This is a genomic window from Terrabacter sp. 01T434 (genome assembly GCF_056398545.1).
This window is the reverse complement of the sequence record NZ_JBFTPP010000008.1, coordinates 1-57,248: the sequence shown is the minus strand read 5'-3', so window position 1 is coordinate 57,248 and position 57,248 is coordinate 1. Positions and strand designations below refer to the sequence as shown.

General features: G+C 70.8%; 51 protein-coding genes and 2 pseudogenes (1 of these 53 running past the window's edge). 34 read left to right on the top strand and 19 right to left on the bottom strand.

All coding sequences use genetic code 11. From position 1 onward, the window contains the following. The 4 genes in view from cydC to galE are tightly spaced (at most 41 nt apart) and all read left to right on the top strand, a layout consistent with a single transcriptional unit that may run on beyond the window. Positions 1-955 carry the 3' portion of a thiol reductant ABC exporter subunit CydC gene (gene cydC, locus AC1DIW_RS16730; RefSeq protein ID WP_478109590.1) on the top strand. The gene continues 827 nt to the left of window position 1, outside the view, so 955 of the gene's 1,782 nt are visible here — the last part of the coding sequence; its start codon lies off the left edge, out of view; it ends in the stop codon at positions 953-955. A 12-nt stretch (positions 956-967) separates the two neighbouring features. Then, positions 968-1,378, top strand: coding sequence for a BlaI/MecI/CopY family transcriptional regulator (locus AC1DIW_RS16725; RefSeq protein WP_478109588.1), 411 nt, complete (start codon positions 968-970; stop codon positions 1,376-1,378). A gap of 38 nt (positions 1,379-1,416) precedes the next feature. Beyond that, positions 1,417-2,313, top strand: coding sequence for a M56 family metallopeptidase (locus tag AC1DIW_RS16720; RefSeq protein WP_442279454.1), 897 nt, complete (start codon positions 1,417-1,419; stop codon positions 2,311-2,313). 41 nt (positions 2,314-2,354) lie between these two features. After that, positions 2,355-3,371, top strand: coding sequence for a UDP-glucose 4-epimerase GalE (gene galE / locus AC1DIW_RS16715; RefSeq protein ID WP_478109586.1), 1,017 nt, complete (start codon positions 2,355-2,357; stop codon positions 3,369-3,371). A gap of 47 nt (positions 3,372-3,418) precedes the next feature. Here the strand turns inward: galE and AC1DIW_RS16710 are convergent, their stop codons facing one another. Both AC1DIW_RS16710 and AC1DIW_RS16705 read right to left on the bottom strand, forming a co-directional pair. Then, a complete protein-coding gene (locus AC1DIW_RS16710) occupies positions 3,419-4,768 on the bottom strand; it encodes an MFS transporter (protein ID WP_442278824.1) in 1,350 nt (449 codons plus the stop codon). Between the two features lie 9 nt (positions 4,769-4,777). Beyond that, on the bottom strand, positions 4,778-5,197 hold the full coding sequence (locus tag AC1DIW_RS16705; protein ID WP_442278823.1) for a YybH family protein: 420 nt from the start codon (positions 5,195-5,197) through the stop codon (positions 4,778-4,780). Positions 5,198-5,326: 129 nt separating this feature from the next. Here AC1DIW_RS16705 and AC1DIW_RS16700 point away from each other — a divergent pair, with 129 nt between their 5' ends. The 9 genes from AC1DIW_RS16700 to AC1DIW_RS16660 all read left to right on the top strand — a co-directional run bounded on the left by AC1DIW_RS16700 (position 5,327) and on the right by AC1DIW_RS16660 (position 13,573). Then, positions 5,327-5,872, top strand: a complete 546-nt coding sequence (locus AC1DIW_RS16700; RefSeq protein WP_478109584.1) for a low molecular weight protein-tyrosine-phosphatase — start codon at positions 5,327-5,329, stop codon at positions 5,870-5,872. A 4-nt stretch (positions 5,873-5,876) separates the two neighbouring features. Next, positions 5,877-6,668, top strand: a complete 792-nt coding sequence (locus AC1DIW_RS16695; RefSeq protein WP_478109583.1) for a VOC family protein — start codon at positions 5,877-5,879, stop codon at positions 6,666-6,668. Positions 6,669-6,705: 37 nt separating this feature from the next. Then, the gene (locus AC1DIW_RS16690) at positions 6,706-7,500 is read left to right on the top strand and encodes a VOC family protein (RefSeq protein WP_478109581.1); all 795 of its coding nucleotides are present in this window, start codon (positions 6,706-6,708) and stop codon (positions 7,498-7,500) included. A gap of 96 nt (positions 7,501-7,596) precedes the next feature. Beyond that, on the top strand, positions 7,597-9,009 hold the full coding sequence (purB, locus tag AC1DIW_RS16685) for an adenylosuccinate lyase (RefSeq protein ID WP_478109580.1): 1,413 nt from the start codon (positions 7,597-7,599) through the stop codon (positions 9,007-9,009). A 117-nt stretch (positions 9,010-9,126) separates the two neighbouring features. Further along, positions 9,127-9,552 carry an MmcQ/YjbR family DNA-binding protein gene (locus tag AC1DIW_RS16680; RefSeq protein ID WP_478109578.1) on the top strand — a complete coding sequence of 142 codons (426 nt, stop codon included), beginning with the start codon at positions 9,127-9,129 and terminating at the stop codon, positions 9,550-9,552. 51 nt (positions 9,553-9,603) lie between these two features. Then, a complete protein-coding gene (locus AC1DIW_RS16675) occupies positions 9,604-9,885 on the top strand; it encodes a metal-sensitive transcriptional regulator (RefSeq protein ID WP_442278817.1) in 282 nt (93 codons plus the stop codon). 89 nt (positions 9,886-9,974) lie between these two features. Continuing rightward, positions 9,975-10,196 (top strand): heavy-metal-associated domain-containing protein, encoded by a 222-nt coding sequence (locus AC1DIW_RS16670; protein WP_478109576.1) that lies wholly within the window; start codon positions 9,975-9,977, stop codon positions 10,194-10,196. Further along, positions 10,193-12,511 carry a heavy metal translocating P-type ATPase gene (locus AC1DIW_RS16665; protein ID WP_478109574.1) on the top strand — a complete coding sequence of 773 codons (2,319 nt, stop codon included), beginning with the start codon at positions 10,193-10,195 and terminating at the stop codon, positions 12,509-12,511. The genes AC1DIW_RS16670 and AC1DIW_RS16665 overlap by 4 nt, the downstream gene beginning before the upstream one ends. A gap of 72 nt (positions 12,512-12,583) precedes the next feature. Continuing rightward, positions 12,584-13,573, top strand: a complete 990-nt coding sequence (locus AC1DIW_RS16660; protein WP_478109573.1) for a hypothetical protein — start codon at positions 12,584-12,586, stop codon at positions 13,571-13,573. Positions 13,574-13,681: 108 nt separating this feature from the next. Here the strand turns inward: AC1DIW_RS16660 and AC1DIW_RS16655 are convergent, their stop codons facing one another. Next, on the bottom strand, positions 13,682-14,317 hold the full coding sequence (locus AC1DIW_RS16655; protein ID WP_442278813.1) for a VOC family protein: 636 nt from the start codon (positions 14,315-14,317) through the stop codon (positions 13,682-13,684). Between the two features lie 140 nt (positions 14,318-14,457). Continuing rightward, the gene (locus tag AC1DIW_RS16650; protein ID WP_478109806.1) at positions 14,458-15,315 is read right to left on the bottom strand and encodes a TrmH family RNA methyltransferase; all 858 of its coding nucleotides are present in this window, start codon (positions 15,313-15,315) and stop codon (positions 14,458-14,460) included. Positions 15,316-15,421: 106 nt separating this feature from the next. On the opposite strand from AC1DIW_RS16650, the gene AC1DIW_RS16645 reads away from it, so the two are divergent. The 6 genes from AC1DIW_RS16645 (at position 15,422) to AC1DIW_RS16620 (ending at position 20,667) form a co-directional block, all read left to right on the top strand. Beyond that, positions 15,422-15,835 carry a VOC family protein gene (locus tag AC1DIW_RS16645; protein ID WP_478109571.1) on the top strand — a complete coding sequence of 138 codons (414 nt, stop codon included), beginning with the start codon at positions 15,422-15,424 and terminating at the stop codon, positions 15,833-15,835. 66 nt (positions 15,836-15,901) lie between these two features. Beyond that, a complete protein-coding gene (locus tag AC1DIW_RS16640) occupies positions 15,902-16,462 on the top strand; it encodes a cysteine hydrolase family protein (protein ID WP_478109570.1) in 561 nt (186 codons plus the stop codon). A 102-nt stretch (positions 16,463-16,564) separates the two neighbouring features. Then, positions 16,565-17,335, top strand: coding sequence for a response regulator transcription factor (locus tag AC1DIW_RS16635; protein WP_442278810.1), 771 nt, complete (start codon positions 16,565-16,567; stop codon positions 17,333-17,335). Further along, a complete protein-coding gene (locus AC1DIW_RS16630; protein ID WP_478109568.1) occupies positions 17,332-18,723 on the top strand; it encodes a HAMP domain-containing sensor histidine kinase in 1,392 nt (463 codons plus the stop codon). Before AC1DIW_RS16635 ends, AC1DIW_RS16630 begins: the two co-directional genes overlap by 4 nt. 28 nt (positions 18,724-18,751) lie before the next feature. Beyond that, positions 18,752-19,444, top strand: coding sequence for an NADPH-dependent F420 reductase (locus AC1DIW_RS16625; protein WP_478109566.1), 693 nt, complete (start codon positions 18,752-18,754; stop codon positions 19,442-19,444). A gap of 170 nt (positions 19,445-19,614) precedes the next feature. Further along, a complete protein-coding gene (locus AC1DIW_RS16620; protein ID WP_478109564.1) occupies positions 19,615-20,667 on the top strand; it encodes a TerC family protein in 1,053 nt (350 codons plus the stop codon). 90 nt (positions 20,668-20,757) lie between these two features. On the opposite strand, the gene AC1DIW_RS16615 is transcribed toward AC1DIW_RS16620, so the two are convergent. From AC1DIW_RS16615 to AC1DIW_RS16590, 6 genes and pseudogenes are all read right to left on the bottom strand, one after another. Further along, a complete protein-coding gene (locus AC1DIW_RS16615; protein ID WP_478109562.1) occupies positions 20,758-21,381 on the bottom strand; it encodes a hypothetical protein in 624 nt (207 codons plus the stop codon). A gap of 209 nt (positions 21,382-21,590) precedes the next feature. Beyond that, the gene (locus tag AC1DIW_RS16610) at positions 21,591-22,817 is read right to left on the bottom strand and encodes an RNA polymerase sigma factor (RefSeq protein WP_478109804.1); all 1,227 of its coding nucleotides are present in this window, start codon (positions 22,815-22,817) and stop codon (positions 21,591-21,593) included. 116 nt (positions 22,818-22,933) lie between these two features. Then, the gene (locus AC1DIW_RS16605; protein ID WP_478109560.1) at positions 22,934-23,374 is read right to left on the bottom strand and encodes a YciI family protein; all 441 of its coding nucleotides are present in this window, start codon (positions 23,372-23,374) and stop codon (positions 22,934-22,936) included. Between the two features lie 82 nt (positions 23,375-23,456). After that, complete coding sequence (locus AC1DIW_RS16600) at positions 23,457-24,314, bottom strand: HAD family hydrolase (protein ID WP_478109558.1); 858 nt, start codon at positions 24,312-24,314, stop codon at positions 23,457-23,459. Positions 24,315-24,509: 195 nt separating this feature from the next. Further along, a pseudogene (locus AC1DIW_RS16595) lies at positions 24,510-25,793 on the bottom strand (dihydrolipoyl dehydrogenase family protein); the annotation flags it as partial. Then, on the bottom strand, positions 25,709-26,770 hold the full coding sequence (locus AC1DIW_RS16590; protein WP_478109556.1) for a DMT family transporter: 1,062 nt from the start codon (positions 26,768-26,770) through the stop codon (positions 25,709-25,711). The gene AC1DIW_RS16590 and the pseudogene AC1DIW_RS16595, both read right to left, overlap by 85 nt. Before the next feature lie 39 nt (positions 26,771-26,809). On the opposite strand from AC1DIW_RS16590, the gene AC1DIW_RS16585 reads away from it, so the two are divergent. The 3 genes from AC1DIW_RS16585 to AC1DIW_RS16575 all read left to right on the top strand — a co-directional run bounded on the left by AC1DIW_RS16585 (position 26,810) and on the right by AC1DIW_RS16575 (position 28,989). Beyond that, positions 26,810-27,307, top strand: coding sequence for a MarR family winged helix-turn-helix transcriptional regulator (locus tag AC1DIW_RS16585; protein ID WP_478109554.1), 498 nt, complete (start codon positions 26,810-26,812; stop codon positions 27,305-27,307). Positions 27,308-27,371: 64 nt separating this feature from the next. Next, positions 27,372-28,106 (top strand): sulfite exporter TauE/SafE family protein, encoded by a 735-nt coding sequence (locus tag AC1DIW_RS16580; protein ID WP_478109553.1) that lies wholly within the window; start codon positions 27,372-27,374, stop codon positions 28,104-28,106. A 31-nt stretch (positions 28,107-28,137) separates the two neighbouring features. Next, positions 28,138-28,989 (top strand): SCO6745 family protein, encoded by an 852-nt coding sequence (locus AC1DIW_RS16575; RefSeq protein WP_478109551.1) that lies wholly within the window; start codon positions 28,138-28,140, stop codon positions 28,987-28,989. 89 nt (positions 28,990-29,078) lie between these two features. On the opposite strand, the gene AC1DIW_RS16570 is transcribed toward AC1DIW_RS16575, so the two are convergent. Together AC1DIW_RS16570 and AC1DIW_RS16565 are read right to left on the bottom strand one after the other, a co-directional pair. Next, positions 29,079-29,873, bottom strand: a complete 795-nt coding sequence (locus AC1DIW_RS16570) for a TIM barrel protein (RefSeq protein WP_478109549.1) — start codon at positions 29,871-29,873, stop codon at positions 29,079-29,081. Beyond that, a complete protein-coding gene (locus AC1DIW_RS16565) occupies positions 29,873-30,901 on the bottom strand; it encodes a Gfo/Idh/MocA family oxidoreductase (RefSeq protein WP_478109547.1) in 1,029 nt (342 codons plus the stop codon). The genes AC1DIW_RS16570 and AC1DIW_RS16565 overlap by 1 nt, the downstream gene beginning before the upstream one ends. 117 nt (positions 30,902-31,018) lie before the next feature. Between AC1DIW_RS16565 and AC1DIW_RS16560 the strand changes: the two genes are divergently transcribed. Genes AC1DIW_RS16560 through AC1DIW_RS16550 form a run of 3 tightly spaced genes read left to right on the top strand, consistent with a single transcriptional unit; the run spans position 31,019 to position 33,753 of the window. Then, positions 31,019-32,077 (top strand): LacI family DNA-binding transcriptional regulator, encoded by a 1,059-nt coding sequence (locus tag AC1DIW_RS16560; RefSeq protein ID WP_478109546.1) that lies wholly within the window; start codon positions 31,019-31,021, stop codon positions 32,075-32,077. Then, entirely contained in the window at positions 32,074-32,865 is a 792-nt protein-coding gene (locus tag AC1DIW_RS16555; protein WP_478109544.1) for an alpha/beta fold hydrolase, read from the top strand. The genes AC1DIW_RS16560 and AC1DIW_RS16555 overlap by 4 nt, the downstream gene beginning before the upstream one ends. A 51-nt stretch (positions 32,866-32,916) precedes the next feature. Continuing rightward, complete coding sequence (locus AC1DIW_RS16550) at positions 32,917-33,753, top strand: alpha/beta fold hydrolase (RefSeq protein WP_478109542.1); 837 nt, start codon at positions 32,917-32,919, stop codon at positions 33,751-33,753. 19 nt (positions 33,754-33,772) lie between these two features. Here AC1DIW_RS16550 and AC1DIW_RS16545 read toward each other — a convergent pair whose 3' ends face one another. The 3 genes from AC1DIW_RS16545 to AC1DIW_RS16535 all read right to left on the bottom strand — a co-directional run bounded on the left by AC1DIW_RS16545 (position 33,773) and on the right by AC1DIW_RS16535 (position 38,398). Beyond that, positions 33,773-34,432 (bottom strand): VOC family protein, encoded by a 660-nt coding sequence (locus AC1DIW_RS16545; RefSeq protein ID WP_478109540.1) that lies wholly within the window; start codon positions 34,430-34,432, stop codon positions 33,773-33,775. A gap of 190 nt (positions 34,433-34,622) precedes the next feature. Further along, a complete protein-coding gene (locus AC1DIW_RS16540; protein ID WP_478109538.1) occupies positions 34,623-36,218 on the bottom strand; it encodes an alkaline phosphatase PhoX in 1,596 nt (531 codons plus the stop codon). Between the two features lie 146 nt (positions 36,219-36,364). Next, on the bottom strand, positions 36,365-38,398 hold the full coding sequence (locus AC1DIW_RS16535) for a phosphocholine-specific phospholipase C (RefSeq protein WP_478109536.1): 2,034 nt from the start codon (positions 38,396-38,398) through the stop codon (positions 36,365-36,367). 176 nt (positions 38,399-38,574) lie between these two features. Here AC1DIW_RS16535 and AC1DIW_RS16530 point away from each other — a divergent pair, with 176 nt between their 5' ends. From AC1DIW_RS16530 to AC1DIW_RS16490, 9 genes are all read left to right on the top strand, one after another. After that, positions 38,575-39,597: a LacI family DNA-binding transcriptional regulator gene (locus tag AC1DIW_RS16530; RefSeq protein WP_478109534.1), complete on the top strand. Its 1,023-nt coding sequence runs from the start codon at positions 38,575-38,577 to the stop codon at positions 39,595-39,597. Positions 39,598-39,765: 168 nt separating this feature from the next. Next, positions 39,766-41,061: an ABC transporter substrate-binding protein gene (locus AC1DIW_RS16525; RefSeq protein ID WP_478109532.1), complete on the top strand. Its 1,296-nt coding sequence runs from the start codon at positions 39,766-39,768 to the stop codon at positions 41,059-41,061. Between the two features lie 132 nt (positions 41,062-41,193). Then, positions 41,194-42,108: a carbohydrate ABC transporter permease gene (locus tag AC1DIW_RS16520; protein WP_442278789.1), complete on the top strand. Its 915-nt coding sequence runs from the start codon at positions 41,194-41,196 to the stop codon at positions 42,106-42,108. Beyond that, complete coding sequence (locus tag AC1DIW_RS16515) at positions 42,105-42,998, top strand: carbohydrate ABC transporter permease (RefSeq protein WP_478109530.1); 894 nt, start codon at positions 42,105-42,107, stop codon at positions 42,996-42,998. The genes AC1DIW_RS16520 and AC1DIW_RS16515 overlap by 4 nt, the downstream gene beginning before the upstream one ends. 7 nt (positions 42,999-43,005) lie before the next feature. Beyond that, positions 43,006-44,256: a Gfo/Idh/MocA family protein gene (locus AC1DIW_RS16510; protein ID WP_478109528.1), complete on the top strand. Its 1,251-nt coding sequence runs from the start codon at positions 43,006-43,008 to the stop codon at positions 44,254-44,256. Then, positions 44,256-45,227, top strand: a complete 972-nt coding sequence (locus AC1DIW_RS16505) for a glycoside hydrolase family 130 protein (RefSeq protein WP_478109526.1) — start codon at positions 44,256-44,258, stop codon at positions 45,225-45,227. Before AC1DIW_RS16510 ends, AC1DIW_RS16505 begins: the two co-directional genes overlap by 1 nt. Positions 45,228-45,249: 22 nt before the next feature. Continuing rightward, positions 45,250-47,268 carry a hypothetical protein gene (locus AC1DIW_RS16500; protein WP_478109524.1) on the top strand — a complete coding sequence of 673 codons (2,019 nt, stop codon included), beginning with the start codon at positions 45,250-45,252 and terminating at the stop codon, positions 47,266-47,268. Then, entirely contained in the window at positions 47,265-48,467 is a 1,203-nt protein-coding gene (locus AC1DIW_RS16495; protein WP_478109522.1) for an AGE family epimerase/isomerase, read from the top strand. Before AC1DIW_RS16500 ends, AC1DIW_RS16495 begins: the two co-directional genes overlap by 4 nt. 200 nt (positions 48,468-48,667) lie before the next feature. Continuing rightward, entirely contained in the window at positions 48,668-50,035 is a 1,368-nt protein-coding gene (locus AC1DIW_RS16490; RefSeq protein WP_478109520.1) for a ferredoxin reductase family protein, read from the top strand. A gap of 221 nt (positions 50,036-50,256) precedes the next feature. Here AC1DIW_RS16490 and AC1DIW_RS16485 read toward each other — a convergent pair whose 3' ends face one another. The 4 genes and pseudogenes from AC1DIW_RS16485 to AC1DIW_RS16470 form a co-directional block, all read right to left on the bottom strand. After that, complete coding sequence (locus AC1DIW_RS16485; RefSeq protein WP_478109518.1) at positions 50,257-53,880, bottom strand: hypothetical protein; 3,624 nt, start codon at positions 53,878-53,880, stop codon at positions 50,257-50,259. Positions 53,881-53,971: 91 nt separating this feature from the next. Continuing rightward, positions 53,972-54,604, bottom strand: a complete 633-nt coding sequence (locus tag AC1DIW_RS16480) for a hypothetical protein (protein WP_478109516.1) — start codon at positions 54,602-54,604, stop codon at positions 53,972-53,974. A 1,486-nt stretch (positions 54,605-56,090) separates the two neighbouring features. After that, positions 56,091-56,909 (bottom strand): NAD(P)-dependent alcohol dehydrogenase, encoded by an 819-nt coding sequence (locus AC1DIW_RS16475; protein ID WP_478109514.1) that lies wholly within the window; start codon positions 56,907-56,909, stop codon positions 56,091-56,093. Positions 56,910-57,120: 211 nt separating this feature from the next. Beyond that, positions 57,121-57,248 (bottom strand): annotated as a pseudogene (locus tag AC1DIW_RS16470) (IS110 family transposase); the annotation flags it as partial.

Sequence of the window (57,248 nt, the reverse complement as noted above, 5' to 3'; positions counted from 1 at the left end):
CGCGGTCACCGAAGCCATCACCCCGCTCGTCGACGCCATGCGCGCCCTGGCCCGGGCCCGGGGCAGCGAGCACCGCATCGACGCCCTGCTCGACCTCGCGCCGGCCGTCGCCGACACCCACTCCGGCATCCCCGGCCATGCGGACGTCGACGCGTCGGGCACCCGGCCCGGGCACACGGCATACGCCCGCAGTGACGTCGAGACTCGCGGGCTCACGGCCTCGTGGACGGGCGCGCGCACCGACCTCACGGCAACCGACCTCGACGTGCCGGCCGGCAGCCGCATCGCGGTCACCGGCCCCAACGGCAGCGGCAAGTCGACCCTGCTCGCCGTGCTCGCCCGCCACCTCGACCCGTCGGGTGGCACCTACCGGTTCGACGGCACCGACGCGCTCGAGCAGCCCCTCGAGGAGACCCGCGCGCGCATCGCCGTCGTCGACGACGAGACCCACGTCTTCGCGACGACGTTGCGGGGCAACCTCGCGCTCGCCCGGCCCGACGCGGACGACGCAGCGATGGAGCGCGCCCTGCGCGCCGCGGGCCTCGCGCCCCTGCTCGAGAGCCTGCCCGACGGGCTCGACACGACGCTCGGCTCCACCGGCCGCGGCCTCTCGGGGGGTGAGCGCGCCCGGCTCGGCATCGCCCGCGCCCACGTCAGCGGGCGCCCCGTCGTGCTCCTCGACGAGCCCGTCGCACACCTCGACCCGCCGACGGCCCGCGCCGTCGTCGAGGACCTGATCCGAGGTGGTGCCGCGCCGGGTACGACACAGGTGGCGGGCACCGACACGCCCGCGCAGACGATCATCATCGTGACCCACCGCGACGACGGAGCCGAGCTGTTCGACCGTGTCGTCGAGGTGCGGCGCCAGCCATCGGGGACGATGGCGAACACCAGCGCAGGACCGGATGCCCACCTGGGCGACCGCACGCACGAAGCCGACCCGCCACGTCGGTAGATTGGACCCGCCATGCCCACCACTCCGCGAAACCGTCTCGGCGACCTCGAGCGCGCCGTCATGGAAGAGCTCTGGACCACCGCCGACGCCCACCCCGAGGGCCGGACGGTGCGCGAGGTCCATGACGCGATCGGGGTCGAGCGCGGACTCGCCTACACGACCCTCATGACCGTGCTGGACCGGATGGCGAAGAAGGAGCTCGTCCGCCGTGAGCGCGACGGCCGCGCCTGGCGCTACACCGCCGCGTCGACCCGGGCCGAGCTGACGTCGGAGACGCTGCACCACACGCTCAGCGAGCTGGCCGGCGACAAGCGCCGCACCGCCCTGCTGCACTTCCTCGACGAGTCGACGGCCGAGGAGATCGACGAGCTCAAGGCGGCCCTGGCCGCGCTCGAGGCCCGCCGACCCGAGCGCGCCGGCTGATGGCCGACCACGTGGCCGGACGCCGCACCACCTGAGCCGTGCTTGTCGTCGCGGCCCTCGTCGTCCTCGCGGTCCTGCTCGCGTGGCCGGTGCCGCGCGCCCTGGCTCGGGCCACGTCGTTGCGCCGCGCCCCCCGGTCCGCGCTGGTGCTCTGGCAGGCCACGGCGGTCGCCGCCGTGCTCGCCGCGCTGCTCGCCGCGCCGGCGGCGATCCCCCTGCTGGTCGGCCGTCAGGTGCGGCTGTCGGAGCACTGGGTCGTGGTGGTCGTCGCCGCCGCACTCAGCGGGCTCGTCGCGGTGCGCCTGCTGCTCTCGGGCGACCGCGTCGGCCGCAACCTGCGTGCCGCACGCCGCCGCCACCGGGATCTCGTCGACCTGCTCGGCGTCCCTGGTGAGGGCGCCGACCGGCACATGCGCGTCCTCGAGCACACGACCCCGACCGCCTACTGCGTCCCGGGCGTACGCCGTCGCGTCGTCCTGACGCAGGGCACCCTCGACCGACTCGGCCCCGACGAGCTCTCGGCCGTGCTGGCCCACGAGCGCGCCCACCTCAGTGCGCGGCACGACCTCATCGTCGAGTTCTTCACCGTCGTCCACGAGGCGGTGCCCGGCTTCCTGCGCTGCGATGCGGCGCTCCGGGAAGTGCTCCTGCTCATCGAGGTGCTCGCCGACCGCGCCGCCGTCCGGCGGGCCGGCCCGGTCAGCACGGGGCGGGCGATCGTCGCCATGGCGGGCGGTCCGAAGCCTGCGGGCGCCATGGCGATGGCCGACAGCACCCGGGTCGCCACCGCACGCATCGGGTTGCTCGATGCCGAGCACATCGCGGGGCTGCCGGTCCCCGTCGTCGCCGCGGGGATGTATGCCGTGTCGGCCGTCCTCGTCGTGGCGCCCCTCGCGCTCTACCTCGCCGCGATCGCCGGGCTGACCGTCGTCTGAGCCGCTCCCGGGCGGGGGACCCGAGTCGATAGGGTGGCGCCATGCGCGTACTCGTCAGCGGCGGAGCCGGCTACATCGGCTCGCACACCGTGGTCCAGCTCATCGCCGCCGGGCACGACGTGCTCATCGTCGACAACTTCGCCAACAGCAAGCCGACGGTGGTCAACCGTCTCGAGGCCCTGACCGGCACGCACCTGCCCGTGCACGCCTTCGACCTGACCGACCACGACAAGACCGAGCACCTCTTCGCCACCGAGAAGATCGACGCCGTGATCCACTTCGCCGGGCTCAAGGCCGTCGGGGAGAGCGTCGAGCTGCCCCTCGAGTACTACGAGAACAACCTCGGGTCCACCTTCTCCCTCGTGCGCGCCATGCGTCGCCACGGCGTCGACAAGCTGGTCTTCAGCTCGTCCGCCACGGTCTACGGCACCAACCAGGAGGCCGCCACCGAGGACCGCACGACCTCGGCGACCAACCCCTACGGCTGGACCAAGGTCATGCAGGAGCAGATCCTGCGCGACGTGGCCGCGGCCGACCCGACCATGCGCTTCGCCCTGCTGCGCTACTTCAACCCGGTCGGCGCCCACGCCAGCGGCACCATGGGCGAGGACCCGCAGGGCATCCCCAACAACCTCGTGCCCTACATCTCGCAGGTCGCGGTCGGCCGCCGCGAGTACCTCCAGGTCTACGGCGACGACTACCCGACGGCGGACGGGACGGGCGCCCGGGACTACATCCACGTCGAGGACCTGGCCGCGGGACACCTCGCCGCGCTGACGAAGCTCGGCACGATGGACGATTCCGTCGGCGTGTGGAACCTCGGCACCGGCCACGGCACCACCGTCCTCGAGATGCTGCACGCGTTCGAGCGGGCCGTGGGCCGCGAGCTGCCCTACCGCGTCGTCGGCCGGCGCGCCGGCGACGTCGCCGTGTCGTTCGCCGACCCGGCCAAGGCCAACTCGGAGCTGGGCTGGCGCGCGACCCGCACCATCGACGACATGTGCGTCGACACGTGGCGGTGGCAGAGCGCCAACCCCACCGGCTACCCCGACGCCTGACCGACGGGAGGAGCCCGTCCCAGTCCCAGTCCCAGTCCCAGTCCCCGTCAGGGGCGGGGGTCGAGGGCGTCGTAGTGGCGGAACGACGGGACCCGCGCGACCGTGACGAGAACGAGGACGACGACGAGGACGCCGCCGACGACGGGCGGGACCCACGTCGCCGTCAGGGTCGCGAGGGTGCCGGCGAACATCTGACCGAGCCGGGGACCGCCCGTGACGACGACCGTGAAGACGCCCTGGGTGCGGCCGCGCAGGTGGTCGGGCACCGCTGACTGCAGGATCGACTGGCGGAAGATCGCGCTGATGTTGTCGGATCCGCCGGCGACGGCGAGGCAGAGGGCCGCGAGCGCGAGGGCCGACCGGTTGACGGCACCGAAGTCGCTCGACGCCACGGCGTGCCCACCGATCTCGGTCACGGCGAGCACCACTCCGAAGCCGAGGATCGCCAGGCCGTAGGAGACGATCGCGTTGCGGATCGCCAGCCCCTGCCACCGCAGGCCGGTGACGCGACCGGATCCGAGACTCGACACGATGCCACCGACGGCGAACGACGCGAGCAGGATGCCTGCCGTGACCGACCCACCGCCGATGACGATCGCCCCGACGGCGGGGAAGAGCACCATCGGCTGGCCGAAGGTCATCGCGATGATGTCGACGACGAAGCTCATCCGCACGTTGGGCGCCCGGCGCAGGTGCGTGAGCCCGTCCACGACCGACCGGAATCCCCCTGCGGCGACGTGCTCCCCCTCGGGCCGGATGCGAGGGAGCGTCCAGAGGCCGAAGAAGCCGGCGACGAAGAGCACGACGTCGACGGTGTAGGTCCAGGCATAGCCGGCCCGCGCGACGAGCACGCCGGCGATGCCCGGCCCGACCGTCACCATGACTCCCGCCGAGATGCCGAGCAGGGCCGCCGCCTTGGGCAGCTGCTCCTTGGGCAACAGGCGCGGCGTGATCGCCTGGCGCGTCGCGGAGGCGATGGTCGCGCCGACGGCGTTGACGGTGGTGATGACGTAGAACATCCAGACCACCTCGGCGCCGGCCCACGTGATCGAGGCCAGGACCACGGTCGAGGCCCAGGCGACGGTCGAGGCCGACAGGGCCACGGTGCGCCGGTCGAAACGGTCGGCGATGGCACCCCCGTAGAGGCCTGCGACGATCATCGGCAGCAGGGAGAACCACGCGACGAGCGAGACCATGAAGGTCGACCGGGTCAGGTCGTAGATGTGCAGCCCGACGGCCGTGTTGGTCACGAACGTGCCGATGCCGGCGAGGGTGTTGCCGAACCAGAGCCGGGCGAACGCCGGACTCACCCGCAAGGGCGTCAGGTCGACAAAGTGCGAGCGACGCGCGTGGTCGATCGGCGCTGGCGCCCCAGGTCCGGGAGGTGCGTCGGTCACAGAGCGAAACTACGCCACGGCCAGGGTGTCCGACGGCGCGGGGATGCAGGCCTCCACCTCGCGAAGCCGCGAGCCGTCGCGGACCCACACCCACCGGCCGTCGGCGGTGCGACGGGCGACCTGGGTGCGCACCGTGCCGTCGGCGGTCGTGGACGTCGTCATGGCGAGATCCCCGCTGATCACGGCACGCGAGCTGACGGCAGCGCCGTCGCCGCCCAGGACCCCGGCAGCCATCGCCGCGGCGAGCGCCTCGCGGATGGCGGCAGGGCCCGCCGCCTCGCGACCGCGCGGCAGGCTCACGACGGCGTCGGCGGCATACAACCCCACGACCGCGTCGAGGTCGCCCGCGGCGACGCAGGCGGCGAAACGGGACTCGAGGGCCTCCGGGGCGTCAGCCCCCACGGCGGTCGGGTGCGCGGTCGTCGTCATGGGCACACCGTGTCATCGGCCACTGACACCGCCGCCATATGTACCTTCCGTGGGCACTCGCGACACCACTCTCAAGCAGAGCCCGGGCTACCAGCCTCGGCGCGCGGTCGGCGGTGTTGAATGGGCACCATGTCGCCTCGCCCACTCCACGTCACCTTCGTGTGCAGCGGCAACATCTGCAGGTCCCCCATGGGGCACGTGATCCTCCAGCGCATGGTCGACGACGCCGGTCTGTCCGACGACGTCCGGGTCAGCTCGAGCGGCACCGGTGACTGGCACGTCGGCGAGCACGCCGACCCGCGCACCGTCGAGGTCCTCGCCCGCCACGGCTACGACGGGTCGCGGCACCGGGCCCGGGAGTTCGACCCCGACGAGTTCGACGAGTTCGACCTCATCCTCGCCTCCGACGAGGGACACGTGCGCACCCTGAACCGGCTGGCCCGCGCGCCGCACCACCGCGGCAAGATCCGGCTCGTGCGCGAGTTCGATCCGGACGCCGTGGCCGCCGGCACCCTCGAGACGGGCGACCCGTGGTACGGCGGAGCGGAGCACTTCGCCCGGTGCTTCGCCGAGGTCGAGGCCGCGTGCCGTGGCATCCTCCTCCACGTCAAGGACCAGCTGGACGGCCGACAGGCCGACGGCCTGCAGCAGCGCGTGGACACCGACCACCCCTGACCCGATGCGAGACGTGAACCTGACCGTGCCCGACTACCCCTACGGCTCCCCGTGCTGGGTCGACCTGCTCGTCAGCGACGTCCGGCGCGCGAAGACCTTCTACGGCGAGCTCTTCGGCTGGCAGTGGCTCGCCGGGGACCCCGCGACCGGCGGCTACACGATGGCCCTGCTCGACGGGCATCCCGTCGCCGGCATCAGCCGCAAGCCCGACGACGCCCCCGTCCGGAGCCAGTGGACCACCTACCTGCGCGTCGGTGACATCGAGGTCGCCGAGCGCGCCATCAACACGTACGGCGGTCGCACCCTCGGGCGTCCCGTCGCCATCGGGGCCCTGTCGCGCACCCTCATCGCCGTGGACCCCGGCGGGTCGTACTTCGGCGTGTGGGAGCCGGGCGACCTGCCCGGCAGCGGTGTCCTCGACGAGCCGGGCTCGCTGACGTGGAACGAGCTGCTGACGCGGGACTTCGACCGTGTCCAGACCTTCCAGCTCGCCGTCTTCGGCCACGAGTTCACTGACGAGACGGAGCCCGGAGGTCCGCGCTGGGCGACGGCCCACACGGGCGACGGCAACCCGGCCTTCGGGCTGGCGGAGATCGACGACGAGTGGCCGCGGGAGATCCCGCCGCACTGGGTCGCCTCCTTCGCGACGCACGACGTCGTCCCCGGGCTGGACCGGGCCCTCGAGCTGGGGGCCACGCTGCTCCAGGGCCCGTTCGACGGCCCCTACGGTGTCGGTGCGGTGCTGAGCGGGCCTGAGGGAGAAGTCTTCTCGCTCCTCGTCCCCGACCTCGCCTGACCACGACACCAACACACCAACACACCAGGAGCCACCCGTGCCCGTCCACGAAGGGCCGTTCGCGCCCGGCACCCCCTGCTGGGCCGACGTCATGGTCGACGACCTCGACCGCGCGCGTGACTTCTACGGCAGCCTCTTCGGGTGGACCTTCGAGGCCCTGCCTCCCCAGGCCGGCGGCTACGTCATGGCCCGCAAGGACGGCCACGTCGTCGCAGGTGCCCTGGCCAAGAACCCGGACGACCCGGGCCAGGTCAGCGCATGGACGGTCTACCTCGCGACCGACGACGTCGACGACGCCGTCCGACGCGCCAGGGCGGCGGGTGGCGTCTTCTTCCTCGAGCCCACGAACGTGCTCCGGGTGGGGCGCATCGCCGTCGGCGCCGACCCCGCAGGCGCGGCCTACGGGCTGTGGCAGGCCAAGGAGCTCAGCGGCGCCGACCTCGTCGACGAGCCCGGTGCACTGTGCTGGGCCGAGTCGATGAGCCGCGACTACGACGCGAGCACCCGCTTCTACTCCGACGTCGTCGGCTACCGGCTCCAGGAGATCGGCGAGGGCGGCGTCCGGTACTCCGTCGCCAGCCTCGACGGTCTGCGCGCCGTCGCCGGCATCGGCGCCATCCCGGCGCAGGCCCCGGCCGCCGTGCCGTCGCACTGGATGGCGCACTTCGCCGTGGCCGACTGCGACGCGTCCGCCGAGCGGGTCACGACCCTCGGCGGCTCCGTCGTGCAGCCGCCCGTCGACACCCGCTACGGCCGGATGGCGCTCGTCGCCGGCCCCGAGGGCGAGACGTTCTCGGTCATGCAGCTGCCCGAGCCGTCGACGACCGACTGACCGAGGGCGTATGCCGTGTGCCCGGGACCGCGCGCGGCCGCCCGACGGCGGCGGACGGCATACGAACCACTCCCCTCGCTCTGGGAGGATGTCGGCATGGTTTCGCTTGCTGACGCAACCCCGCCCATCGCGCTCGGGGCGCTCGACGGCCGCTACCGCGGCGCCGTCGCGCCGCTCGTCGACCACCTCTCGGAGGCGGCCCTCAACCGGCAGCGCGTGCACGTCGAGATCGAGTGGCTGATCCACCAGACGAGCCACGGGGTCGTGCCGGGCGTCCGCAGCCTCACCGACGACGAGATCGCCGCGCTGCGGGCGGTCGTCGACGACTTCGGCACCGACGAGGTCGCCGAGCTCGGCGACATCGAGCGGGTCACCGTCCACGACGTCAAGGCCGTCGAGTACTTCCTCAAGAAGCGCCTGACCGCCATCGCCCCTGCCGAGGAGGACAAGGGCCTCGCCGAGCTCATCCACTTCGGCTGCACGAGCGAGGACATCAACAACCTCTCCTACGCGCTCATGGTCAAGGGCGCCGTCGAGCAGGTGTGGCTGCCGCGGGCGCGGGCGCTCGTCGCCCAGGTGGCGGAGATGGCGCGCGACCTCAAGGACGTGCCGCTCCTCGCCCACACGCACGGCCAGCCGGCGACGCCGACGACGATGGGCAAGGAGCTCGCCGTCCTCGCGCACCGCCTCGGCCGCCAGCTGCGGCGCATCGAGGGTCAGGAGTACCTCGGCAAGTTCAACGGCGCCACCGGCACCTTCGGTGCCCACGCGCTCGCCCTGCCCGACGTCGACTGGCCCGCCGTGTCGCGCGCCTTCGTCGAGGGGCTCGGCCTCACGTGGAACCCGCTGACGACGCAGATCGAGAGCCACGACTGGCAGGCCGAGCTCTACGCCGACGTCGCGCGGTTCAACCGCATCCTGCACAACCTCTGCACCGACGTGTGGACCTACATCTCGATGGGCTACTTCGCCCAGGTGCGTGGCCAGGGCACGGTGGGGTCGTCGACGATGCCGCACAAGGTCAACCCGATCCGCTTCGAGAACGCCGAGGCCAACCTCGAGGTGAGCAACGCGCTGCTCGACGTCCTGGGCGGCACGCTCGTCCAGAGCCGCCTCCAGCGCGACCTCACCGACAGCTCGATGCAGCGCAACATCGGCACGGCCTTCGGACACTCGCTGCTCGCGCTCGACAACGTCGCCCGCGGTCTCGCCGGCCTCGACGCCGTGCCGGAGCGCATGGCGGCCGACCTCGAGTCGAACTGGGAGGTGCTCGGCGAGCCGATCCAGTCGGCGATGCGGGCCCTGGGCGCGCAGGGCGTCCCCGGCATGGAGGAGCCCTACGAGCGGCTCAAGGAGCTGACCCGCGGCCGCCGGATCGACGGCGACGACCTGCGCGAGTTCGTCCGGGGGCTGGGGCTGCCGGCCGACGTCGAGGCCCGCTTCGTCGCCCTGACCCCGCAGACCTACACGGCCCTCGCGAGCCGGCTCGTCGACGACTACCTCCCCTGACGGCATACCCCCTGATCGAGAGAGCGATCCGTCCGCCGAGCGCCCACGACACGCCCGGCGAGACGCGGACGGATCGCTCTTTCGATCGGCGGGGAGGGCGGGCTACTGTGCGTCAGCATGGCCCGATCCCGCCGCGCCAGGCTCCGCGACCTCGACGAGGCAGCTCTCTCGCTGCCGGAGGTGACGCGCGACCCGCCGACGGGCGGGCGACCCTCGTTCCAGGTGCACGGCAAGACCTTCGCCTTCTCCCGTGGGCCACGCAAGGATGCGGTCGACCCCGCCACGGGCGAGCTGTACGACGACGTCCTCGCCTTCTCGTGCACGGCCGAGGACAAGGAGTCGATGGTCTCCGACCCGGAGTCCCCCTGGTTCACGACGCCGCACTGGAACGGCTACAACGCCGTGCTGCTCCTCGAACGCGACCTCGGCCGCCTCACCGTCGCCGAGCTGCGCGAGGTCGTCACGGACGCCTGGCTGGCGAAGGCGCCGAAGCGGCTCGCCCGGACCTTCCTCGAGGCAGACGGCGCGCCCTCCCCCCAGTGAGCGGGAAATACCCCAAGGGGGTACCGTGGTTCTCGACGAGAAGGAGGTGCCATGGCCGGTTACACCGGGAGCAAGGACGACTACCTCAAGCGCCTGCGCCGCATCGAGGGACAGGTGCGGGGCGTGCAGAAGATGGTCGACGCGGACACGTACTGCATCGACATCCTGACCCAGGTCAGCGCCATCACCAAGGCCCTGCAGGCCGTCAGTCTCGGGCTGCTCGAGGACCACGTGGCGCACTGCGTCGTGGACGCGGCGCGCGAGTCCGACGAGGCCGCGCAGACCAAGGTCCGCGAGGCGTCCGAGGCCATCGCCCGGCTCGTGCGGAGCTGACCGTGAACCAGTCCGACACCGCTCCGAACACGCGCCCGACCATCCCACCGACCCCCACCTGGGCCGGCACGACGCCCGAGGAGGCACCGATGAGCCAGACCGTCCACACCGAGATCACCGTCGCCGGGATGACATGCGGCCACTGCTCGGCCGCCGTCACCGAGGAGCTGACGGCCCTGCCCGGCGTCACCGACGCCGCCGTCGACCTGCACCCCGGCGAGGACTCGCCCGTCACCATCACGAGCGAGGCGCCCCTCGACCGTGCTGCCGTCGACGCCGCCGTCACCGAGGCGGGCTACAGCCTCCGATGAGCGACACCCTGTCCCCCTCCACGACCGCCGAGCACCCACCCGAGGAGGTGCGGCTCGCGATCACCGGCATGACGTGCGCCTCCTGCTCGGCCCGCATCGAGCGCAAGCTCGCCAAGGTCGCCGGCGTCCAGTCCGCGACGGTCAACCTCGCCACCGAGAAGGCGCAGGTCCGCTTCAGCGCGCCGGTGACGGTCGATGCCATCGTCGCCGAGGTGCAGAAGACCGGATACGGCGCCAGCGTCCTCGACGACACTCCGCGCGCCGAGACCGGGTCGGCCGCCGGTCCGACCCCCGGCGCCGGCGAGCTGCTGCGCAAGCTGCAGGCGAGGTACGCCCGCCAGCACACCGGCCCCGACGACCAGGCCCACACCTCCGACGACCAGGGCGACCACCTCGGACACACGCCCGCCCAGGACGTGCTCAAGCCGCGCCTCATCGTCGCCATCGCGCTGACGATCCCGGTGCTGCTCCTCGCCATGGTGCTGCCGACGTTCGCCGCGAGCCCCTGGCTCGAGCTCGCGCTCGCCACCCCCGTCGTCTTCTGGTGCGCCTGGCCCTTCCACCGCGCCGCCGCCGTCAACGCACGCCACCTCGCCTCGACGATGGACACCCTCGTGTCGCTCGGGGTGCTCGCCGCGTGGGGCTACTCCGTCGTCGAGCTGCTGCAGGGCGGCATGCACCTCTACTTCGAGGTCGCCTCGGTCGTCACGACGTTCCTGCTCGTCGGCCGGTTCCTCGAGGCCCGCGCGAAGGACTCCGGCAAGGACGCCCTGCGTTCGCTGCTCGACCTCGGCGCCAAGGACGTGTCGGTCCTGCGCATCGACCCCCGGTCGCGGATCACGAGCGAGACCCGGATCCCCGTCGACGAGCTCGTCGTCGGCGACCAGTTCATCGTGCGTCCGGGCGAGAAGGTCGCGACCGACGGAGTCGTGCGCGACGGCTCGAGCGCGGTCGACGCGAGCCTCGTCACCGGCGAGTCCACCCCGGTCGACGTCTCCCCCGGCGACCCCGTCACCGGCGGGTCGATCAACACGACCGGCCGCATCGTCGTCGAGGCCCGCAAGGTCGGGGCCGACACGATGCTCGCCGGCATCCAGCGGCTCGTCGAGACCGCACAGACCGGCAAGGCCGACGTCCAGCGCCTCGCCGACCGCGTCTCGGCCGTCTTCGTGCCGGTCGTGCTCGCCGTCGCCGTCGTCACGTTCGTCGCCTGGCTCGCCACCGGTCACGACCTCGCGACCTCGCTCGCCGTCGCAGTGACGGTCCTCATCATCGCCTGCCCGTGCGCGCTCGGTCTCGCGACGCCGACGGCCCTGCTCGTCGGCACCGGCCGGGGCGCGCAGCTCGGCACCCTCATCAAGGGGCCGCAGGTGCTCGAGGACACCCGCCGCGTCGACACCGTGGTGCTCGACAAGACGGGCACCATCACCACCGGGGAGCTGCGCCTGCGCAGCATCGCCGTGCGCGGGACCCTGTCGAAGACGGCGGCCCTCACCGCTGCCGCGGCCGTCGAGCAGGGCAGCGAGCACCCCGTGGCCCGCGCCGTCGTCGACGGTGCCCGCCTGGCACGCCTCGAGCTGCCGCGCATCCGCGACTTCCAGGCCAACCCCGGCGAGGGCGCGACCGCACGCATCAAGGACACCGAGGTCACCGTCGGCAAGGCCGTCCTCTTCGAGGGCGTGGCCCCCGAGCTGCTCGAGCACGCCCGCAACAACGCCGGCACCACGGTCTTCGTCGGCTGGGACGGCGTCGCCCAGGCGGCGCTCACCGTCGAGGACACGGTCCGCGACTCGTCGAAGGCCGCCATCGCCCGCCTGCGGGAGCTCGGCCTCACCCCGTACCTGCTCACCGGTGACAGCGCCTCCAACGCGCGCAGCGTCGCCGAGCAGGTCGGCATCGACGCCTCCAACGTGCGCGCCGACGTGCTGCCAGCCCAGAAGCACGAGGTCGTCACCGAGCTGCAGCAGTCGGGACGCGTCGTGGCCATGGTCGGCGACGGCGTCAACGACGCGGCCGCCCTCGCCCAGGCCGACCTCGGTCTGGCCATGGGCTCGGGCACCGATGTCGCGATGGACTCCGCCGACATCGTCCTCGTGCGCCCCGACCTCGACGCCGTCGGCGACGCGATCGGCCTCTCCCGCGAGACGCTGCGCATCATCAAGCAGAACCTCGCCTGGGCGTTCGGCTACAACACGGCGGCCATCCCGCTCGCGGCGTTCGGCCTGCTCAACCCGATGATCGCCAGCGCGACCATGGCGCTGTCGTCGGTGCTCGTCGTCAGCAACTCCCTGCGCCTCAAGCGGTGGACACGGTGACCGGCTGACGCCGATGGCAGGATGACCCGGGTGCCGGACGACCCGGCAGCTCACGACAGGGGAGGTTCGACGATGACGTCGACGACGGAAGCGCCGCGGGCGGCGCCGCCAGACGAGCACCACAGGCGGCGGGTCCGCTCGAGCCTGTGGCCGGTGCCGCTGCTCGCCGTCCTCGGGTGGTTCGTCGGGCTGTTGCCGTGGCTCGTCCGCCGGTCCAGCCAGGGGACGTTCGGCACCCCGTGGAACCCTCGCAACGACCTGCGCAGCGCCCTGCTGCCCTTCCACCACCAGCTGCTCATGCCGCTGCTCGTCGTCGCCGTCATGGCCGGCGTCTTCGCCGGCTGCGCGCCGGTGTGGAACGCCCGTCGGCGCAGGCGGCGCCTCGGGCTCGCGGCGCTCGCGACGCTCGGCGCCGTCGTCGCCACCGGCTGGTCGGTCGCCCAGACGCTGGCGCCCGACCCCGAGCTCGGCGGCTCCGGCACCACCGCCGGCCAGGTCCGCCTCGCCTTCGTCGCCCTCACGGTCATCGGCGTCGTCACAGGTCTCGTGCTCGGCCTCGTGATCTCGCTCGGCGGCCCGGCGCTCCGGGTGGTCGCCGCCGCGCCCGTCGCCGTGGTCGGCGCCGACTGGCTCGGTCAGCTCGCGCTCGGCACCGTGCGCGAGCTGGCACCACCGACGTGGCTGCCGACGGTCCTCGCGGCCCTCTCGGGCGTCGTCGTCGGAGCACTCCTCGCCGCCACGGTCCGCAGCCGGCTCGTGGTCCGGGTCGTCGCGTGGGTGTGCGCCCTCGCCCTGCTCGCCCTCACCGCCGCCGCCCTGACAGCCGCCCGCTACGTCCTCGAGGCCCTGCGCGGCACGCCCGTGCGCGGCGCCGACGTGAAGGAGCTGCTCGTCGACGGGCTCCAGGTGTTCGAGCGGTCGCTGTCGTCGACGCTGACGGGAGCGGGTCTCCCGCCCTCGCCGCCGCTCACCGCCGTGCTCGTCGCCGTCGTCGTCGGCGTCGCCGGCACGGTCCTGCTGCGCCGAACCCTCGGGGCATCGTCGGGTCGGCCACTCGACTGACCCCCTCCGGTCGCGGGCGCGGCCGGACGGCATACGTCCTCGGAACGACGAGAACGGCGGCCACCCCACAGGGGTGACCGCCGTGTCGCGTGCGAGTTGATGAATGCGTCAGATGGTGACCTTGCCGCCGGGGGTGTCGAAGGTGACCGACAGCAGGCCGGGGGTGCCGTGGGGGGCGACGAACGTGAAGTCGATGCCGCCCTTGTCGAAGGTGTCCTCCGGGCCGAGCCACTCGCGCACGCGCTTCGGGTCACCGGCGATCTGGAGGTTGTCGATCGAGACCGACGTGTCGGCGCCCGCCGAGGGGTGCACCGTCATGTCGTCCCACTCGATGAAGTAGGGGACCTGCGGGTCGGCCATGAGGCCCTTGATGCCGAGCTGTCGCCACTTGAGCTCGGTCCCGTCGGGGCGGTGCCGGTTGCCGAGGACGGCCTCGCGACCGAGTCGCTGCTCGACCTTGGCGATGTCGTCGACGGCGACGACCCAGCCGAGCCAGCCCCCGCCGGCCTCGGAGGCCGCGCGCACGGCCTGACCGAAGGGCGCCTTGTCGGACGCCGGGTGGTCGAGCACCTCGACGACCTCGAGGTAGTGGTCCTTGGCCAGGGGGAAGATCACGTTGCGCGTGCCGAAGCGGGGATGCACCCCTCCGTCGACCGGCGCGACGCCGATGAGGTCGGACAGTCGGGCGGCCGTGGCCTTGAGGCCACCAGCCTCCGCTGCATAAGAGACGTGGTCAACTCGCATACAGAACATCGTGACACACGCCAAGGGATGCTTTTGACCAGCCCTCCCCCTCTCTTGCAGAGGTCGTCACACGCGTCACACGGACGAAACCTGACGGTCATGTCGTATGCCGTCCCGCGGGCTCCCGAGACCGTGACGGGTCAGCGCGCGTCGCGTTGACGAACCGCCTCGTAGAGCACGATCGCGGCCGACGCGGCGACGTTGAGACTGTTCGCCTTGCCGCGCATGGGGATCCGGACGCGGTGCGTGCCGGCCTCGAGCAGAGTCCGGTCGGCGCCGTGCTTCTCGCTGCCGACGGCGATCGCGACACGACCGGTGTAGTCGACGTCGGTGTGCAGCAGGTCGGTCTCGGGGGTGGTGACGACGAGACGGATCTCGTGGGCGGCCAGCCAGTCGAGCGCCTCGGCGGTCGTCGCGCTCGCGGCGGGCACCGCGAAGACGGTGCCCTTGCTGGCGCGCACGACGTTGGGGTTGCCCCAGTCGGTGACGGGATCGGCCGCGACCACGGCGTCGACCCCGGCTGCGTCGGCGGTACGGAGCATGGCGCCGAGGTTGCCGGGCTTCTCGACTCCCTGGCTGAGCAGGGTGAGGTGGTCGGGTCCGTCGACGTGCAGGTCGGCGAGGTCGACGCCGACGCGGCCGACGACGGCGATGAGGCCGTCAGGTCCCTCGCGGTAGCTGACCTTCTCGAAGGCGTTCCGGCTGAGGTGGACGACCTCGACGCGGTCGTGCCGCAGCCGGGCGAGCAGGTCGACCTGGTGGCCGATGTCCTGCGACCCCGCCCGGCCGGCGGGGCTGAACAGCTCCTCGCACACGTAGACGGTGCCGGGACGCACGCCGGCCGAGAGGGCGAGGCCGATCTCCTCGTAGCCCTCGACGAGGGTCTGGCCCGTCTCCTCCCGGGTCCGCCGTCGGCGCAGGCCGAGCAGGCTCTTGAGGCGAGGGTTGGACGCGGAGCTGATCGTCAGCTCGCGGGTGGGGTGCACCGGGTCCGTCATCTTCGTCATGGCCGGCCCAGCATCCCATCCGTGCGCCGGTGCCGCGAGGGCGCCGCACGAGCGCCCCCGTTCGTAGAGTGAGGGCGTCCCTGACCGAGGAGGCTCCGTGACCGAGTTCCCCCGCCTGATGCACACCGCGCTCGACACGACCGACGCCCGCGGTCTGGCCGACTTCTACTGCGAGCTGCTCGGTCTGCACTGCCGGCCGGGTGACGAGCGACCGGCCACCGGGCCCGACGACGCCGACTGGATCGTCCTGCTCGACGCGGACGACGTGCGACGGCTCGCCGTCCAGCAGGTCGACGAGCTGGCCCGCTCGACGTGGCCGAGCCACGAGGTGCCGATGCAGCTCCACGTGGACTACGCGGTCCCGACCCTGGCCGAGCTCGAACGACACCGCGACCGGGCCCTCGCGCTCGGCGCGACCGTGCTCCTCGACCGCACCGCCGACGACGGGGAGCCACTCGTCGTGCTCGGCGACCCGGCCGGTCATCCCTTCTGCCTTCTCGTCGCCCCGTGAGGCCCCCGACCGTCGGCGGGTCGGCGTAGCGTCGGTGGCGACGCAGAGCTCGAGGCAGGAGACGCGATGACCACCTTCGAAGGACGGCCCAACTCGGCCCTGCTCGTCGTCGACGTGCAGAACGACGTCGTCTCCGGCGCGTGGGACCGCGACGGCGTCATCGCCCGCATCAGCGACCTCGTCGGCAAGGCGCGCGCCGAGCACGTGCCCGTCATCTGGGTGCAGCACTCCGACGACAACATGCCGGCCGGCAGCGACGGCTGGCAGTACGTCCCGGAGCTGACTCGCGACGAGTCCGAGCCGCTCGTCCACAAACGCTACGGCGACTCCTTCGAGGACACCGACCTGGAGGCGGTGCTGGCCGAGCGACAGGTCGGCCGGGTCGTCGTCACCGGCGCCCAGACCGACGCGTGCATCCGGTCGACGCTGCACGGCGCCCTCGTCCGCGGCTACGACACGACGCTCGTCGAGGACGCCCACACGACCGAGGACCTGCGCCAGTGGGGTGTGCCGGTCTCTCCAGAGCAGGTCATCGTCCACACCAACGTCTCGTGGTCCTGGGCCGAGGCGCCGGGCCGCACGGGCGACGTCGTGCCGGCGGCCGACATCGACTTCGGGGCAGGCTGAGCCACAGCACCCGACGCGAGCGCGGGTGTACCGGCCCGTTCCCTGACACGACTCGAACACGAGCGTGACGCGGACGCCGCCCGTGCTCACTACGCTGCGAACGTGTCCTCCGAGCCCGGCACCAACCCCGACCCACGTCCGGACCCCCGTCCGGACCCGCGTCCGGACTCCGGCCGCGGACTCGTGCTCGTCGTCGAGGACGAGCCGGCCATCGCGGACGTGCTGCGGCTCAACCTGCGCGCCGCCGGCTACGGCGTCGAGGTCGTCGGTGACGGCGCAAGCGCCCTCGACGCGGCGCGCGACCTGCGGCCGAGCGCCATCGTGCTCGACATCGGGCTGCCGGTGCTCGACGGCATCGAGGTGTGCCGACGCCTGCGAGGCGGTGGCGACTGGACGCCCGTGCTCTTCGTGACGGCCCGCGACGACGAGGTGGACCGCATCGTCGGTCTCGAGCTCGGCGCGGACGACTACGTCACGAAGCCCTTCTCCCCGCGGGAGCTCGTGGCACGGCTCGGGGGCGTGCTGCGGCGCACTCGCGGGGACGCCGCGGCCCCCGAGGTGCTCCGCGCCGGTGACCTCACCGTCGACCTGACGAGCCACGAGGTCCGAGTCGCCGGCCGGGACATCGCCCTGACGGCAACGGAGTTCGACCTGCTGAGCCACCTCCTGCGCCGACCGGGGGTCGTCTTCACCCGCGAGCAGCTGCTCAGCGAGGTGTGGGGGTATGCCGCGACGGCCGGCGGGCGCACCGTCGACGTCCACGTGGCCCAGGTCCGGGCGAAGCTCGGCGACGCGAGCCCGATCCGCACCGTCCGCTCGGTCGGGTATGCCGCCGAGCGCCCGCCCGTGGGCGACGCCCGGTCGCGACCGTGACCGGCGGGCGCGGCACGCTCTCGCGACGGATCGTCCTGCTCGCCGTCGGCGTCGCGGTGCTGACGGCGCTGCTCGCCGGGCTGCTCGCCGTGAGCCTGACCCGGACGTCGGTCGACGACTCGGCGCGAGGCACGCTCGCGGCGATCGCCGACGCCGCCGCCGAGCGGGCCGACTCGGGAGCGGCCGCCCGGGTGTCGCAGAACCGGGCCGTGCGCACCCTGGGGACGCTGGGCATCGAGTCCGCGAGCGTCGGCCGGGCCGGCGCCGTCGCGTCGACGAGCCCCCTCGCCCGCGACGCCCTGACCCCGTCGCGTCGCTCGGCCCTGCTCGCCGGCGACTCCATCTCGGACAGCGACGTCGTCGACGGCACGCCGGTCCTCATCGAGGGGCGTCCCACCGAGGCGGGCGGCATCGTCCTCGTCCAGCGCCGGTCGGACGCCACCGCCGACTCGGACCGGCTCGTGCGGCGGGTGCTGCTGGCCCTGCTCATCGCCGCGCTCGTGGCCGTCGTCGTCAGCATCATCGTGGCCCGACGCCTGGCCCGGCCGCTGCACCGCACGGCCGATGCGGCGCACGCACTCGCGGCCGGGCGACGCGACGTGCGCGTCCCCGTCGAGGGCCCCGCCGAGGTGGCCGAGGTCGCGAGCGCCCTCAACTCCCTGGCCGGATCGCTCTCTCGGTCGGAGGGGCGCCAGCGGGACTTCCTCCTGTCGGTGTCGCACGACCTCCGCACGCCCCTCACCGGCATCAGCGGCTACGCCGAGTCCCTGGCGAGCGGTGTCGTGCCGGCGGAGGAGACGGCTCGGGTGGGAGGTGTCGTCCTGACCGAGGCCAAGCGGCTCGAGCGGCTCGTCGGCGACCTGCTCGACCTCGCCCGGCTCGGCGCGGACCGGCCCAGCGTGGCCCCGGAGCACACCGACCTCGTCGCACTCGGACGGGAGGTCGAGTCCGTCTGGTCGAGGCGGTGCTCCGCCGTCGGGGTGCCTTTCGCTTTTGTCCCCACCGTGGCCCAGGCCTGGACCGTCACCGACCCGGCGCGGGTGCGTCAGCTCGTCGACGGCCTCCTCGAGAACGCCCTCCGCGTCACGCCGTCCGGACGACCGGTGCTCGTCGAGGTGCGGCGCGAGGCGGGTCCCCGAGGAGACGTCGACGTGGTCGAGGTGCGCGACGGAGGGCCGGGCCTGACCGACGAGGACCTCGCCGTCGCCTTCGAGCCGTCGGTGCTGCACGAGCGCTACCGGGGCCTCCGACCCGTCGGCACCGGCCTCGGCCTCGCCATCGTCGACCGGCTCGCTCAGGTGCTCGGCGGCACCGTCGAGGCCGGGCACGCGGCCGAGGGAGGCGCACGCTTCACCCTGCGCCTCCCCCACCGGGACGGCGTGGAATGAGGCACCCCGCTCCGCGGTTGACCACCGCATGACCACCTGGGGATTCATCGGCAGCGGCAACATCGGCAGCACCGTCGCCCGGCTCGCGATCGCGGCCGGTCACGACGTCGTGCTCAGCAACAGCAGGGGACCCGAGACCCTCGCGGACCTCGTCGGCGAGCTCGGCCCGCACGCACGCGCGGCGACGGCGCAGGAAGCGGCGAGCGCCGGCGACATCGTCGTCGTGACGATCCCGCTCAAGGCCTACCGCGACATCCCGGTCGACGAGCTCGCCGGCAAGGTCGTCATCGACACGATGAACTACTACCCCCAGCGCGACGGACAGATCGAGGCGCTCGACGACGGCTCGACGACGAGCTCCGAGCTGCTCCAGGCGCACCTGCCGCAGTCGCACGTCGTCAAGGGCTTCAACAACATCTTCTTCCAGCACCTGCGCGACCTCGCCCGACCGGCGGACCCGACCGGCTCCGACGAGCGCAGCGCCCTCGCCATCGCCGGTGACGACGCCTCGGCCAAGGACACCGTGCGTCAGGCGCTCGACGCCCTGGGCTACGACACCCTCGACCTCGGGCCGCTCGCCGAGGGCTGGCGCACCCAGCCCGGCCAGCCGGCATACGGCATGCAGTACGCCGCCGACGAGAGCGACTGGGCGGCCGGCGCCCGTCGAGCCGGGAGCGACGAAGTGGCGGGACTCGCCGTGCGGGCCGTGCGCGAGGTCTGACCCCCGACCCTCGACAGCCGTTTGGGCGGTGTCCCCGCCACCCGTAGACTCCTCCGCGAGGGGAGTACTTCCTCGCGCGCTCCGGTCAGTACGGCGGTCCCACGACCGCCCCGGTCCGCGGCCGACGGCAGTCGGTGAAGGAGACCTCAGACATCGTTCTGAGGAGACCCGTGCTCACTGCCCTGTCCGCCGCCACCCCGGCGCCGCCCGCACGCTCACTCGAGTCGATCGGCTCGCCGACGCTGTGGCTCGCGACGATCTTCGGCGTCGCCGCCCTCTTCGTCATCGACTTCCTCATCACGCGCCGCCCGCACGACCCCAGCATGCGCGAGGCGATCGGCTGGTCGGCTGTCTACATCGCCATCCCCGTGGCCTTCGGTGGCTGGCTCTGGTCGCAGTACGGCTCCCAGCAGGGGGTGGAGTACTACACCGGCTACCTCGTCGAGAAGTCGCTCTCGGTCGACAACCTCTTCGTCTTCATCATCCTGCTCTCGTCCTTCGCCGTCCCGCGTGAGCTGCGCCAGCGGGTGCTGCTCATCGGGGTCGGCGGCGCGCTCGTGCTCCGCGGCGTCTTCATCGCGCTCGGCGCGCAGATGATCGCCAGCTTCGCGTGGACCTTCCTGCTCTTCGGCGCGATCCTGCTCGCCACCGCGGTCAAGGTCGGTCGCGACGCGCTCTCGCACTCCGACCACGGCATCGACGTCGACCAGCTGCGCAGCGTCAAGGTGATCCGCCGCTTCCACCCCGTCACCGACGCGTATGCCGGCACGAGCCTGACCGTCCGCGAGGGCGGGAGGCGCGCCCTGACGCCGCTCGCCCTCGTCGCCATCGCCATCCTCGGCACCGACATCGTCTTCGCGATCGACTCGGTGCCGGCCGTCTACGGGATCACCGGCGACCCCTACCTCGTCTTCGCCACCAACGCGTTCGCCCTGCTCGGCCTGCGCGCTCTCTACTTCGTCCTCGAGGGCGCCCTGGCCAAGCTCGTGCACCTCGGGCACGGGCTGTCGCTCATCCTCGCCTTCATCGGCATCAAGCTCGTCCTGCACTGGGCGCACGGCGTGTGGCCGGGCGTCCCGGAGATCCCGACGCTGCTCTCCCTGGGCGTCATCCTCGGCATCCTCGCCGTCGTCACCGTGACGAGCCTGCTCTCCAACCGGCGGGCGGAGGACGAGCATGCGGGCGAGTCCGACGACGAGCCGATGTCCGTGCCGCAGGCCTGACCGCCCCGACCGAACGGCCCCGTGCCCACGTCCCGACGTCGGGACGTGGGCACTCGGCCGGGGGAACCGTCTGCGGCGGGGCGCCGCGCCTCAGCTCGTCGCGCTCGGGGAGGGCGTGCTGCCGGGCTGGGGCGTCGTGGCCGCGAACACGACGACGCGAGCCTTCGGGTTCGTCGCGCCGAGGCCGGTCACGACCGCCTTGGAGCCGACCTTGACGGCGCCGATCGTCGAGTCGGTGCCCTTGCCCTTCGTACGGGCGCGGACCTTGGTGTCGGCAGCGACGGTGAACGTCAGGGAGAAGCCGTCCTTCGCCTTGACGGTGATCGAGCTGCCCGAGACCGCGGTGACGTCGCCGCGGATCGCCTGGTGGGTGACGAAGCCGCTCTTGCTGTTCGTGACCCACACGCCGTGCAGGCCCCGCAGCAGCCGCGCACGCAGTGCCTTGCGGTCGCCCTGGCGGGCGTCGGCGCCCGTCGTGCCGTCGACGGCCGGCGTCTCGAGGGCCGCGTTGACGAGGTCGACGGTGTCGGCATCGGTGGCGGCCGCGGTGGCGTCGTGCTGCACCTGGCCGGCGCCGATCGCGCTGGTGGCGGTGCCGTTCGCATCGGTCTTCGAGCAGGCGCCGAGGGCAAGGCTGCCGAGGACGAGGACGGCAGCCCCGAGGGCGGTGGAGGAGCGCAGCAGGCCGGTCGTCCGGCGCGTGTCGGTGTTCATGGGAACCACACTCCCGCACGCAGGTGAAGCATCGGTCCGGGTCGTGTTCGGATCGTGTTCGGGCGGCCCGGTGGCACCCGGCGGGGCGGTCGGGGGCGTGTGCCGTCAGGCGAAGATCGGGCCCACGGCCGGGTAGGCGGCCGTGAGAACCGTGCGCGCCGCCGTGAGCGAAGGGACGTCGCGGCCGCTCCCCCCCGGCCTCGGGGTCGTCAGACCGGTCCGGCGGCGCGTCGCAGGAGAAGCGACCTCTCGACGTCGTTCTGGGTCATCTCGGCAGCCCGGACGAACTCCGCACGGGCCTCGCCGTCGCGCCCGAGGCGCGCCAGGAGGTCTCCGCGGACGCTCGGGAGCAGGTGGTAGTCGGCGAGGCCGCCGGAGGCGACGAGCCCGTCGACGACCTCGAGCGCGGCGCCCGGGCCCTCGGCATAGGACAGCGCGACGGCCCGGTTGAGGTCGATGACGGGCGACGGGCGGATCACGCCGAGCTGCCCGTAGAGCGCGACGATGCGCCCCCAGTCGGTCGCGTCGGCGGTGCGGGCGCGCGCATGGCAGGCCGCGATGGCCGCTTGCAGGACGTACGGCCCTGCCGCATCCTGAGCCGGGTCGAGGAGCGACACGGCGCGGTCGAGTGTCGCCAGGGCGTGCCGGATCAGGGCCCAGTCCCACTGCGTCCGGTCCTGGTCGAGGAGCAGGACGGCCTCGCCGTCGCGGCCGATGCGGGCGCGGGTGCGCGACGCCTGGATCTCCATGAGCGCCAGCAGCCCGTGCACCTCGGGCTCGCGGGGCGCGAGCGCCGACAGGACGCGGCCGAGCCGGATGGCCTCCTCCATGAGGTCACCGCGCACCCAGTCCCGACCCGACGTGGCGGCATACCCCTCGTTGAAGATGAGGTAGACGACCTCGAGCACCGATGCGAGTCGCGGGGGCAGCTCGGCACCCGACGGGATCTCTACGGTGACGCCGTCCTGGCTCAGGGTCTTCTTCGCCCGCGAGATCCGCTGCGCGACGGTCGCCTCGGTGGTGAGGAAGGCTCGGGCGATCTCGCGAGTCGTGAGTCCGCCGATCATCCTCAGGGTCAACGAGATCCGCGCCTGGGCGGTGAGAGCCGGATGGCAAGCGGCGAAGATCAGGCCGAGGACGTCGTCGTCGATGTCCTCCAGGGCCGCGTCGAAGTCGCCCTCGGCCAGCTCGGCCACTCTCAGCTCCTCCAGGTGTCCGACCTGCTGCAGCTTGCTCGCGAGGTTGACGTCGCGGCGGATGCGGTCGATGGCCCGCCGTCGCGCCGTCGCGGTGAGCCACGCACCCGGTTTGTGGGGTATGCCGTCACGGGTCCACTGCTCGAGGGCCTGCACGAACGCGTCCTGCGCGAGGTCCTCGGCGAGGCCGACGTCGCCGACCAGCCGGGCGACGACGGCCGTCACCTTGGCGGCCTCCATGCGCCAGACCGCCTCGAGCGTGCGTGCGACGTCGTCGGTGCGCGGGCCCGTGGTCGGTGACACCCCGCCACTCTCGCACGCGGCCTCCCCCGCAACACACCCGGACAGTCAACGTCCTACAGCTGCAACCGGCCTGTGCTGACCGTTTCCGGGTGTGTTGCGGTGAAGTCCTCGGGCGCGAAGACCTGCCGCAGCTCGAGGGCCAGACCGGGTTCGGGCGCGCACGACGTCGGCCACTTCCTCAGCCACTCGATGGCCTCCTCGCGGGAGCTGACGTCGATGATCGTGAAGCCGGCGATGAGCTCCCCGGCCTCGGCGAAGGGCCCATCGGTGACGACCCAGTCACCGTCCTCCCACGTGACGCGCGCGCCCTTGGCGCTGGGGTGCAGGCCCTGCCCGTCGACGAAAACCCCGGCCTTGAGCATCTGCTCGTTGTAGGCGTGCATGTCGGCGAACTGCCGCCGGGTGCCGTTCCGGCCCTGCTCGGTCTCGGGGGTGGCCGGGACCATGATCATGAAGCGCATGACGGTCTCCTCGGTGGTTCGCTGGGTGTCCATGCAGGGCCTTGGGGCCCGCCTCACTCCCACGTCGAACGGGACGGCCGGTTCTCGACACGACCCCCGGGTCTACCGCCGAACCCTAGAGCTCGAGGCGGACCGTCGCAGCCGACTCGACGCCGTCGCGGAAGGGGACGCCGTCGCGGGCGGCCTGGGCCACGGCCTCGAGGATCGGCGCGAGCCCGTCGTCGTCGACGTGACCGGCGACCTCGTCTGCGACGGCCTTGACCTGGTCGGGAGCGTTGTCCATGGCCACGCCCCAGGCAGCCCAGTGCAGCATCTCGAGGTCGTTGCGCTGGTCGCCGCAGGCGACGGTGTGGATCGGCTCGACGCGCAGCTGGCGCCGGACCAGCTCGAGGGCACTCGCCTTGGACACGCCCTCGGGGTTGATGTCGAGCCACGCCGACCAGCCGACGGCATACGACACCCCGTGCAGACCCGCGCGCTCGACGACCTCCATGAACTCCTCGGCCGTGGCCTCGGGCTGACGGAGGGTGACGCGGGTGACGGGGTGGGCGATGAGCTCCTCCCACGCGACCTCGCGCGAGTGACCCATCAGCTCGCCGTCGGGGAAGTGCTTGCTCACCTTGAAACCGACGCCCGGCTCCTCGACGGCGATGAGCGCGTCCGGAAGGGCGACCCGCATCTTCTCGAGCACCGCCCGCGGGTCGAAGGTGACCATGTCGATGATCGAGTAGCCCTCTGCCGCAGAGGGATCCAGCCGAAGCGTCAGGGCGCCGTTGGAGCAGATGGCGTAGCCCTCGCGCAGGCCGAGAGCCTCGAGGATGGGCGTCGTCGCGATGATCGACCGGCCCGTGGCGATGACGACGGCGACGTCCTCGGGCAGGGCCTGCACGGCGTCACGGACACGGTCCGAGAGCTCGCCCATGTGGTTGAGGGTCGTGCCGTCGAGGTCGAGGGCGAGCAGTCGCTGTGCCATGCGCTCACCGTATCGCCCGGGTCCGGGCGCCCCTGCACGCCTCGAGGGTCGTGGCCCGGTCGCTACCGGATCGTCACCCACCGGTCATCCGCCGACGGACGACCGTTGGTCGGCAACCGCTCCGACACGCCGGCCGACACGCCGCGATCGCACGACCTGGCCGACCAATGGTCGTCGGTCGGCAGAGCCGGGGTCTCAGGCAAGGCGGCCGAGCGCGTCCTCGATGCCGCGGTGCAGGGTCGGGTAGGCGTAGATCATCGAGCGCAGCCGCTCGATCGGGACCTCGGCGTGCACCGCGACGGCCAGCGCCCCGAGCACCTCTCCCCCGGCGGGACCCATCGTCGTGGCACCTACGAGGACGCCACGGTCGGCGTCGGCGACGACCTTGATGAGCCCGTCGGCCTTGGCGATCCAGCCGCGGGTCGTCTCGCCGAGCGGCGTGACGCCGACCTGGACGTTCGCGAGCTTCTCGCGGGCCTGCGCCTCGGTCATCCCGACGGCACCGACCTCGGGATCGGTGAAGGTGACGCGCGGGAGGGCTGCATACTCCGCCGGCGGACCGTCGTCGCCGAGGACGTCACGGATGACGACACCGGCCTGGTACATCGAGACGTGCGTGAAGGCCCCCTTGCCGGTGATGTCGCCGATGGCCCACACCCCGTCGGTGACCCGGCAGCGGTCGTCGACCGGCGCGGTGCGCGAGTCCTTGGCGACGCCGACCGTGTCGAGCCCGACGGCGGCGGGGTAGGCGCGGCGGCCGGTCGCGACGAGCAGCTTCTCCGCCGTCACGGTGGCGCCGCCCGCCAGGGTCACGGTGAACGCCGACCCGTCGTGGGTGACCTTCTCGGCGCCGACGCCCTGACGCACCGTGATGCCGTCGGCCTCGAGTGCCTGCTGCAGCGCGGCAGACGCCTCCGGCTCCTCGAGCGCGAGGATGCGGTCGGCGGCCTCGACGATCGTCACGTCGACGCCGAAGCGGGCCATGACCTGGCTCAGCTCACAGCCGATGGCGCCACCGCCGAGCACGATGAGCGAGGCGGGCAGCTCCCTGGTCTCGATGACCTCGTGGTTGGTCCAGTAGGGCGTGTCGCGCAGGCCCTCGATCGGCGGCGCAGCGGGCGTCGTGCCGGTGTTGACGACGATGCCCGTGGTCGCGGTGTACGCGGCGCCGTCGACGTCGACTCGGCCGGGTCCCGCGATGCGGCCGGTGCCGCGCACGAACGTCGCTCCTTTGCCGGTGAGGCGGTCGACCGCGACCTGGTCGTCCCAGTTGTCGGTGGCCTCCTCACGGATGCGCGTGGCGACGACCGACCAGTCGGGCGTGACCCGGCCGACCGAGCCGGCGAGCCCGTCGACGCGGCGCGCCTCGGCGAGGGCGTCCGCCGCGCGGATCATCATCTTCGACGGGATGCAGCCCCAGTACGGGCACTCACCGCCGACGAGCCTGCGGTCGACGCCGAGGACGCGCAGGCCGCGCTCGGCGAGACTCCCGGCGACGTGCTCACCGCCCGGACCGAGGCCGATGACGATGACGTCGAAGGTGTGGTCGCTGTCGGTAGCCATGCCACAGCCTTACCCGTCCGGCCCTCGCTGGGAAGAGCATGTCCCTGCGCGGCGAGGACGCTGCCGACGACGAGGAGCATCGCGACGAGGTGGACGGGTCCGAAGTGCTCCCCGAGGAGGACGACGCCGAGCAGGACGCCGACAACGGGGTTCACGAGGCCGATGATCGAGGCCGACGTGGGCCCGAGCACGGCCAGGCCGCGGAACCACAGGACGTAGGCGACGCCGCTGCCGAGCAGGCCGAGGTAGACGAGGGCGCCGACGGCCGGGAGGTCGAGGGCGGGTGGCGCCCCCTCGACGACGAGCCCGATCGGCAGCAGGACCAGGCCGCCGGCGACGAGCTGCCAGGACGTCACGGTGACGACGTCGTCGGTCGGCGACCACTTCCGCGTCAGGACGAAACCGACCGACGAGAGCACGACGGCAAGGAGACCGGCTACGAGCCCGACCGGGTCGAGCGGCTTGTCGAGTCCGTTCTGGAGCACCAGGAGGGCCACCCCGACGAGACCGACGAGCCCGGCCGCCAACGAGATCCGCGCCGGACGCTGGCGGAGGAGCAGACGCGCGACGCCCATGGTCACCATCGGGGCGGTGGCGACGAGGGTGGCGCCGAGGCCGCTGGGCAGGCGGTAGGCGGCGAAGAAGAGCAGCGCGTAGAAGATGCCGATGTTGAGCGACCCCAGGACGAGCGAGCGCCACCACCAGTCGCCCTTCGGCAGGCGCCGCAGCCACAGGAGCATGAGCAGCCCGACGGGCAGGGCCCGCACGGTGGCGGCGAAGAGCGGACGGCCGGGTGGCAGCCACTGCTGCGTCACGGCATACGTCGATCCCCAGATGGCGGCGGGGAGCGCGGTCAGCGCGACGTTCGCCCAGCCCGCTCGATTGTCTTCCATGGAAGGTAAACTACCTTCCGGAGAAGATATATTCCAGGCATGCCCCAACCCGAGGACCACGCCCAGCACGTCGTCGACCAGTGGGCGGAGGCGCGCCCCGAGCTCGACGCGAGTCCGGTCCTCGTCATCGGCCGGCTGCACCGGGTGGCCCTGGCCCTGACGACGGAGCTCGTGAAGGTCTACAACGCGCACGGCCTCGGCGAGGGTGACTTCGACGTGCTCGCGACGCTGCGACGCACCGGCGAGCCCTACGAGCTGACGCCGACGGAGCTCATGGACCAGACCATGGTGACGTCCGGCGCGGTGAGCAAGCGGCTCGACCGGCTCGAGGGAGCCGGTCTCGTGGAGCGGCGCGTCTCCAGCGGTGACCGCCGCAGCCGCATCGTCGCCCTGACCGAGAAGGGACGCGAGCTCATCGACCAAGCGGCCCCCGAGCACTTCGCCAACGAGGCGCGGCTGCTCGAGCCGCTCACCTCCGGCGAGCGCGCCACGCTCGCCCGCCTGCTCGGCAAGCTCGGGGCGTCCCTGGGGGTCTGAGGCGGCGGCTGTCGCCGCTGGACAGCCGGACGCCAGCAGCCGCATCGGCCTACGCTGCGCTTCCATGACCGTCACGACGCTGGTGCTGCTCGGCGTCGCCGCCCTGCTCGTCGGCTTCGCCAAGACCGCCATCGGGGGCGTCGGGAGCATCGCCGTCGCGATCTTCGCGCTCGTCCTGCCGACCAAGGAGTCGACGGCCGCGATCCTCCTGCTGCTGCTCGTCGGTGACGTCGTCGCGGTGTGGCACTACCGCCGCGACGCCGATCTCGGACTGCTCAAGCGCCTCATCCCCGCCGTGCTGCCCGGCCTCGCACTCGGCGCCCTCTTCCTGGCCTGGGTCGACGACACGACGCTGCGGCGGGCCATCGGCGGACTGCTGCTCGTCCTCGCGGCGCTGCAGCTCGTCCTGACCTGGCGCTCCCCCGACACAGCGCGGGTGGGCGCGTCGAAGGCGGCCGCGATCGGCACGGGTGCGGCCGCCGGCTTCGCGACGATGACGGCCAACGCCGCCGGGCCCGTCATGACGCTCTACCTCGTCGCGCAGGGCGTCGAGAAGCGCCGCTTCCTCGGCACGAGTGCGATCTTCTTCTTCGGCGTCAACCTGTGCAAGGTGCCGTTCAGCGTCGGGCTCGGCCTCTTCAGCGTCGATACGTTCTGGCGCACCGCGCTGCTCGCTCCGCTCGTGCTCGTCGGGACCTGGATCGGACTGCACACCGCACGCCGCCTCAGCCAGACCCGCTTCGACCAGGCGGTGCTCGCCGCGACCGTCGTCTCGGCGCTGGCCCTCGTCATCCGCTGAGCGCGGGGCGAGTGCGCCTAGGGTGCTGCCCATGAGCACCCACGCCGACGACGTCGAGCTGATCCGCGCCTCACGGCAGGCCTGGGGACGCCTCGAGACGTTCCACGTGCTCGGCTACTTCGCCGACGACGTGCGCGACGCCTTCGTGGCCCTCGGGCTGCACCCCCGGCTCAGCTACTTCGCGGCCCGCTCGGCCGCCTTCGGCGCCGTCGGTCCGGAGGTGCCGACCGCGACCTTCTACGTCTTTGCTCCGTGGCTGCTCCGGAAGGCGCTGCCGGCGTCGTGGGCGGTCGCCAGCCCGGAGCGGGTGCAGCAGGCCCGCCGCGACGCGATGTCGGTCGTGATCGAGCGGGTCGTCGGTGACGCCGACGTCAGCGAGCTGCTCGACCTCACGCGGGCCGTGTGTGCAGGGCTGACCGCGCCGGGCCGCCCGTTGTATGCCGCCCACGCCGGGCTCGCGTGGCCCGACGAGCCCCGCCTGGCGCTGTGGCACGCCGCGACGCTCATCCGCGAGCACCGCGGGGACGGGCACGTCGCAGCACTGCTCCGCGCCGGGCTCGACCCGGTGGAGTCGATCGTCATCGGCGGCCTCTTCTCGGGCACCACCGGCTTCATGCGGTCGAGCCGCGGCTGGTCTGACGAGGAGTGGGCTGCCGGGGTCCAGCGGCTGACCGAGCGCGGCCTCCTCGACGGCGACACCCTCACCGAGGACGGCCTCGCCTTCCGCATGGACCTCGAGCGCGAGACGGACCGGATGGCGCTAGAGGGATGGGCCCACCTCGGGCTCGACGACACCCGCCGCATCGCCGAGCTCGCCGCCCCGCTGCGGTCCGCCGCGCTTGCGAGCGGCATCCTCCCCGACTGGATCGGCACCCGCGGCTGACGTCCCGCACCCTCCCGCGCTCTTGGTCGATGTATTCGCGCGCCACCGGTGACGCGCGAATACATCGACCTGAGAAGGCCCTCGGAGTGTCAGGGGGTGAAGGCGTCGCGGAAGCGGGTGAGGGCGAGCTCGTCGTCGACCGATGCCCATCCCTCGAGGCCGACCGGGCCGGCATACCCCATCTCCACGAGCGCCCGGGCGAGCGCGGGATAGGCGATCTCGCCGGTGCCCGGCTCACAGCGCCCGGGCACGTCGGCGACCTGGATCTCGCCGATGTGCGGGAGGGCCCGTCGGCACAGCTCGATGAGGTTCCCCTCGCCGATCTGGGCGTGGTAGAGGTCCAGCATCAGCCTCAGGTGGGGGCTGTCCACCGCCGCGACGAGGGCGAGGCAGTCGGCGGCGGTCGCGAAGGGCACGCCGGGGTGGTCGACGGCCGTGTTGAGGTTCTCGAGGACGAACACGACACCCTCGCGCTCGCCCAGCTCGGCGATGCGGCCCAGCGTGCGCTGCGCAGTCAGCCACATGGGTCCGGTCGCGACCGGCTCGGGCCGGACGGGCAGGCCCCGGTCGTCGAGGCCGGTTCCGTGCAGGTTGAGGCGCGGGATGCCGAGCCGCTTCGCCACGGGCATCGACTCGGCCGCGGTCGAGAGCAGCTCGTCGGCGCCCTCGGCGTCGGAGAGGCGCCCCCGCACGTAGCCGGTCATCGACGAGTAGACGACGCCCTCGTCGCGCAGGGCCTCCAGCTCGTCGATGTCGTGGCGCGTCCAGTCCCAGATCTCGACCTGGAAACCGAGCTCGTGGATCCGGCGCACGCGTTCGGCGAAGGGCAGGTCGACGAAGACCATCTCGGCACTGACAGCGAGCGTGAAGGGGCCAGTCGCCATCAGACACCAGCCCGGTCCGTGTCGCGCACGGCCACGGTGCCGCCGGTCTCGACGGCTTCGATGCAGGCGAGCGCGATCCGGAGCGCGGCGCGGGCGTCCTCGCCCCCGACCTTCGTCGGGGTGCCGCCGCGAACGGCGGCGCAGAAGGCCGCGAGCTCGCCGGCATACGCGTCGGTGAACAGGTCGGTGTCGGCGCGGGCGGTCGGGCTGGAGACGCCAGCGGCGCTCCAGTGCGCGGTGCTGAGGTGGGCGGGGCTGCCGGCGGTGACCATGCCGGCCGAGCCGAAGACTTCGCCACGCACGTCGTACCCGTAGGCGGCCGAGAAGCTCGCCTCGGCGACGGCGATCGCTCCGTTGTCGTAGCGGATGGTGACGACGGCGGTGTCGAGCAGGCCGGCGTCCTTGAAGTCGGGCGCAACGAGGGCGTCGGCCATGACGGAGACCTCGACAGCCGTCGCACCGGTGTTGAACCAGTTGAGGGTGTCGAAGTCGTGGATCAGCGTCTGGGTGAAGATCGTCCACGGCGGCACGCCGGCCGGGTTGGCCAGTCCCGGGTCGCGGGTCAGCGAGCGCAGCAGCTGGGGCGTGCCGATGCCCCCTGCGGCCACCGCCTCGTGGGCCGTCGCGAAGTCGCGCGCGAAGCGCCGGTTGAAGCCCACCTGCAGGGGTATGCCGGCAGCCCGGCTCGCGGCGATGGCGCGGTCCGCGTCGGCGAGGGTCATCGCCATCGGCTTCTCGACGAAGACGGCCTTGCCCGCCTGGGCCGCCGCGACGACGAGGTCGGCATGGGCCGTGCTCGCGCAGGTGATCGCCACGGCCTCGATGCGTGGGTCGTCGATGAGGGCCTGCGGGTCGGTGAGCCACTGGACGCCGAGCTGGTCGCCGAGGCGTTGGGCAGCGGCGGCCTGGACGTCGGCGACGGCGACGAGCTCGGCCTCACCGAGGCGTCGCGCCAGGGTGGTGGCGTGGTGGGTGCCGATGCGTCCGGCTCCGATGAGCCCGAACCGGACGGGGTCGGTGCGCGTCATGACTGCTCCTTCGCAGATCTGGACTAGAGCGCTCTAGTGCCGGATCCAGTGAAGCCGCTCGTCGCCACGCGCGTCAAGGGCTTGGCCGAATCTTGTGGAGCGCTCTAGAGTCGCGGCGTGGGACGCGAGAAGGTCACGATGGAGCACGTCGCCGCACGTGCCGGTGTCTCCCGCGCCCTCGTGTCGATCGTCTTCCGCGGCGTCCCGGGCGCCTCCGAGGCCACCCGCGAGCGCGTCCTGACCGCGGCGCGCGAGCTCGACTACCGCCCCGACACCCGGGCGAGCCGACTCGGCAGCAGCCGGACCCGGACGCTCGGCGTCACCTTCCAGGTCGGTCACGCCTTCCACGGCGACCTGCTGGAGAGCCTCTACGTGCACGCGGACGCGATGGCCTACGAGCTCGTGCTGAGCGGTGTCACGCCCTCACGGTCGGAGGAGGCCGCCGTCGAGACGCTGCTCGCCGAGCGGTGCGAGGGCATCGTCTTGCTCGGCAGCACCCAGTCCGCCACCCAGCTCGCACGGCTCGCGACGCGGGTGCCGGTGGTGAGCGTCCTGCGCCCGGTCCCGGGCGAAGAGGTCGGCGTCGTGCGCACCGACGACGCCGCCGGCCTGCGCCTCGCCGTCGAGCACCTGCGGAGCCTGGGCCACACCCGCATCGCCCTGCTCGACGGCGGCCGCACGGCGGGCGCGGCAGAGCGGCGCCGCGGCTACCGCACGGCGATGCGTCGCGCGCCGGCACTCGCAGAGGTCGTCCTGCCGGCGGGCCTCACCGAGCTCGAGGGGGCCGAGGCCGCGCGGGCGTTCCTCGCCCTCGGTGGCCGCAGCGAGCGGCCCACCGCCGTCGCCGCCTTCAACGACCGGTGCGCGATCGGCTTCACCGATGTCGTCCGGCAGGCCGGGGTCCGCGTGCCCGAGGACGTGTCGATCGTCGGTTTCGACGACATCACCGAGGCCGCCTACCCGCATGTGGCGCTGACGACGGTGCGCCAGGATGCAGACCGCCTCGGGGCAGAGGCCGTGCGCTCCCTCGCGGACCGCCTCGACGGAGCCGTCCCGACCACCGTCGCCCCCGGGCGCACCGTCATCGAGCCCGAACTCGTCGTGCGCGGGAGCACGGCTCCGCCGGCGCGGTCGGCGGAGCCGGCTCGATCCGCCAGCTCGGCGGGATCCTCGTGACGGGGCGCGACGTTGGGTCGGACGTCCGTCTCCAGTTCACGAGCCTGCAGGGCCGGGTCGTGCGGTCGCTGGCCCTCGGCGGGGACCGCTCTCGCGCCACGCCGCTCGTCGTCATCCTCCCCGGCCTCGGCCTGCCCTTCTACACGGTGCCGACGGCGCGGGCGCTCGTGGCGCGCGGGCTGGACGCCACCGTGCTCGACCTGCCGGGGTTCGGCTCGAACCTGCCCCGGGCGACCCGTCCGACGATCCATGCCATGGGGATGACCGCGGCGCGCTGGGTCGAGACCCAAGCGGTCGGACGTCCGGTGGTCGTGCTCGGTCACTCGACGGGTGGGCAGGCGGCCCTGACCGCGGCCCTGGCCCTGAGCGCGCGCCGCCGAGACTTCTCCCTCGTGCTCGCCGGGACGACCTTCGCCCCCGAGCAGCGTCGGGTGCATCGGCTGGCCTTGGCCACCCCGTTCGCCTACCGCCACGACGGCCTCGACCAGCTCGACCCGATGGAGGTCTACCGGGGCCGCACCGGGATCGTGGCGATGCTCCACTCCGGTCTGCGCGATGCGCCGGAGGAGCGGATCGCCCCCCTCCCGGCACCTGTGACGGTGACCGCCGGCGTGCACGACGCCTTCGTGCCGACGCACTGGCTCGACCGGCTCGCCCTGTCGGCACACACCGCGCCCACCGTGCGGACGTCGCGACTCGGCGGATCGCACAACAACCTCTTCACCCATCCCGCCGAGGTCGCCGACCTCGTCCTCCTCGCCGCCGAGGACGCCACTCGAGGCTGGTGAACACCGAAAACCCCGGCGCGCCGACCGGCATGCCTCTGGCACGTTGGACCCATGCCGACCTACACGTCGTACGACGGGACCGAGCTCGCTTATCGCGTCGAGGGATCGGGCGATCCCCTCGTGGTCTGGCCGGGAGGACCGGCCCGCGACGCGGCCTACCTCGGTGACCTCGGCGGCCTCGCACGGGCTGCCGACCGGTCGCTCGTCGTCCCCGACCCACGCGGCACCGGGGCGTCGCCAGCACCGGAGGACCCGACGGCATACGCAGCCGTGCGGCTCGTCGACGACCTCGAAGCCCTCCGCATCCACCTGGGGCTCGAGGCCATCGACCTCCTCGGCCACTCGGCCGGCGGCTCGGTCAGCCTGGTCTACGCCGCCCGGCACCCGGCACGGATCCGCCGCCTCGTGCTCGTCACCCCGGGCACCGCCGCCACGGGGCTCGACGTGAGCGACGACGGGTGGGACGCCCGAGTGGCACTGCGTCAGGCGGAGCCGTGGTTCGCGGACGCGAAGGAGGCCCTGGACGCCGACGACGGCACCCCGGCGACACGACAGGCGATGTCTCCGTTCCTCTACGGCGCGTGGACCGACACGGCGAGGCAGCATGCCGCCTCGGACGACGAGCAGCGCAACCGCGAGGGCACGCGCGCCTTCTGGGCTGAGCGACCCGACCCGGAGCAGACGCGTCGAGCCCTGGGCGCCGTGTCCGCCCCGGTGCGGGTCATCGTCGGAGAACTCGACCTCATGCCGGGACCCGAGCTCGGCGAGCAGCTCGCAGCGTTCTTCCCGAACGGGCGCTGCGTCGTGCAGCCCGCCGCCGGCCACTTCCCCTGGGTCGACGACCCGGCACTCTTCGCGCGGCTGGTCGTCGAGGCCCTCGCCTACTAGCCGACCAGCCGACGACGCCTCAGTCGCCGGGCACGGGGTCGCGACCCTGCCACGTGCAGACGCACGCCTCGTTGCCCTCGGGGTCGGCGAGGATCCAGAAGGCCGGCGCCTCGGCGTCGGACACGAGGTGCCCGCCGGCAGCCAGGGCACGCTCGATGCGCCCGGCAGCCTCGTCGTGCGCGACGGTGACGTCGAGGTGGATCCGGTTGCGCTGGGGCCTGGGCTCGTCCATCTGCTGGAACCAGACCGCCGGACCCATCCGGAGAGGGTCCTGGACGTCGTTGCGGGCGATGACGTCCCAGCCGAGGACGGCGTCCCAGAAGGGCCGGACGGAGTCGATGTCGAGGGCGTCGATGGCGATCTCGACCACGGTCAGCGTGCTCGGCTCGGACTCGAGCCCCATCTCGGCGACGAGGGCGTCCACGGACCGCCCCACGGCGATGTCGTCCTCGGTGACGCCCGCGGCCGGCTCGGTGGACACGGCAAGGTGCACGACCTCGCCGCGGACGTCGATGTCGGGCCCGCGACCGAGCGCGGCCGTCACCTCGCCAACGCGCGCGACGAAGGCGAAGGCGGTCGCCGCATCGGTGGCGCGCACCGTGAGGTGCATGCGCTGGAGCAGGAACCGCCACAGGGGCAGGGCGTCGGACGCCGCCTGGCGCGTGAGCTTGTCGGCCATGGCCCGACCGTAGTCCGCTCCGCCGACGATCGGGGCAGCTACAACTCCGGGCGCCGGCGACCCATGGGTTGAGGACGGGCGCCGCTGTGCATTGGGTCATCCACTGACTCAACGCACAGCGGCGGGGCCACTGCGTCATGTGATGACTCAACGCACAGCGCTCGCGGGGTCTGCGGCCCTGCCACGAGCGTCAGTCCTGACGGTCGCCGTTCCAGCTGATCTCCCACGTCGTGTTGTCGCCGTGCTGCTGGGTCCAGAAGGTACGCCAGGCCGGCGACGTCGTGGGCCGGGGCAGCTTGGCGCCGAGGAGACCGGCCACCGTCGGGTCGCCGTCGGACACGTGGATGCCGGTGATCTCGTTGTCGCCGTCGTTGTATGCCGGTCCACCCATCGCGTCGAACGTCGCCGACGCGTCACGGCCCTCGGCGAGGAACCGCACGGGCCGGGGAGCGCGACCGCGGCCCGCGGCATACGACCCCTCATCCTCACGACCGTGACGGAGGTCGAAGACGTAACCGGAGTCCAGCGCGTTGCGCTGGGTGTGGAGGCTGTCGCCGGCGTCCTCGACGACGAGGAGGTCGTCGGCCGTCGCGAAGGCGATGTTGTCGAAGCCGGTGTGCTCCTTGTCGCCGACCGCAGCGATCGAGATGCGACCGGTGTCGGCGCTGGCGCTCTTCTGAGAGACGCGGAAGACGCCGCCGTACGCACCGGGAAGGGTGCTCGACGTGCTCGTGTCGCCGGTCTCGGTGAAGTAGAACTCCTTGAAGCCGGTGCCGGGACGGAAGACGCCGTTCTCGGGGCGCTTGAGCGGCGTCGCGTTCGCAGCCTTGGCGGCGGCCGTGGCGTCGAACGCCTCGGTCGTGCCGGTGTGGATGGTCACCCACTTCGTCCCGAAGGACGAGCCGTACGTGTGGAGCTCGCCGATGAAGGGGTCCGACGGGTTCGACTGGAGCTGGGAGCTCGTGGCCGCGGATCCGTCGCGGCGCTGGATCTGCAGGGCCTGGAGCTCGCCGCCCTTGGTGAGGTCGCTCTTGTCGGTCGGGACGAAGCGGTAGACGAAGCTGCCCGGCACCTTGCCGCCGCCGGCGGCCGCGCCGCCGATGTCCTCGACGAGCCAGACGTTGCCGTCGGCGTCGTTCTGGATGCCCTCGAAGCCACCCGACCCGAGGGCGGGCAGGCGCGTCGCCTTGCCGCCGTCGACCGGGTCGCCCTTCGCGTCGAGGCCGACGCCGAAGACGCCCCCCTTGGGTGAGCCCGACTCCGCCGTGAGGAGCAGCTGCCGGGTGAACGGGTCCCAGGTGATGCCGTCGATCGTCGGGTAGGCGTTGCCGGCCGGGTCGGTGTCGGAGATGAGCGTGACCCTCTTGAGCGGGTCCGTCTCGTCGAGGTTGATGCGCGTGACGTAGCCGCGCGGACCGATCTCGTGGCCCTGGTAGAGGTAGTGCTTGCCGCCGAGGACGAGGTAGACGTTCTTGTCGGGCTCGGTCTTGTGGGCCTCGTTCGCCGTCTGGGTGAGCGGCGCACGGTCCAGCGTGTTGTAGCCGTAGTGCGTGACCCCGTTGGCGGTGTCGGGGTTCGTCAGGGGCAGGGTGCCCCAGGCGACCGACGTCTGGGTGGCCGACGGCGTCAGGACGTTGTTCTGGACGCCGAACTTCGGGTTGGCGTGGGGGACGTTGACGACCGGCAGGCCACCGTGCGCATCGGCGGAGGAGCCGCCGAGGGCGAAGGCGGCGGCCGCGGCGAGCGTGCCGACGAGCCCGACCTTGATGATGGTGGGAGTGTTCACGGAGAAACCTCTCGTGCATACGGACTCAGGTGTCCGAGGGTGAGTTGTCAGACGCCTCAAAGCATTCCGGGAGCCCCCTGTGACTTGGGTGAACTTCCGGAGAGTTCTCCGGGACGTCTCGGTGAAGTCGAGGGTCGCATCCGGCATCAGGCGCGCGGACGCCCGAGGGCTGGCTCGCTCACCGACGGGCGGCCGTTCTCGAGGTGACCGGCGAAGGCACGCAGGAAGCTCGTTCCCCCGACGACGACGGTGAGGTCGTACCAGCCGCCCGTGCGAGCCGTGTCGATGGTGACCGGTCGGCGGCCGGCGCGCGTGCGCCCGCCGTAGGCGTCGTCCACCGTCACCTCTACGCCGCGCGGGGCGTCCACGTGGACGGAGACGCGCTGGCTGCGTCCCTCGCGACGCAGCTCCACGCGTACGCTCTCGGCGCCACGGGCGCCACGGGCGCTCCCGGTGCCCGCGAAACGGCGGAAGAAGCCGTTGGGCCCGTGCAGGTGGATGTCGTAGTCCCCCGTGACGGGCCACGTGGCGCGCAGCTCGTCGCCGGCGCCGACGGTGTAGCTGTGCGGCTGGCCGGCGGGCTCGATGAGCCTGGCCTGCACGTGGACTCCGCGCCGGCCGTGGTTGTCGAGGTCCACGGTGATCGCCCCGGCGGTCTGGCGCTCACGGACCTCGAGGTCGTAGCCGGGCGGGCGGGCGGGGCGGGTGCCGGGCTCCTGGCTCGGCATCGTGCCCTGCGCCGGCGGCGTCGGCTGGTAGGAGGGATGGCGCTTGTCGTCGAAGGGCTTCCACGCCGTCGTGCTGGGCAGGGACGGGACGGCCTGCACCGTCTTGGAGAAGTCGAACGCCGACGTGAGGTCGCCGGCGACGGCGCGACGCCACGGGGTGATGTTGGGCTCCTTGACGCCGAAGCGTGCCTCCATCAGACGGATGACCGACGTGTGGTCGAACGTCTCCGACGACACCCAGCCGCCGGTGCTCCACGGCGAGACGACGAACATCGGCACGCGAGGGCCCATGCCGTAGGGGCCGGGTCCGTGCTCGCCGTCGTAGAACTCGTGGTCGGTCGGGACCGTCGAAACGCCCGGAATGACAGGTGAATTGGGATGAGGCGGCACGAGGTGGTCGAAGAAGCCGTCGTTCTCGTCGTAGGTGATGAGCAGGATCGTCTTGGCCCACACCTCGGGGTTCGACGTGAGGGTGTCCAGGACCTTGGAGATGTACCAGGCGCCGTAGTTCGTCGGCCAGTTCGCGTGCTCGCTGAAGGCCTCCGGGGCTGCGATGTAGCTGACCGACGGCAGCGTGCCGGCCTCGACGTCCTTGCGCAGCACCTCGAAGTAGTCCTGGCCGTCGCGTGCCCTCGTCCCGGTGCGCGCCTTGTCGTGCAGCGGTGAGCCCGGGGCAGCGTTGCGGTAGCTGTTGAAGTAGAGGAGGGAGTTGTCGCCGTAGTTGCCGATGTACGGGTCGGACGTCCAGCCCCACGAGCCGGCCGCGTCGAGACCGGTCCCCTCGTCCTGGTAGACCTTCCACGAGACGCCGGCCCGCTCGAGCCGCTCGGGGTAGGTGCGCCAGTCGTAGCCGAGCTCGTCGTTGTAGAGCACGGGGCCGCCGCCCTTGCCGTCGTTGCCGGTCCAGCCGCTCCACAGGTAGTAGCGGTTGGGGTCGGTGTTGCCGATGAACGAGCAGTAGTACGCGTCGCACACGGTGAAGGCGTCGGCGAGCGCGTAGTGGAACGCGGCGTCCTCACGCTGGAGGTATGCCATCGTCGTCGTCCCCTTGGCCGGCACCCACCCGTTGTAGTGACCCTTGTTGACCGCAGCCTGCCCGTCGGTCCAGCTGTGGGGCAGGCCCTCGAGGAACGCCGCGCCGAGGTCGTCGGTGGTCGGGTGGAACGGCAGGATCTCGCGCGCGCCGTCCGACTGGTGCCAGACGTTCCGCCCGCTGGGCAGCTGCACCGGGTGCGGGTCGCCGAAGCCGCGGACGCCGCGGAGGCTGCCGAGGTAGTGCTCGAAGGAGCGGTTCTCCTGCATGAGGACGACGATGTGCTCGACGTCCTTGAGGGTGCCGGTGGCCCGGTTGGCGGGGATGGCGGCGGCGCGGGCGATGCTCTGGTCGAGCATCGTTGCGGCCGCTGCACCGCCGGCGATCTGGAGGAAACGGCGCCGGTCGAGGTTGACCATGGGTTCTCCTGGGCTGAAGGCGAGTGGGAGCGGCCCCAACCTCCTCCCGCCGGGCGAACGTGGCAGGGACTGCAGGTGACCGGAGCGCGAAGTCGTGGTCAGGGCTTGGTCCGGCGCCCCGGCCGCGAGCAGGTGCGGTACTTTCGGCGCGTGACCTGTCATCGGGCGGAGGCGCAGTGAAGTCCAGGGTCACGATCCTCGACGTTGCTGCCCAGGCGGGCGTGTCCATCTCATCGGTCTCGGCGGCCCTGAACGGGCGCCCCGGGGTGTCGGAGGACACCCGAGGGCGGATCGTCGACGTCGCCCAGCAGCTGGGATGGGTGCCCTCTCTCCGTGGCCGGAGCCTGTCGGGGCGGAAGGCGTATGCCGTCGGGCTGATGTTGGAGCGCTCGTCGGAGGTGATCGAGTCCGACCCCTTCTTCGCCGGGTTCATCGCAGGCGTGGAGTCCGTTCTGGAGCGGCAGGGGTTCGCTCTCGTCCTCCAGGTCGCGTCCAGCCGGGGGTCCGCCGTCCAGCGCTACCGGCAGCTGGCTCTCGACCACCGCGTCGACGGGGTGTTCCTCACCGACATGTCGCAGGACGACGCGCGGGTGCGACTGGTGACCGACCTGGGGCTGCCAGCCGTGGCGGTGAACTCCGCCCCGACGTGTGCCCTGCCTTCGGTGCGCCAGGACCACCGGCCGGGACTGGTCGAGCTCATGGAGGAAGTCATCGCGCTCGGCCACCGGCGGGTCGCGCACGTGGCGGGCCGCCGAGGGCTCATCCACACTCGTCAGCGCGTCGAGGTCTGGCGGTCGGCGCTGGCGAAGGCCGGGTTGGAGCCCGGCCCGCTCGTCCACGGCGACTTCACGATCGAGAGCGGCAGCCGGGCCGCGGACTCCTTGCTGGCGGCCGGTGGCGAGACCCCGACGGCTGTCGTGTGCGGCAACGACCTCATGGCGATCGGCTTCATCGCGCGGGTGAGCGCGCTGGGCATCGACGTGCCGTTGGAGATGTCGGTGACCGGCTTCGACGGCATCCAGCTCGGCGCCTACGTGCGGCCGGCGTTGACGTCGGTGGCCACGGCCCCCCGGTCGCTCGGCGAGGCCGCCGCCTCGATGTTGCTGGCCGTCATCCACGGCGAGACTCCGTCGGACGTCACGGTGCCTGCGACCAGGCTCCTGCTGCGCGACTCGCTCGTGGACGCGCCGCGAACCTGACCGACCCCGGACCCGGATCACCCACAGCAACGTCCCGTGCACGTTACCGAAGTGCAGTGTTGCAAACCCCCATCTGGCTGTTCCCGAGTGCTACGTTTCCGCCAACCAAAACGTTTCGGTTGATCCGGAGGCATCATGGCAACAATGAAGTTCCGTGGGATGCGCCACATGACGATCGCTGCAGTGGTCGCCGCCGGCCTCGCGCTGGGCGCGTGCGGCGGTGGCGGCGGCACCTCGGGAGGGGCGGCCCCGTCGGTCGGCGGCGCCGTCAGCGGTGACCTGAACATCCTCGTATCCAGCGCAACCGGGTCCGACGCCGGATTCAAAGCAGTGACGAAGGCGTTCAACACGAAATACCCGAACGTCAAGGTGAACTTCTCGGCCGTGCCCAACGAGAACTACAACCAAACCCGCTCATCCCGGCTGACCGCCGGCAGCGTGGACGTCGTCGTCGCCTTTCCGCGTGAGGTGCCGAGCTATGTTCCGGCCACGAACGCCGGAGACGACGCCCGTCTCGCGGACGCCGGCGGCTTCCTCGACCTGACGGGTCAGCCCTTCCTCAAGGCGTTCAACCAGTCGGTGCTCGACGGCACGAAGTACAAGGGCAAGAACTACACGGTGCCCACGGGCCTCAGCTACTACACCGGCATGTTCTACAACAAGAAGATCTTCGCCGACAACGGGATCAAGATCCCGACCACCTGGCAGGAGCTCGTGGCAGCCTGCGAGAAGCTCAAGGGCAAGGGCATCGTGCCCCTGGGAATTGCGGGCAAGGACTCAGCGGGCGTGACGACCCTGGGGGTGGTGGAAGGTCTCTACCCCGACGCCGCGGCCAAGAACGACCTGGCCAAGGGTCTCTACGGCGGCTCGGTGAAGCTCGACGACGGCAAGCAGCTGGAGGTGCTGCAGCGGCTGCAGACCCTGTACGGCTACGCCGAACCCAACTTCGCCGGCATCACCTACCAGACCATGACCTCGGACTTCGTCAACGGCAAGTTCGCCATGATGGGTGACGGCACGTGGAACACGACCTCGATCCAGACGGCCGGCGGCTCCAAGCTCGACTTCGGCTACTTCCCGCTGCCGTCAAGCGACAACGCGCAGGACAACAAGTTCCTCGGCGGCAAGGTCGAGCTTTCGCTCGCCATCCCGGCCAACGCCAAGAATCCGTCGGCCGCCATCGCCTGGCTGGACACCCTCGCAACGAACTACCAGCTGTTCAACGACCAGGCCGGCTTCGCCCCCGCCGTCACCGGCGTCAAGGGCAACGCCTTCTACGACGGGATCGCGGACTACACCAGCACGTTCCAGCCCGCGTGGGACACGATCTGGATCGCCAACACCAAGGCCGGCCCCGCTGCATCCGTGCCGTTCAACTGGGCCGGTGTGAAGCCGATGGGCACCATGGACGCGGCTGGTGCCGCTGCGGCGGCGGAGAAGGACTGGCAGGCGGGGCTCAAGTAGGCCGCCGGTGGTCGCGGACGGACGCCGGGACCGTCCGCGACCCGAACCCGGCGCGAAGGCACCGATCGGGTTCGCCGTGGATGCCCCGCAGCGTCAGACCACCAGTACGGACTCGGACCAGGAGGTAGTTCGGTGAGCCAGTCACGCACCATCATCTTCGGACGACGATCGACAGCCCAGCTGCTCTTCGCGCTGGGCATGAGCCTCATCGTCGTGTTCTCCCTCGTGCCAGCGGTCGGCATCCTCGCGGTCTCGTTCACCGACATCCGCTCGTTGCCCTTCCTGCCGGTGAGCTTCGTCGGCCTGGAGAACTACGCGACGTTCTTCTCCTCGGCGCAGCTCGGCTACAACCTCAATGCGCTGAGGAACACGCTCGTCTTCGCGGTCTCCGTGACCCTGTTGCAGAACGTCCTCGCCTTGTTCATCGCCGTGCTGCTCAACCAGCGGTTGCGTGGCAGGAACTTCGCCCGAGCGGTCGTCTTCCTGCCGACGATCCTCGGCGTGACGATCATCGGACTGGTCTTCAGCCTGATCTTCAACCCCTCGGGTGGGCCGGCGGCGAGCGTGTGGGGCTGGTTCGGCGCGTCCTCGGCGTTCTTCGGCGACCCGGCCCTGGCCATGCCGCTCGTCATCGGGATCTCGGTCTGGTCGGGGCTCGGGGTGGCGGTCGTCATCTATCTGGCGGGTCTGCAGGCGATCCCGCCGGAGCTGTACGAGGTCGCCTCGATCGACGGCGCGTCGAGCTGGCAGCGGCTGCGCTACGTGACCACTCCCCTGCTGGCGCCCTCGATCACCGCCAACACGCTGCTGTCACTCATCGGCGCCCTCCAGAGCTACCAGCTCATCTACGTGCTGACCGGCCCCATCAACCCGGCGACGCAGGTGCTGTCGCTGGCGATCTTCACCCAGGGCTTCGGTGGGGCCCAGGGCGGCACGGCCCTGTCACAGGGCTATGCGGCCGCCATCTCGATGGTCCAGTTCGTCATCGTCATGATCGTCTCGTTGGCAACCCTGGTGTACCTGCGACGGAAGGAGACGGCGCTGTGAGCGCCATCAATGCACCGAACGCAGTCGGCGGCGGCGTCCTGGCGGTCCCGGAGAACGAGCCGATCCGCGGCGGCACGGCGCCGAAGCGGGGCAAGTTCGTCCTCTACGCGCTCATGGTCCTCGTCGTCGTCCTGTACCTCTACCCGTTGCTCTTTCTCGTCAACACCGCGTTGAAGTCCGAGGCGGACTTCATCGCCGACCCCACCGGCCTGGTCACCGCACCGCAGTTCTCGAACTTCGCGACCGCGGCCGACAAGGGCAACTTCGCCGCGTACTTGCTCAACAGCGTCCTCTACACCTTCGTCGCTGCAGGCGTCGGCATGGTGGTGTCGTTGCTCGTCGGGTTCCCGGTGGCTCGTGGTTATGTCAAACACACCCGGCTGTGGAACGCAACGTTCGCCGCGATGCTCTTCCTACCCAACACCCTGATCACCGTCTTCCAGCTCGCGCTGCGCCTCAACCTCTACGACACCCGTCTCGGCTACATCCTCATCATGGCGTCGGGGGTGGGCGTGGGCCCGCTGCTCGTGACCGGCTACCTCAAGTCGGTGCCCAGGGAGATCGACGAAGCCGCCGCCTTGGACGGGGTCGGGTACGTCCGCTACGTCTTCGGGTTCCTGCCCACCCTCATCAAGCCCGTCCTTGCCACGGTCTTCATCCTCCAGGCCATCGGCGTCTGGAACGACATCATCCTCGCCACGATCCTGCTGCCTGATGCGTCCAAGTCGCCGGTGACGCTGGGGCTGTTCGCGTTCAAGGGCACGTATGTCAGCCAGTGGAGCCTCCTGTCGGCCGCCACGATGATCGTGGCTGCCCCGCTCGTCGCGGCCTACCTCTTCCTGCAGCGCTACCTCGTCGCCAGCGTCGTCGGCGGTGCGGTGAAGGGGTGACTGTGCGATGAGCCACCCAGCGATCCCGGCTCCGTCGGCCCTTCAGCGTCGCGAGCAGGTGCCCCGTCCTACGCGACTCGCCCTGATCGGAGCGGGCCGGTTCGGGCGGTTCATCCTCGACTCGGCCTCGGCCGTGCCGGAGGTCCGGCCTGTCGTCGTGGCGGACACTGATGCCGTCCACGCCGCTCAGCTCGCCGCCGACGCGGGATGTCGGGTCGCCACCGTCGAGGAGGCCCTCGCAGCCACCGACGTCGATGCTGTGGTCATCGCCACCCCGCCCCGCACGCACGCCGAGCTCGCGCAGGCGGCACTGCGCGCCGGCAAGGACGTCTTCTGTGAGAAGCCCCTGGCCGCGACCTCGGGCGATGCAGCGCGGACCCGCGCTCTCGCGGAATCCTCAGGTCGTGTCATGGTCATCGACCACGTCATGCGCTACAACCCCCTCCTGCGCGCCATCCAGGCCGTGCAGCACCGCCTGGGTCTCACAGCGATTCGCTTCCTCTTCGAGAACGACGCCGCGGACGAGAGCCTCCCGCGCGACCACTGGTTCTGGGACGAGTCGGTCTCGGGCGGGATCTTCGTCGAGCACGGGGTGCACTTCTTCGACGCCGCGACGATGTTCGTGTCCGACCCCGCGACCTCGGTGAGCGCCATGACCACCTCGCGGGCCGGCTGGCCGGCACCCGACCTCGTCACGGCGACGGTGATGCACGGGGACTGCCTCGCGACGCATACGCACTCGTTCACGCACGCCCATCGCTGCGAGCGCCAGCTGATGCGGATCGACTTCGGCAGCGCGGAGGCGCGGATCGCGGGGTGGATACCCGTCGAGGGCGTGCTCGACCTGCACACGGACCTCGCGGGCGAGAGCGCCGTGCGTGCGCTCGTGGCCAGCCCTGCGTTCGTCGGCCTCGACCCCGGGCGCACCGGGTGGCACGTCGACGTGCAGGCACGCGACGTCACCGGCGACGGCGACGCGGTGGGTCGCGGGACGCGGTTCGGCGCCTCGCGTCGCGTGACCGTCACCCTCTCCCTCGGCGGCGAGGCCGCCAAACAGACGGTGTATGCCGCGTGCGTCGCGGCCGCCCTGCGTGACCTGCACGACTGCCGCACCGAGCCAGGCCGCCAACCCCTGTCGGGCCCGCGCACGGCCGAGGCGGCCGTGGTCCTGGCCGACTGCGCGACCCGAGCGGCGTCGCTCGGGCGCACCGTCGCTGTTCCCCCCGCTGACCACTCACCCGCGAAGGAAGCCTCCTGATGTCCCACGGCCCCGTCCACTTTCCCCTCGGCCCGTTCACCCCGCACGAGCACAACCCGATCCTGACGCCGCAGGGCGCCGGGTGGGAGTCCGGGAGCGTCTACAACCCGGCCGCGGTCGTCGTGGACGACCGGGTGGCCCTGCTCTATCGCGCCCACGCGGACGACATCGTCTCGCACGTCGGCCTGGCCTGGAGCGACGACGGCTACCGGTTCGAGCGTGAACCCGAGCCGGTGCTCTCGCCCAGCGAGAACTACGACGAGTTCGGGTGCGAGGACGCCCGAGTGACGCTGATCGACGGGACCTACTACCTCACCTACAGCGGGTGGGACCGCCATCGGGCGCTGCTGTGCCTGGCCACCTCGACCGACCTGCGCACCTGGACCAAGCACGGCCCGCTCTTCCCCGACTTCGACACCTTCCAGCCGCAGGGCCGGGGCGAGACCGGTCCGTGGTCGAAGGCAGGCGGCATCGTGCCGGTCAAGGTCAACGGCAGCTGGCTCATGTACTTCGGGGAGGGGTCCATCTGGACGGCGACCTCGGACGACCTGCTCACCTGGACTCCGACCGTCCCGGACACCGAGCCGCCGGTCATGGCCCCGCGCCCGGGAACGTTCAGCGACTTCCTCGTCGAGGTCGGCCCCCCGCCGCTCGTCACCGACGACGGCCTGATCCTCCTGCTGCACAACGCTGCCGTGAAGAACGCCGACGGCTCCGTCTGCTACACGGCTGGGCAGCTGCTGATCCACCCCGACCGACCGAACGAGATCCTGGCCGAGCTCACCCGTCCGTGGCTCGAGCCCGCGACCCCCGAGGAGCGCCACGGCCTCGTGTCGAACGTGACCTTCGTCGAGGGACTCGTGTGGCTCAGGGACCGCTGGCTGGCCTACTACGGCCAGTCCGACTCCACCCTCGGGGTCGCGACCTTCGTGCCCGGGGCGCGGCACTCCGACCTGGTGGCGCCGTCATGACAACCAGTGAGAAGGAGCAGTCTTGATCACCCGTCGGACCTTCATCGCCGGATCCACGGCAGCGGCCGGGCTCGTCATGGGCGCGACGGGTGCGCACGCCACCGGAGTCCCGCAAGCGCAGCACATGGCACCGGTTCACCCGTTGACGAACCTCGCACACCTGCGCTGGCTCCTGGACTCCGTTCCCCTGCAGTCCAGCTCGACGCACACGACGTACGAGATCGCGGCGCGGCCCAGCGCCCAGGCGCCCTGGACCTACGCAGACGCCCAGCCCGCCGGTGGCTGGCGCCGGGTCGGAGGCGGGTCCTTCGACCCGGCCACCGGGCACTGGTCCCAGGGGGCCTACAACGCCGACGACATTGCCCGGGCAGCCGTGGTCTTCATCCGGCACTGGGTGTCGACCAGGGACGCCTCGAGCCGTGACCACGCGGTCGAGCTGCTCCGGACGCTGACGTTCCTCCAGGACGCGACGGGACCGTATGCCGGCAACGTCGTGCTGTGGATGCAGGCCGACGGGACGCTCACCCCGAGCGCCGAGCCGCGCGAGCTGCCCGACCCCTCCGACAGTGACGAGTCCTACTGGCTCGCGCGCACCGTCTGGGCGCTCGGCGAGGGGTATGCCGCGTTCGCCGCTGTCGACCCGGGCTTCGCCGGCTTCCTGCGCGAGCGGCTCCAGCTGGCCGTCGGCGCGCTGGAGCGGGCATCGTTGCGGCGCTATGGCACCTGGCTCGTGGCTGACGACGTCCGCATCCCCGGGTGGTTGATCACGGGCGGCGCGGACGCGACGGCCGAAGCGTGTCTCGGGCTCGCGGCATACGTCCGCGTGGCCGGTACCGACACGCGGGCACGGACCGCGCTGGCGCGCTACGCCGAGGGCGTTGCGGCGATGCGCAGCGGACAGGTCGGGGTGTGGCCGTTCGGTGCCATCCTCCCGTGGACCGGTTCGCAGAGCCTGTGGCACGCCTGGGGCGGCGAGACCGGTCAGGCGCTCTGCCGGACGGCAGCGGTGCTGGGGAGCTCGTCGCTGCGTTCGACCGGGCTCTCTGATGCCGGGTCGTTCACCCCGACACTGCTCGCCTCCGGCGGTCCCTACAACGCGTGGGCGCCCCTGCCGGGCGAAGCCCAGATCGCCTACGGCGCGGAGGGCCGCGTCGCCGCGCTCCTGGCCGCGGCCGACCTGACGGGGTCCGACGGCTTCCTGCAGCTGGCCGGGCTGGCCGGGGGATGGTTCTTCGGCGCGAACCCCAGCGGAGCGCCGACCTACGACCGCGCCACGGGAGCCACCTTCGACGGGGTGGAGTTCGACGGCCGGGTCAACCGCAACTCCGGCGCCGAGTCGACGATCCACGGCCTGCTCGCGATGATCGCGCTCGACGCGCATCCACAGGCAGCCTCGCTCGCGGCGTCGGTCACCGGCTACCGCTGGGTGGGCCTGCACCACGTCGAGGCCGAGTCGGGTGTGCTCGAGGGCGGCGCGGCCGTGGTCACACCGCCGTCGACCTGGACGGGGGCAGCGAACTGGTCGGGCGGGGCGTACGTCTCGGTGCCTCGCGGCGGCTCCGTGCGGCTCGACGTCGTCGGCGACGACGGCGCGTTCGTCCACCCTGTCGTCAACCGCCGGAAGGGCCGGCTCGGGACCAGTCGCTTCGTCGCGGTCTCGAAGCACGGACGTCGTACCCTGCTCGGCAGCCTGGACAACGGCGGACTGCGCGAGACCGGCGTCGTCGAGGCCGAAGGACTGCTGCGGCCGTTCCCGCTGAGTCGCCCACTCCCCCCGGGGACCGTGGCCGTCGTCGTCGAGTCCGACGGCGACCTGCAGCTCGACTGCCTCCTCCTCCAGCCCGCGGTCTCGACGGTCCGCTATTCGAGGAGCGAGGGGCGCGCGGCCGTCCTCTACGTCAACGCGGACACCAGGCCCTCCACGACTCCTGCCGTGGCACCTGGCCGCGGCTGGACGTGGAGCGCCGACGGGAAGAGCGGCGGCGCAGCGCACTCCCCGATGGTGCGCGTGACCGGCGGCGGCTTCGCCATCACCCGATGACTCCCTGGACACAGCTGCCGACCCACCAGCGGTGGGCCGAGCAGCGGTTCGCCCGGCTCATCGAGTTCGCCCTCCCGAGCGTCCTGCCGCAAGGCGGCTTCGCCTACCTCGATGGCGACGGCCACGCCATGCCGGGCCGCCAGCCGACACTGCTGCTCACTGCCCGTATGACGCACGTCGCCGCGATCGGGTCCGTGCTCGGCATTCCCGGGTCCGAGCGGCTGCTCGCGCACGGGCTCGACTCGCTCACCGGCCCGTTCCGCGACGAGGTCGACGGCGGGTGGTTCGGCAACCTCGAGAGGGACGGGAGGAAGCTCGCGTACGAGCACGTCCACGTCATCCTCGCCGGAGCCTCCGCGGCGGTCGCCGGCGCACCTGGCGCCCGCGCCCTGCTCGACGAGGTCGTCGACGTCGTCGAGCGGCGCTTCTGGAACGAGGAGGAGGGGGCGCTCAGCGAGTCCTGGTCACCGGACTGGCGCGACCCCGAGCCGTACCGAGGCGCCAACGCGAACATGCACGCCACCGAGGCGTTCCTCGCGCTCGGCGACGCCATCGACGATGATCTCTGGCACGCGCGGGCCCTGCGCATCTGCGAGCGGATCATCAACCGCGACGCCCGAGCCCGGGACTGGCTGATCCCGGAGCACTTCGACGCGGACTGGAACGAGCTGCCGGACTACAACCTCGAGAGCCCCCACCACCCGTTCCGACCGTACGGTGCGACGTACGGACACTCCCTCGAATGGGCCCGGTTCCTGTGCAGCCTGCACGCCTCCCCACGCGTGTCCGGCGACGGCTGGCTCCTGGAGAGCGCCGAGGCACTGAGCCGAAGAGCGTTGGGGGCGTGGGGCGTCGACGGTCGGGAAGGCCTGGTCTACACCGTCGACTGGGATGCGCGCCCGGTGTCGAACCTCAGGCTGCACTGGCCCGTGTGCGAAGGGATCCAGACCACCGCGATGCTTCGGCGCGTCACCGGCAACGAGGTGTGGGAGCAGTGGTACCGCCGGCTCTGGGACCACGCGGCCACGTACTTCCTCGACTCGTCCGGAGGGTGGATCAACGAGCTCGACGACGACATGCGCGAGGGTGGCACGGTGTGGCCAGGGCGACCCGACGTCTACCACGCAGCCGGGGCGTACGTCGGGCCCCTTCTCCCGCCGTGGCCGTTCATGACAGCGGCTGCAGCGGACCGGGGTTGAGGCCGCGCTGGTTGGAGCTCGCCGGCGAATGAGGAGGACCACGCGGCAGCACCGACGGGCAGCGACGGATGGGTACGTCATGGCCGACGGCCTGTCCACGGCCCCGCCGGTGTGGCCCCGATGGCCGACCGGCGGGGCGCAGGACGTCGGGCTGACCCGCTGCACGGCGCCGTGCACCCGATAGAAAGCGATGACTGAGCATGGCCGTCGAGACCCAGGTCTTTCACCGCAGGCCCTACCGCGGCTCGCACACGGTCACGCGCGTCGTCGGTCCCGCCTCGATCGCCGCACTCGTCACGGCATTCGCTGTGCTCTGGCTGCTCGCCCGGCCACGCGGGGACGTGGGGCCGTTCGTCGGCCAGCTGATCGGGGCCGAGGGCGTCCTGCTCATGTCGGTGGGGCTCGTCCTCATCAGCACCCTGCGCTGGGTGGAGCAGTTCTTCGACGGGGTCGACAAAGCCGCCGTGTGGCATCGTCGGGTCGCCATCGCCGGCACGATCCTCATCGGCGTCCACATCGCCACGACCGGGAACCACCACCCCACGCACCTCGGCCCGACGCTCGGCACGATCGGCATCGTGGGCCTCGCAACGCTGACCGTGTGGGCCATCGCTCCGCGCTGGCGCTCCCTCACCCCTCCCCGGCTGCGCCAACCGGTGGAGCGCCTCATGGAGACGTCAGCGGTCCAGCTCGTCGGGCGGTGGGTCGGCGGCTACGGCCTGTGGCGGGGGTTTCACCGGCTCACCGGAATCGTCCTCGCCTTCGGCTTCGTGCACGGGGTCATGGACTCCACCGTCTTCGGCTCGCAGCTGCTGCGCTGGTCCTATCTCGTGGCCGGCGGTGTCGGGATCGCCTTCTACCTGTACCGCGAGCTGCTGGCCCGGCACTTCGCCCACACCCACGACTACGAGGTGTCATCGGTCGAGCCCATCGACGACGCGTCCTTCGAGATCTGGCTGCGCCCCCTCGGGGAGCGCTTCGCCTTCCGCCCGGGACAGTTCGCGCTGGTCAACCTCGAGGCCCGTGACGGCTGGCACCGCCACCCCTTCACCATCGCGAGCGGGCCGCAGGAGAAGGAGGTCCGCATCACCGTGCGCGCCCTCGGCGACTTCACCTCGAGCATCGGCGAGCTCGTCGAACCCGGTATGCCGGCCGTCATCAGCAGCCCGCAAGGACACTTCGACTACACCCGCGGCACCGAGCACCAGGTCTGGGTCGCCGGTGGCATCGGCGTCTCGCCCATGCTGAGCTGGCTCCGCTCCGCCGCGCCCGGCGGGCTGCCGCACCGGGTCGACTTCTTCTACACGGCCCGCGGGCCCGCTCCCCTCGCCGACGAGGTCGCCCACCTCGCCGATCATCACGAGGAGCTCCGCCTCCACCTCATCGACACCGCGGCATCGCCCCGGCTGACGGCTGAGCACATCCTCGAGACCGCGGGGACGGAACCTCGCGAGCTCTCCGCCTTCCTCTGCGGGCCCGAGCAGATGGTGAGCACGCTCCAACGCGAGCTCGTCCGGGCGGGCGTCAAGCCGACCAACGTCCACCGCGAGTTCTACAACCTGCGCTGAAGCGGTCCGTGCCGTCTCGGAGCCATTGGGGCGCCATCGGTCACGCCGCATGCCGCCGGCGCTGACACAACGGAACCGCGCTTGAGCCGACGTTGCCCTTCACAGGTTGGGCGCTCCGCGGCCACGCGGTGCGCCCATCCCGCCCACTATGGGCGTCTCACACCGCCCAAAATGCACCGCCTCAGCGTTCGCCAAGAGGTTGAACCGAGCAGGCCCCGTATTTAGCTCAACCGCTCCTTTGCCCCGCGACGGCCCGCGGTTCTTGTGGGAGCTGGGGCGAGTCCTAGGACGTCCAAGTCTAAGTCGTCGAATGGGATAACCGGGATGGTGCTCGATGCTACGAGTGGTGTTACGAGTGGGTCACTTGTCACGATTATCCCTACCACGGAGCTGGCGGCAGGGTCCGCGTTGACCCCAATGTGGGTCAGCACGGCGGCCAGATTGGTGCTAAGCCACTGGATTCGTCGAGCATGCTTGTCCACGGTTGATCGCTCTACCCTTTTGCCCTGCTTGCCCCTGAACAGTTTGGTGATCTCGTGCTCCATCTCCGAAGGAGTTCGAGCAACTTCGAAGTCCTTGGCTTCAACTGCGAGAACGGTGCGGGTGCCGGGATGCCATGCGAGTACGTCGATGTCCCCCAAGTCGAGGCCGTCAGCGTCGGCGATGCGTGCGCCCGCAATCTTGTTCACTGACAGTTCCGCGGTAAGTCCAAGGCTGCGTAGTCGTTCTGCGACGTCGGCGGCGTAGCCGTCGTTGATTCGGCGGCGCGCCGCGGAGATGTACGCCTTCATCGCTTGTGTCTTGGCGCTGGATTGCAATCGACCTGAGGTAAGGCTGGAGAGCCAGTAGGGGCCGGTGTTGAGGACGCTGCGGAACCCGAACACCAACTCGTCCCCTTGAAGGATTAGCGGTCTGCGCACGTAAGACACGTCGCGGTTGAAACGCCACGGGGCCGCGTCGACACCGATACTCATGAAGGTTTCTCGCGGGTTGAGTGTGATGGCCTTAAACACCGTATTGACGAGATCTGGGTCGAGATTGCGGCCAGTGGCGATCCGCGTTATGGCGTCGGCCTGGGCGATGTGTGTGACCCCGTCAGCGGTTCCGAGGTCGAGCAGGCCGCCGCAGACTTCGCGTAGGTCCGTAAGGGTGAATCCGTACTCGCTCCGCATGGCATCTGCGCTTTCATTCACGAAGTCAGACCCCGGTGCAGCATTGGTGTCATCCGGTGGCGGCTGAGTAGCCGTTCGGATCGCCCTCGCACCGGCTGCTTCGGCGTATGCCTTGATGGCCTTGTCGACAGGTTCGTCACGGCTCATGCCGAGGCGCCCCGATTTGAGGATGGACACGTCGAAGTCTGCGAGCTTGTAGTGCAGAAAGTCGGACGCTGTTCCGCGCTCAATGATTTCCTGAGCAACGGCAAGGAGCCGGTTGTAGTCCCGTGTGGCGGGCAGCCGTTCGCCTTGCGGTGGTTGAGCGGCGACGTATTCGATGAGGAACCTGTTCGCTCGCTGTGCGCTAGCGCTCTTGCTGCGGTGCTCGACGAGCTCCTTGGTCGTTTCAGCGTCGGCGCCGAAGCAAGCAAGACGTGACCGGAGCATCCTTACGTTGTACTTCGCGAAGTAGATGAGTGCCTCGTTCTGCGCGACGAGGTAGTCGAGCAGCGCTCGTTGATCGTAGCGCGCGATGTGGGTCTCCATGAGTTCGAAGAGGTGAGCAACGGCCTTGTTCAGCACCGCGGGCCGGTCACCACCCGTGAGCGGTCCTACTGGGAGACCGGCACCGTCCGGACCGCTAAGCCATTCGCCGAGTTCGTCGAGTATTTGTGCGGTGACTTGCTCATGCCCAGTGAGAGGCACGGGGAGCCGCTCGGCGCGCATGTCGGGTATGTCGTTTTCGTTGAAGGCGTTGAGCATCCGTTTCGGTCCCAGCGGCGCGACCGCATCCAGGAGTGCATCGACGTCATGGGCGCCAACGGAGAACAACTCCCTAAGGAGTGCTTCGACGAGGTGCCGTTCAGCAACGTTCGCTTCCTCCTGCAGTTGGGCAACGAACAGGTCGGTGAATCGAAGGTTGACGGTGTTGTCCGCGTGAACCACAAGGATGGGTTGCTCGGCGGTGGCGACGCCCTTCAGGCGTGTCCACGCTTCCGCAGGCCCCGGCGACACAACCAGCTGGCATCTCGGGGTAGGTGGTGTGAGTTCGGCGCGAATGATGCATTCACGCACCCAGAACGACACAGCTTCCAGGAGCAGCGCGACTACCTCTGCGGATGGGTCGTCACGCAGGTCAGGGGTTACAAAGACTGCGTGTGTCCCGACCTCGACGACGTACCCGACGAACGAGGCGTTGGAGTTGATTGTGAATATTTCCGGGGTGTCTCGGTTGTACCGCCGCTTGGCTTGGACCATCGGCCGGCCCTCAATGGGCGCCTCTACGCCATGACGGTCGGTCTCCTCGAAGAACTTCTCCCGTTCGAAGAACCCGCCACCAGCCTGGAAGACAACAAAGGTGGGCATGCCGTCATCGGAGAAGTAGAACGACTTCTCGTGGTCTGCATACGACGTGTATTCGTCAAGAATATTCGTCGACATTGATTCGCCCGACCGACGAGCGGCCGCTTCAGCGAAGTACAGCAGCCCGAGGGCACCGTCCGGCTCTCTGTGAAGCATGACCTCCAGGTCATCGGCGCGCGCCATCAGCACCGGATCTGCCCCATCCACGTTCGGGATACCCCAGAACGCGGAGCGGCCCGGACTGTCAGTGACGACTAGGTGCAACACCGTCTCCGCCAACGAGTACGTGGAACGCTCACGGGGTTGAATCAGATGACCAATGCGGTCGAGGACCGCCTGCGTGTCATTGATCCCCCACATCTCGTCCGGCACCCAATCCGTGAGGGGGTCGGTGGCGCCGATGATGTGTAGGTCGGTTGTGGCGTCGATGGAGAACAGATACCTGCTCATCGACTCGTCCTCCGACAGAACCTGTCGCTCTGCGTCATGAGGAAGCAACCGCTCGACCCGACGTAGGGCGGCGTCGCGGTACCTCCTTCCGAGTTCTGCGAGTTGCGTCTCCTGGTAGGCGAAGCGAAGCATGTGATAGCGGATGGTCAGCAGAAGGTCGAGCGGCACCGCAACCTGGTAGCCATCCGGCAGCCGGAGGAACGGCATCTTTAGAAGTCGGTCCTCTACGACGTCGTCGTCGCATGGATCAGTCAGGTCGCCGGGGTTCAGGGCGAACGTGTCTACGACCATCCGGAGCCAAGGGCCATGCGCTTCCAAGTCTCCATGAGTGAGGAACGCTGCCTGCCCCAACTCGTTGAGTCTCGTCGCGCTCGGCACCTCGATCGGCGTGCCCGGAGCGCGGCCCGGGCGAGTCCCCCTGGGTAGGCCGGCACGCGTCAGCACTAGGTTGCTCACCGTGAGAAGACCCTGGATAAGTTGCCGCATAGGAACCCGAAGCTCCTTCGGCGTCCAGTCCTCACGGAACACCGCATCGGCAAGATTCTCCACATCACCAACGGTGTGCTCACCAGTGCCTGGCGACACGAGATATTCGCCGCCAAAGAAGCTCATGCTCTGGACGAGAACCTCAGAGTATGGATCCTCCTGGCTCGCGATTCCGCTGCCACCGATGTCGTCCCGCTTGAGTAGGGCCCGCACCGTGCTCGAACTCAGCGGTTTCTGGGAGCCGTCTGCGATCGCCATGCCGAGCGCGGCGAGGCGATGCAACCGCACCAGACGTGACGCGTTGGATGGCATCAACATCAGCCCGGCGGCAGCAATCACGATCGCGGGTCCCCCGACGTGTACAGGAGCGTCTACAACCACAGTTCCGACCACCGCCCAATGCTGTCATCCGGCGCCGACACCCTGGCTCCTTTCGGCGCTTCATTCCGCCGCGAGCCGAGCGGCCCCTCTCAACCGCGTCCCACTATTGGGGCCGGACCCCTGCAGCGACGTCATTCGTCTCGCTGACAGGCGGCCATTCAGGCTCGGGTAACGGTTCCACCGGCATCCTCTGTCCGAGGCGGTGAGCCTTCAGTCGCTCGACGAGGCCGGAGACGCTGCGCCCGAGCGTCCGGTGCGCCTCTCGATGCCAAGGATCGAACCTGGCTCGAGCAGCGCCTGGCCTCCCGGCCTCCGAGAGGTCGCGGTCGCGGCTGAGACTCAGGAATTCGAGCAACGCTTTATGGACGGCTTCCGCGTCACGCCGCAAGGTGGCCTCTTGGAGCGCCGGAGCATGCAAGTTGAACACCTGGCCTGCGTCTGTGCTGATTTCCCGGCGCTGGTCCTCACGCTGCTCGCGGGTCGTTCCCTCCCTTCCAAGAAGCCCGGCATGGTGGCGCAACTCGATCAAACCGACAGTGAGTTGGCCAGCCGCCGCCCTTGACTCGCTTTCGAGTGCGTCCTGGCGCGCGCCGCGCTGCGTCAGTCGCACTACCCAGAGCGCGACCAGCGCCGAGACGATGCCGCCCACAATTGCAGCAAGTGCTGCGCCCGCGATGCCGTCCCAGATCACTGCTGCTGTGACGGTCCCGGCGTCTGGGCCCTGTGTGCTGAGCATGCTGAACAGCATGGCGCGGGACAGGCGGCCGAGGTGCAATGGCTCGCCGCCGGGGATCGATACGCACAGTCAACCGCCCCGACAGAAAAGGAACGGCGAGGAAGACAAGCCCGTGACATCCGGTGAGCCTGCGCCAACCTTGCGAAGATGTGAAGACGCGCCCGCGGCTCCAGTCTCAGAAGGACTTGGAGAGGCTCGATGAAGCGCAGCAACAATGACACGTCACGCTAACGCGTCTCCAGGACGTCCGTCTCGACACCGACGGGCCGGCGCGGCAGACGACGAGGGCACCTCTGCTGCCCCGCTGTCCGTCGGTGATCCCGACCCGACTTACATCTCGCCTATCCGCATCTTGAGGGCACGTCTTACCGCCGCCAGAGGGCGCACTTGCCGCTGGGGCCTGCCTTGGGGGGCAGGCGGCGCGAGGTTGGCCCGGCTCCCTCGGCGTCGTAGCCGTTCCAGTTTGTGGCCTATCCGCGGCGGTCAGTGGGCCAGCAGCTGCAGAGGTCACCTATCCGTGCAGCAGACCCGACTGCTCACCGCGGCACTTAGGTACTTGATGAGTTTGATGACCGAGGGATGTCACGTCTTGAATAGGACGTAATTTCCGCTTCCTTCGTGGTTATGTGTTTCACCGGCCGGGCAGACCCCCGGGGTTGAGCTGCCCGCAAATGAAAGCCCTTGACACTTGTTACACCAGCGCCAGTTGTCCTGAGTTTCTGGAATTGAAACGGAGGTATTTTGAACGAGATCGTAATTTCCGCTTCCCGCGTGATCGTGCGTTCCACCCGCAGGGCAGCTTCCCGTAGACGAGCTACCACCAAATGCCAGCCCTTGGCACTTGGTGCACCAGCGCCAGCCATCCTGAGAGGAGGGGAGCAAGATGGGTGGGTTCTGTACCAGCCTGTAATTTCCACTCCCGGAATGGTCGTGCGTCTCACCCGCCGGGCACGCTCCCGGGGATGAGTTTCCGGCAAAACCTAGGCCCTGACATTTGTTGCACCAGCGCCAATTGTCTTGCTCGTATTTAGCGGCGGCGCCTATTGCCGCCATTATAGCTGCTACAGTCATTTCTTTCTCCCCAACAGTCTAGAGGGTCCGAAACTTCTCCGTCTCGGCCCGGACACTGAATGGCGCGGCTGTACGAAGTCGATTACGCCGACGCGCGAGCTTGACGAACCTGGCCCGAAGCCGATCGGACGCTGAGTCGATCTTTGACGGGCTTCGACTTTGGGACATGAATCGTCATTGACATTGTTGACAGAAATCAGATAGTCCGTCGTGATCACACCTCGAAGGTATGACTGGCCCGGATGAAGACCCGCCCAAATCCTCCCGAATGTCCATTTCTAACGGGCAAGATCTCAAGGTCCAGAGTAGCGCCAAGATCCCACTCGGATATGCGTTTCGCTACTCCTTCACCGTTGCCTTTATGTGGCCGTCCGCGGCGAGGCGTCCCCGTTCAGACGGCCCGAGCGCGCCATGTTCAGGTTGGGGTGATGACGACCTTGCCGAGGGCGCGGCCCTGCCCGACGTGGGCCAGCGCTTCCGGTACCTCATCGAGCGGGTAGGTGCGGCCGATGTGGATGCCCACGTGACCGGCGAGGCACAGATCGGTCAAAGGCTGGAAGTGGGCCGGACCCGGCTTCACGGCTAGCACCCCGAGGTGGCGGCCCGTGATCATGCCCACCGTCGCACCGATCGTGAGCACCCGAAGCAGTGATCGGACGGACCCGCCGACGCATCGGTACCAGCCGCCGGGAGCGAGCGCGCGACGGTAAGCGAACACCGACCGGTGGGCCACGAGGTCCAGGATGAGGTCGTACGGCTCGTGGCCCCGGGTGAAGTCATCGCGGCGGTAGTCGATCACCTCATCGGCACCGAGGGTCCGCATGAACTCCAGCTTGTGCGCGTTGTCGACGCCGGTGACGTGAGCACCAGAGCGCTTGGCCAGCTGGATCGCGAAGGAACCAGAGCCGCCGCCCGCACCGTTGATGAGCACTCGGCTCCCGGTCGAGGCGCGGGCCGTGCCCTGAAGCGCGATCGCGCCGGCCTGCGGGATCGTCGACGCCTCGGCGAAGGTCAGCTCCGCTGGCTTGAAGGCCAGGGCCGACTCGCGGGCAACCGAGTACTCGGCGAAGCCGCCCATGAGCTGCAGGTTGTCGCCGTAGACCTCGTCACCCGGCTGGAATCGAGTGACGCCGTGGCCGACGGCCTCGACAAGCCCGGCGATGTCCGAGCCAAGCGTCGGACGTCGCGGCGCGCGCAGCCCACCCAGGCGCGCGTACCCGGGCGAGCCACGCAAGGCCCTCCCAGTCGCTGAGGTTGATCGACGTTGCCGCGATCTTCACCAGGACCTGCCCGGCAGCGGGGGACGGAGTCGGGACGTCCTCCATACGCAACACGTCGGGGCCCCCGTAGCGCTCGTAGACGACAGCCCTCATGTCCCCTCCAACGCGGCCATGCCTCGATCCTGTCAGGCCTGCGCCAAGGGCCTGCGACGCTCCTATGCTTCGTCAAGCGCCTGTCGTGGTGTTTTCGAGTAGGCGATAGAGGTCGCGGGCGACGTAGCGGGCAAGGCAGCGTTTGATTTCTCGGCCGGTCTTGCCTTCGGCAGTGCGGCGAGCGACGTATTCGCGGGTGG

Excerpts from the sequence above, each read along its gene's own strand:
- AC1DIW_RS16700 (WP_478109584.1), top strand. The coding sequence starts at position 5,327 with ATGTCGCCTCGCCCACTCCACGTCACCTTCGTGTGCAGCGGCAACATC.
- AC1DIW_RS16670 (WP_478109576.1), top strand. The coding sequence starts at position 9,975 with ATGAGCCAGACCGTCCACACCGAGATCACCGTCGCCGGGATGACATGC.
- AC1DIW_RS16600 (WP_478109558.1), bottom strand. The coding sequence starts at position 24,314 with ATGGCACAGCGACTGCTCGCCCTCGACCTCGACGGCACGACCCTCAAC.
- AC1DIW_RS16505 (WP_478109526.1), top strand. The coding sequence starts at position 44,256 with ATGTCCCACGGCCCCGTCCACTTTCCCCTCGGCCCGTTCACCCCGCAC.
- AC1DIW_RS16580 (WP_478109553.1), top strand. The coding sequence starts at position 27,372 with ATGACCGTCACGACGCTGGTGCTGCTCGGCGTCGCCGCCCTGCTCGTC.
- AC1DIW_RS16640 (WP_478109570.1), top strand. The coding sequence starts at position 15,902 with ATGACCACCTTCGAAGGACGGCCCAACTCGGCCCTGCTCGTCGTCGAC.
- AC1DIW_RS16570 (WP_478109549.1), bottom strand. The coding sequence starts at position 29,873 with ATGGCGACTGGCCCCTTCACGCTCGCTGTCAGTGCCGAGATGGTCTTC.
- AC1DIW_RS16575 (WP_478109551.1), top strand. The coding sequence starts at position 28,138 with ATGAGCACCCACGCCGACGACGTCGAGCTGATCCGCGCCTCACGGCAG.
- AC1DIW_RS16550 (WP_478109542.1), top strand. The coding sequence starts at position 32,917 with ATGCCGACCTACACGTCGTACGACGGGACCGAGCTCGCTTATCGCGTC.
- AC1DIW_RS16610 (WP_478109804.1), bottom strand. The coding sequence starts at position 22,817 with ATGGAGGCCGCCAAGGTGACGGCCGTCGTCGCCCGGCTGGTCGGCGAC.
- AC1DIW_RS16510 (WP_478109528.1), top strand. The coding sequence starts at position 43,006 with ATGAGCCACCCAGCGATCCCGGCTCCGTCGGCCCTTCAGCGTCGCGAG.
- AC1DIW_RS16705 (WP_442278823.1), bottom strand. The coding sequence starts at position 5,197 with ATGACGACGACCGCGCACCCGACCGCCGTGGGGGCTGACGCCCCGGAG.
- AC1DIW_RS16590 (WP_478109556.1), bottom strand. The coding sequence starts at position 26,770 with ATGGAAGACAATCGAGCGGGCTGGGCGAACGTCGCGCTGACCGCGCTC.
- AC1DIW_RS16525 (WP_478109532.1), top strand. The coding sequence starts at position 39,766 with ATGACGATCGCTGCAGTGGTCGCCGCCGGCCTCGCGCTGGGCGCGTGC.
- AC1DIW_RS16585 (WP_478109554.1), top strand. The coding sequence starts at position 26,810 with ATGCCCCAACCCGAGGACCACGCCCAGCACGTCGTCGACCAGTGGGCG.
- AC1DIW_RS16545 (WP_478109540.1), bottom strand. The coding sequence starts at position 34,432 with ATGGCCGACAAGCTCACGCGCCAGGCGGCGTCCGACGCCCTGCCCCTG.
- AC1DIW_RS16660 (WP_478109573.1), top strand. The coding sequence starts at position 12,584 with ATGACGTCGACGACGGAAGCGCCGCGGGCGGCGCCGCCAGACGAGCAC.
- AC1DIW_RS16725 (WP_478109588.1), top strand. The coding sequence starts at position 968 with ATGCCCACCACTCCGCGAAACCGTCTCGGCGACCTCGAGCGCGCCGTC.
- AC1DIW_RS16605 (WP_478109560.1), bottom strand. The coding sequence starts at position 23,374 with ATGGACACCCAGCGAACCACCGAGGAGACCGTCATGCGCTTCATGATC.
- AC1DIW_RS16665 (WP_478109574.1), top strand. The coding sequence starts at position 10,193 with ATGAGCGACACCCTGTCCCCCTCCACGACCGCCGAGCACCCACCCGAG.
- AC1DIW_RS16650 (WP_478109806.1), bottom strand. The coding sequence starts at position 15,315 with ATGACGGACCCGGTGCACCCCACCCGCGAGCTGACGATCAGCTCCGCG.
- purB (WP_478109580.1), top strand. The coding sequence starts at position 7,597 with ATGGTTTCGCTTGCTGACGCAACCCCGCCCATCGCGCTCGGGGCGCTC.
- AC1DIW_RS16625 (WP_478109566.1), top strand. The coding sequence starts at position 18,752 with ATGACCACCTGGGGATTCATCGGCAGCGGCAACATCGGCAGCACCGTC.
- AC1DIW_RS16565 (WP_478109547.1), bottom strand. The coding sequence starts at position 30,901 with ATGACGCGCACCGACCCCGTCCGGTTCGGGCTCATCGGAGCCGGACGC.
- AC1DIW_RS16675 (WP_442278817.1), top strand. The coding sequence starts at position 9,604 with ATGGCCGGTTACACCGGGAGCAAGGACGACTACCTCAAGCGCCTGCGC.
- AC1DIW_RS16680 (WP_478109578.1), top strand. The coding sequence starts at position 9,127 with ATGGCCCGATCCCGCCGCGCCAGGCTCCGCGACCTCGACGAGGCAGCT.
- AC1DIW_RS16495 (WP_478109522.1), top strand. The coding sequence starts at position 47,265 with ATGACTCCCTGGACACAGCTGCCGACCCACCAGCGGTGGGCCGAGCAG.
- AC1DIW_RS16480 (WP_478109516.1), bottom strand. The coding sequence starts at position 54,604 with ATGCTCAGCACACAGGGCCCAGACGCCGGGACCGTCACAGCAGCAGTG.
- AC1DIW_RS16490 (WP_478109520.1), top strand. The coding sequence starts at position 48,668 with ATGGCCGTCGAGACCCAGGTCTTTCACCGCAGGCCCTACCGCGGCTCG.
- AC1DIW_RS16695 (WP_478109583.1), top strand. The coding sequence starts at position 5,877 with ATGCGAGACGTGAACCTGACCGTGCCCGACTACCCCTACGGCTCCCCG.
- AC1DIW_RS16655 (WP_442278813.1), bottom strand. The coding sequence starts at position 14,317 with ATGCGAGTTGACCACGTCTCTTATGCAGCGGAGGCTGGTGGCCTCAAG.
- galE (WP_478109586.1), top strand. The coding sequence starts at position 2,355 with ATGCGCGTACTCGTCAGCGGCGGAGCCGGCTACATCGGCTCGCACACC.
- AC1DIW_RS16535 (WP_478109536.1), bottom strand. The coding sequence starts at position 38,398 with ATGGTCAACCTCGACCGGCGCCGTTTCCTCCAGATCGCCGGCGGTGCA.
- AC1DIW_RS16615 (WP_478109562.1), bottom strand. The coding sequence starts at position 21,381 with ATGAACACCGACACGCGCCGGACGACCGGCCTGCTGCGCTCCTCCACC.